General features: G+C 67.8%; 28 protein-coding genes and 1 pseudogene (1 of these 29 cut by a window edge). 25 read left to right on the top strand and 4 right to left on the bottom strand.

All coding sequences use genetic code 11. The annotated features are described in order from the left end of the window. Positions 1-1,781 precede the first annotated feature (1,781 nt). The 14 genes and pseudogenes from ASD42_RS35420 to ASD42_RS24790 all read left to right on the top strand — a co-directional run. Positions 1,782-2,450 (top strand): annotated as a pseudogene (locus ASD42_RS35420) (hypothetical protein); the annotation flags it as partial. Next, positions 2,450-3,274, top strand: coding sequence for an ESX secretion-associated protein EspG (locus tag ASD42_RS24850; RefSeq protein WP_056820938.1), 825 nt, complete (start codon positions 2,450-2,452; stop codon positions 3,272-3,274). The pseudogene ASD42_RS35420 and the gene ASD42_RS24850, both read left to right, overlap by 1 nt. Next, positions 3,258-4,037 carry a YbaB/EbfC family nucleoid-associated protein gene (locus ASD42_RS24845; RefSeq protein WP_056820935.1) on the top strand — a complete coding sequence of 260 codons (780 nt, stop codon included), beginning with the start codon at positions 3,258-3,260 and terminating at the stop codon, positions 4,035-4,037. The genes ASD42_RS24850 and ASD42_RS24845 overlap by 17 nt, the downstream gene beginning before the upstream one ends. 33 nt (positions 4,038-4,070) lie before the next feature. Then, positions 4,071-5,696 carry a hypothetical protein gene (locus ASD42_RS24840; RefSeq protein ID WP_056820933.1) on the top strand — a complete coding sequence of 542 codons (1,626 nt, stop codon included), beginning with the start codon at positions 4,071-4,073 and terminating at the stop codon, positions 5,694-5,696. Continuing rightward, complete coding sequence (locus ASD42_RS24835) at positions 5,693-6,478, top strand: ESX secretion-associated protein EspG (protein ID WP_056820932.1); 786 nt, start codon at positions 5,693-5,695, stop codon at positions 6,476-6,478. The genes ASD42_RS24840 and ASD42_RS24835 overlap by 4 nt, the downstream gene beginning before the upstream one ends. Then, positions 6,471-6,950: a hypothetical protein gene (locus ASD42_RS35415; protein ID WP_235569815.1), complete on the top strand. Its 480-nt coding sequence runs from the start codon at positions 6,471-6,473 to the stop codon at positions 6,948-6,950. Before ASD42_RS24835 ends, ASD42_RS35415 begins: the two co-directional genes overlap by 8 nt. A gap of 5 nt (positions 6,951-6,955) precedes the next feature. Then, complete coding sequence (locus tag ASD42_RS24825; RefSeq protein ID WP_056820930.1) at positions 6,956-7,255, top strand: hypothetical protein; 300 nt, start codon at positions 6,956-6,958, stop codon at positions 7,253-7,255. A 125-nt stretch (positions 7,256-7,380) separates the two neighbouring features. Continuing rightward, positions 7,381-7,698, top strand: coding sequence for a type VII secretion target (locus ASD42_RS24820; protein WP_063893734.1), 318 nt, complete (start codon positions 7,381-7,383; stop codon positions 7,696-7,698). Beyond that, entirely contained in the window at positions 7,695-8,972 is a 1,278-nt protein-coding gene (locus ASD42_RS24815) for a hypothetical protein (RefSeq protein ID WP_056820928.1), read from the top strand. Before ASD42_RS24820 ends, ASD42_RS24815 begins: the two co-directional genes overlap by 4 nt. An 11-nt stretch (positions 8,973-8,983) precedes the next feature. Beyond that, a complete protein-coding gene (locus ASD42_RS24810; RefSeq protein WP_056820926.1) occupies positions 8,984-9,289 on the top strand; it encodes a PE family protein in 306 nt (101 codons plus the stop codon). After that, complete coding sequence (locus ASD42_RS24805) at positions 9,290-10,318, top strand: PPE domain-containing protein (RefSeq protein WP_056820923.1); 1,029 nt, start codon at positions 9,290-9,292, stop codon at positions 10,316-10,318. Further along, positions 10,315-11,109, top strand: coding sequence for an ESX secretion-associated protein EspG (locus ASD42_RS24800; RefSeq protein ID WP_056820922.1), 795 nt, complete (start codon positions 10,315-10,317; stop codon positions 11,107-11,109). Before ASD42_RS24805 ends, ASD42_RS24800 begins: the two co-directional genes overlap by 4 nt. A 79-nt stretch (positions 11,110-11,188) precedes the next feature. Beyond that, positions 11,189-11,506 carry a WXG100 family type VII secretion target gene (locus ASD42_RS24795; RefSeq protein ID WP_056820920.1) on the top strand — a complete coding sequence of 106 codons (318 nt, stop codon included), beginning with the start codon at positions 11,189-11,191 and terminating at the stop codon, positions 11,504-11,506. A gap of 14 nt (positions 11,507-11,520) precedes the next feature. Next, positions 11,521-11,814, top strand: coding sequence for a hypothetical protein (locus ASD42_RS24790; protein WP_056820918.1), 294 nt, complete (start codon positions 11,521-11,523; stop codon positions 11,812-11,814). 59 nt (positions 11,815-11,873) lie between these two features. On the opposite strand, the gene eccE is transcribed toward ASD42_RS24790, so the two are convergent. Continuing rightward, entirely contained in the window at positions 11,874-13,559 is a 1,686-nt protein-coding gene (gene eccE / locus ASD42_RS24785) for a type VII secretion protein EccE (RefSeq protein ID WP_084787292.1), read from the bottom strand. 130 nt (positions 13,560-13,689) lie between these two features. Between eccE and eccB the strand changes: the two genes are divergently transcribed. The 4 genes from eccB (at position 13,690) to ASD42_RS24765 (ending at position 17,087) form a co-directional block, all read left to right on the top strand. Further along, on the top strand, positions 13,690-15,099 hold the full coding sequence (gene eccB, locus ASD42_RS24780) for a type VII secretion protein EccB (protein ID WP_056820914.1): 1,410 nt from the start codon (positions 13,690-13,692) through the stop codon (positions 15,097-15,099). A gap of 103 nt (positions 15,100-15,202) precedes the next feature. After that, positions 15,203-16,249: a hypothetical protein gene (locus tag ASD42_RS24775; protein ID WP_056820911.1), complete on the top strand. Its 1,047-nt coding sequence runs from the start codon at positions 15,203-15,205 to the stop codon at positions 16,247-16,249. Next, on the top strand, positions 16,246-16,704 hold the full coding sequence (locus tag ASD42_RS24770) for a YbaB/EbfC family nucleoid-associated protein (RefSeq protein ID WP_056820909.1): 459 nt from the start codon (positions 16,246-16,248) through the stop codon (positions 16,702-16,704). Before ASD42_RS24775 ends, ASD42_RS24770 begins: the two co-directional genes overlap by 4 nt. 29 nt (positions 16,705-16,733) lie before the next feature. Then, positions 16,734-17,087 (top strand): YbaB/EbfC family nucleoid-associated protein, encoded by a 354-nt coding sequence (locus tag ASD42_RS24765; protein WP_056820907.1) that lies wholly within the window; start codon positions 16,734-16,736, stop codon positions 17,085-17,087. Between the two features lie 19 nt (positions 17,088-17,106). Here the strand turns inward: ASD42_RS24765 and ASD42_RS24760 are convergent, their stop codons facing one another. The 3 genes from ASD42_RS24760 to ASD42_RS24750 are packed head-to-tail and all read right to left on the bottom strand — an operon-like array spanning position 17,107 to position 21,316. Beyond that, positions 17,107-18,330 (bottom strand): hypothetical protein, encoded by a 1,224-nt coding sequence (locus tag ASD42_RS24760; protein WP_056820906.1) that lies wholly within the window; start codon positions 18,328-18,330, stop codon positions 17,107-17,109. Then, entirely contained in the window at positions 18,248-20,992 is a 2,745-nt protein-coding gene (locus tag ASD42_RS24755; protein ID WP_056820905.1) for a WXG100-like domain-containing protein, read from the bottom strand. The genes ASD42_RS24760 and ASD42_RS24755 overlap by 83 nt, the downstream gene beginning before the upstream one ends. Before the next feature lie 9 nt (positions 20,993-21,001). Further along, the gene (locus tag ASD42_RS24750) at positions 21,002-21,316 is read right to left on the bottom strand and encodes a hypothetical protein (protein WP_156677575.1); all 315 of its coding nucleotides are present in this window, start codon (positions 21,314-21,316) and stop codon (positions 21,002-21,004) included. Between the two features lie 250 nt (positions 21,317-21,566). Here ASD42_RS24750 and ASD42_RS24745 point away from each other — a divergent pair, with 250 nt between their 5' ends. From ASD42_RS24745 to ASD42_RS24715, 7 genes are all read left to right on the top strand, one after another. Beyond that, entirely contained in the window at positions 21,567-23,072 is a 1,506-nt protein-coding gene (locus tag ASD42_RS24745; RefSeq protein WP_084787301.1) for an aspartate ammonia-lyase, read from the top strand. Beyond that, positions 23,029-24,627, top strand: a complete 1,599-nt coding sequence (locus tag ASD42_RS24740) for an MFS transporter (RefSeq protein ID WP_327153451.1) — start codon at positions 23,029-23,031, stop codon at positions 24,625-24,627. The genes ASD42_RS24745 and ASD42_RS24740 overlap by 44 nt, the downstream gene beginning before the upstream one ends. A 220-nt stretch (positions 24,628-24,847) precedes the next feature. Next, positions 24,848-25,282 carry a hypothetical protein gene (locus tag ASD42_RS24735; protein WP_156677573.1) on the top strand — a complete coding sequence of 145 codons (435 nt, stop codon included), beginning with the start codon at positions 24,848-24,850 and terminating at the stop codon, positions 25,280-25,282. Between the two features lie 146 nt (positions 25,283-25,428). Further along, entirely contained in the window at positions 25,429-26,088 is a 660-nt protein-coding gene (locus ASD42_RS24730) for a response regulator transcription factor (protein ID WP_056821019.1), read from the top strand. 6 nt (positions 26,089-26,094) lie between these two features. Further along, positions 26,095-27,474, top strand: coding sequence for a sensor histidine kinase (locus ASD42_RS24725; RefSeq protein WP_056820898.1), 1,380 nt, complete (start codon positions 26,095-26,097; stop codon positions 27,472-27,474). Positions 27,475-27,601: 127 nt separating this feature from the next. After that, positions 27,602-29,266, top strand: coding sequence for a hypothetical protein (locus tag ASD42_RS35635; protein WP_156677572.1), 1,665 nt, complete (start codon positions 27,602-27,604; stop codon positions 29,264-29,266). Then, positions 29,267-42,256, top strand: the start of a protein-coding gene (locus ASD42_RS24715; RefSeq protein WP_056820894.1) for a C2 family cysteine protease. It continues 16,257 nt past the right edge of the window; the window shows 12,990 of its 29,247 coding nt (coding positions 1-12,990); the start codon lies at positions 29,267-29,269; its stop codon lies beyond the right edge, outside the window.

Here is a 42,256-nt window from a genome sequence, read left to right as displayed (position 1 = left end):
ATCGCCTCGATCCCGTTGGCGAGGCCGAGGATATCGGCGACATGATCCTCGCACGCTGTCGTCAACGACTTCAGCGTCGCACCATCGACATTGAGCAGCTGAAGTTTGCCTCGGTCGGCGTTGGCGAGTAGGGCGGGCCACCCCGTCGTGCCGTGTCCCGTCGAGCCCGCCATCGTGCCCACCTCTCCTGCCGTTGTGCCACACCTCGTTGTTTTCCTAGCATCGACCAGCTGATTCGGTGCGGGTGTGGGGATTCGGCGGTGCTCGCGTACACCGGCTGTTCATCCGCATCCACGAGCTCGCCGACCGCGATCGGACAATCCGCGAGGTCGCGGGCTCGGCGTGGTTAACCGCAGATGACGAAACCGGGATCATGTGTTCGCTGACCTGAGCGGCCGGGTCGGTCGTGTTTAGGTTGGCCGCATCGAGCGGAAGTGTGGTGGGTGAAACGATGGTGGAGCCGAGCGGCGGCGGTAAGACCGGGTGGAATGGTCTGCTGGACAACGCCGATAAGGGCAAGCTGCAATTGCTCAATGTCGATGGTGCGACGCTGAAGTCGTTGACGACAGCGTGCGAGGATCATGTCGCCGATATCCTCGGCCTCGCCAACGGGATCGAGGCGATCAAGTGGGACTCGGTCACCAACTGGACCTATAACAATTCCGAGCATATCAACGCGCGAAACTTGACAACCACTCTCCGTAGTATGGAGATGATGTTCCTGCAGTTGAAGAACAAGGCGCTCGAACTGGCCATTGCCTTACGTAAGTATCAAACAGTTGTCGCTGACATGGGTAACACTTTCGCGGCCGCGTATAAAGCTTTCACGCATACCGAGTTGGATAATGAGAGTTTGTTCAACGCGCCGAGTGCGCGTAATCTCGCTCCCGATCTCATCATATGGAGTCCGATCTCGGGCGGTTCGTGGAAGAACGGCCCGCCCAAGGCCACCGGTGGTGGATCCGGCGCGTCCGGTAGCAGCGGAGCGTCCGGTAGTAGTGGCGCTTCGGGTAGCACCATCGACACGCGCGCGCAGCGGGCCGTTGAGGCCGAAATCGAGTCCGGTGACCACTTCTCGCTGATGGACTACCTGAACATCGCGGCGATCTTCGACCGCAACGATGGCAAGGTGTGGGAAATGGCCGGACAGTGGCGAACGGCGTCGACGATCTGGAACAAGTCGGTGGAGAACTTTCGAATGAAAGTCGCACCCGCGTTCACGAGCGGGAATTGGAAGGGCGCCGGCGCCGACCAAGCCGTCGTGTGCCTCAACGCCTATTTCGACCAAGCGAGCGCGTTACGCGCCGCGATCGCCGGAACCTCCGACCTACTCGGCGATACCGGCGACTTCGGCCTCTACTGTTGGTCACACCTACCCCGATACAGTCAAGCCACTTTCGTAGACAAAGAAGTCGACGAGATCAACGGCATCGACGCGGCTAAAGACTTGGCCAACGTCATCAGTTGGTGGGACTCGACCGAGGCAGGCTATATCGGCTACCCACCGGGCATGCGCCAACTCGCCGCCCGCATCCCCGCCTACGCCGACCCCACACCACCCGCGGGCGCCAGCGGCTCGAGCGGTGCCAGCGGATCAGGCGGCGGCAGCGGCAGCGGCTCCGGCAGCGGAAACGGCAGCGGCAGCGGTGGCTCGGGCGGCGGAAACGGCAGCGGCTCGGGCGGCGGAAGCGGCTCCAACGGATCAGGTTCCGGCGGCGGCCAAGGATCAGGCGGCAGCAGCCTGCCGAGCGGTGGACCGAGCAGTACGCAGCCGACGACCNAGCGGCAGCGGTGGCTCGGGCGGCGGAAACGGCAGCGGCTCGGGCGGCGGAAGCGGCTCCAACGGATCAGGTTCCGGCGGCGGCCAAGGATCAGGCGGCAGCAGCAAGGACAGCGGTAAGAAAGAGGACGACAAGAAGGACGAGAAGAAGAGCGGCGGTACCGGCACGTCGACCGGCAGCCCCGGGCAAGCAAGCGGACCGACCGGTCCGGCGACCGGGGCAAGCGGTTCCGCTGGGTCGAGTGGTGGAAGCGGCTCGACCGGAGCCGATCTACTCAGCTTGTTCTCCGAAGTCCTGCAACTGATCTCGTCTGGTCTGCCGAGTCTGGTCCAGCTGGGCAATCAGCTGATCGCCCAGCTCGGCCCTGGTCTGCAAGCCCTGGCCAAGGCCGTCGAGAACGGCTCGATGACGGTGAAGGACGCGATCGCGGCCGCCGCCGAACAGATCGGCGAGGATATCGGCGAGCTCGAGCTCGCCCTGCTTCCGCCGGGCGCGACCGGTCCGATTCCGGTGCTGGAACCGATGATTCGAGCGTTGCTTCCCGAGGGTGATCGAGGCGCGGGCGCACCGGTCGAGCCGGTGTTCACCACCGCCCAACTGCGCACCGAGGCCGAGCCGAGGTCGAGCGTTCCCCTCGGGCGCCAGGTCACTGTGGAGGAACAGCGTTGATGGAAAAGACATGGCATCTCACCGGCCTCGAGTACCGCGTCTTGCGACAGCGATTGCTCGATCGAAACACGAACTGGCCCTTCATCTTCCGATCGGAAGTTCGACGCGCCTACGAGTACGAGTTCGTCAAGGCGCGGGTGTGGGGCGAGCTGCGGGCCAACTGGGACCCCGCGCTCGCCGAGGTGCTGGCCAAGGCTCTCACCGCCGACGTGCGAATCGCTGTGCTCGGTCGCGACAAGCGCGATCCAGCGGACTTCAGCGGGAACATCACGGTGACGGCCAAGCGTTTCGGTGATCGGGCCCTGGTGATGCAAGGGTTTCACACAACTACCCGCGACAGTCACGACCAGCTCGTTTTGACCGAATGCGACGCGAGCGCCCTCACCGCACTGCTGGTGGCCGAGCTGCCCGATGTGGCGGCAGGCAGTCGGGGTCGCGTCGTGCTGCCGAGCCACGACAGCGCGGCCGAGTTCGACCATTGGCACGGGCGAAGCACCCTCTACGACGTGGGCGACGGCGACCACGAAGTGCGCGGTCGTGACTGGCAGCGCGCCCCCAAGGCGACGGTCGGCCGGATTCTGATCACGCACGGACACTCCGCGTTCGGGCCGCGTGGTCAGGTGAGGAAGGCGGTGTTCTGGGAGGACCACGTCGATGACGGTCGATATCTGATCGATATCGGTCCGCCGGTAGCCGCCATCGGCACCGATGCCGCCGGGCTGGCCAAGGCGATCGATCGGCAGATCGGTGAAGTGCTGTTGGTGCGTGGCGATGAGGCGCGCACCGGGTTTGTCCGGGGGAGCGTGTATGACGACGGAGAGTGAGCGCGGCGCGGCCGGTGACCGGCTGAGGGGCGAGGCCACGCAGGTGCTCGACGAGGTGGTCGAGCTGATCAGTGGCATCGCGGCCGCCCAAATCCACCAGCGGCAGTTGACCGCGACGGTGTCGGTTGAGGGTGAGCGGATCACCGTCGTCGCCGACGCGTCGGGCGCGGTCGATCGGATCGAATTCGCCGACGACATCGACGAATTGAGCTACGGCCAACTGGCAAGGTCTACGCTGCGCGCTGCTCAGCAGGCCGCCGAGCAGGTCCGCGCCCGAGCCGATGAGCTGCTCGCGCCACTGCGCTCGCTGCACGCGCGCCTGCCCAAGCTCAGTGATCTGGTCGACTGGCTGCCACCGCAGGACGAACTGCCATCGCCGCCGCGAGCCTCGCTCACCCCACCCGATGAGCGCGGTCCGCGCCCGGACCCCGTGCCCGGTCTCGACCCGGAGACGGTGGAACTCATCGAGCTGCAACAGCAACGCGCTCTGCTCTACGCGGTCGGCGCGGCGCAGGGTGGCCGGGTGACGGTCGCGGTCAACGCCGACGGGGTGATGATCGACCTGCGCCTCTCCGGCAATGTCGGCGATCTCGACTACGACGAGCTCGCCGAGGTGATCGTCGAGTGCTCACGCGTCGCGGTCGCCGCGGTCGCGCGCAAGGTCGCCGCGCTATACGGCACCGGCCGCGATGACCGGCCGCACTACGAAGGGCCGGCCGCGATGGTGGCCGAGCTGAATCTATTCCGGGACCAACTGCGCTGAGGCGCGAAGTTTCTCACCAACACGGGAGTGACAATGGCAGCTGACGAGAACGGTCCCGGCGGGTCACTGTGGACCGACCTGCCGAAAGCGGCGGGTAACGGATTGTTGCTGCTGGAACCGGGGGCCGCGCAGCGGGCCGCCACCCATGTCGAGACCATGCTCGAACTCGTCGTCGGCGCGCAGGACTGGATTCATCAGAACGTCGGCGTCGCGAGTCCGCCGGTGGCGGCGAGTGTTTCGGGTCAGTTGATGTGGACGATCTTCAACGTGAAGTTCGGCACCCAGCTTCTCGATCGAGTGAACAGCCACCGCGACATTCTCACCGTGATGGGAGAGACCTTCGTCGCCGCCGGCCAGAAGTATCAGCGCACCGAGCACGACTCGGAGGTCAGCTTCGACGAGATCTCCTTCGATGAGCCCAAAGGCACACTGCCAACAGGTGTCCCGCCCGTACTGACGGTGCCGAACGCGCCGACCGCGCCATTGCTGGGCACCGAATACGACGCTTTCAGCTTCGGTCCTGAGCTCGGCGCGCAACTGAGCTGGGAGACGCTGTGGGTGGTCTGCAACGGGATCGACGCGCCCGCCGTCGCGGCCGCCGCAAGCGTGTGGTCTTGGCTTGCCACGCATTTGGACACCGGCTTCACGACCCTGCGGACCAGCATCAATTCGGTGTCGGACCAGTGGAAAGGTGCGGGCGCGGAGCGGGCGATCGCCGCGACCGATCACTACGTCACCGTCTCCCAACAACTGACAAAGGATATGAGGCTGATGAGCGACGCGCTGCTTTTCACTTCGGGCTGGCTGCAGCAGACCAAGACCAACGCCATGCCGCCGACCCCGCAGCCGCCGCCGGGGACGAGCATCACCGCGCAGATGCTCAACAGCGTCAACCTGACGCGGTATCAGGAGAACTTCCAGACCTACTACTCCAACAACTACGTGACGACAACGACGCGCATCGTGAAGCTCCCGGTGCCAACCGCGATCAACCCGCCGCCCATCGAATCCTACGACCCGCCGGAGAACCTGCCGTCGAACGAGACGCACGAGGAGGACGGGAACGAGACCTCGTCCGGCGGCGGCGGTGGTGGTGGCACATCACCTGGTTCGGTGCGCGATGACACCCCGGTCGATCAACCGCAGCGCGAAGGCGGTGATGGTCCATCGGGCAATCAGTCGCCGCTGACCGGAGATACACCGGGAGAGGGCACGAGCCCGGAAATCACGACGCCGGAGTCGACACCGGGCCTGTCGGAGCTGCTGAACCAGGACCTGAATCCGCTGAACACCCTGGCGACCAATGAGCCCGAGATACCCATCGGCGCACCGCTTGTGACGAACGCGATCCTCCCACGCGGTGGATTGCCGGTGCTGAGCGGAGTCGGGGGACCGCGCGGCGGTGTGGTCGCCAAGCTGGGCAATATCGAGCCCAAGCTCTTTCCCCGGGTCGCTGCCATACCGGAGGAGCGGTTCGTCGGTAGAGCGGGCCCGGCCGGCGGATACGGACCGGGCATGCCCTTCGGTGGGATGCCCGGCCGCACCGGCAATGGTGACGAGCGTGAGAAGAAGCGTGAGGAGTACCTGAACTCGACCGAGCACCTCGATGAGGCGCTCGGCGTGCCCGAGCGCAGTGTGCGGCCGGTGCTCGACCGATGAGCCGTACCTGGCACCTCACCGATGTCGAGCTGATCGCCGCGTGGGACTCGCTGTTCAAGGACCGATTGCCGCCTCCGTTGTTCGCGCTCTATCGCGGCGAGGACGCCGATGGTTGGCAGCGCCTGGCTGTCGCCGCGCTCGACATGCTCGCCGAGACCGACGACGGCGCGCTGTACGCCGCGCTGAACCGGGTCGCCAACGCCGACGTGGTCGTCACGGCGGAGGCCTTCGATCCACGCGATGCGGGCGATCCGCTACGGCGGGTGCGCGTCATCGCAGCGAGACAGGGCGAGGGCGCGACCCTGATCCAGCAACTGCCAGGTGAAACCATTTGGCACAGTGGTGGTTTCACGGTGAGCTCGGGGTCGGGCGCGCGGCTCGCCGCCGCCGTCGTCGGGGCGCTGCCGTTCTGCGCCGCCGGGCGCGGACCCCGGTTGGTACTGAGTACCGCCGGGCGGGCGGACGGCACCGACTCGCGCTGTCGGGCGTCGCGGGTCTACGACAGCGAGCTGGATGGCGAGCGGGCGAGCGCGACCTGGCTGAGTCAACCGGTCGAGTGCCTCGGCATGATCGAAACCCGGCTCGGTGCGTCGATTTTCGGTCCGCGCGGGGTGCGTCCCTATCGGATCGACTGGCGGGATCTGGTCGGCGACGGACGCTACGCGATCCTGACCGACGACGAGCAGATTGCCACCCCGGTCGACCGCGCGCACCTGGCCGAGTTGATCGGCGCCGATATCGCGACGGTCGACCAGACATTGGAGGACGAACGCTATGTATGACCGCGACATCGAACCGGATGCCTGGGACGCGGGGCTGCCCTTCGACGGATTCGCCACCGGCGATCCGGAGCCGCCGGTTTCCGGTACGGACTCGGCCGGTCCTGCGGGCGAGACCGTCGAAGGTGAGTTCGCCGAAGGTCGGTTCGCCGCCTACACCGTCGATGAGGCGGCACTGCGTGGCGGCGCGATCACGGTGCGTACCACCGACTCCGGCCTACCACTCGCGGTACGGGTGAACGCCGACCAGCTCCGGCGCAGCCCCGCCGACCTCGCCGACGACCTGCTTGTGCTGTGTCGTCAGGCTGCCGACCGCGCAGGCCTGCGTCGGCGGGCCTACCTGGCCGACCTCGGCGTACCGCCGGACGCGCTCGACCTGCTCGGACTTCCGGTTCTGGCGCAGGTCGAGCAAGCCGAACTCGGCTATGAGGCCGACCACGACTATGAGCCGCGCAGCTGGCTGGATCGGGCATAGGACAGATGTCGACTGATTTCGAGACACTGCACGAGACCGCGCGCGCCCGCCTCGACACCCTGCGTCGGCTCGATGACTCGCTCACCGCGCTGCGCGTCGCGCACACCGACGCGAGCGGCGCGATCACCGTCACCGTCGACGCCGGCGCGAAACTGCTCGATATCGCACTCACGCAGGCGATTTCGGAGATGACTCCGGCCGAGTTCGAACGTGCTCTCGTCGAAACCGCCGCGCTCGCCGCGCGGCGAGCGCTCGCCGGACGCGCTGCGTTGGTCATCGAATTCAACGCCGAGATGAACGAATAACGCGCACGTGAACAGCTGGGTTCGCGCGATCCGAGCAGTTGCCGCCGACGTGTTTCTCACTAGATTTCCTGCTCGAACCCACTGTTTTCGAGTTCGCAGATCATCAGCCCGAGGAGGGTGCCGCGATGAACGTAGTCCATGTGGAGCCGCAGACATTCCGTCAGTTCGGCGACCTGTCCGAAGCCGGCGCGGTGGCGCTCGCCGCTGCGGGAGTGGCCGACCAGGTCGCGGTAATCGCCGCCGCGGTACCGGTTTTCGGTCTGATCGGCCAGGAGTTCCTCACCAGCTTCGCCTTCGCCCAGGCCAACCACTTCACCGCCGTCATCGACCTGGCGCAGACCCTTGCCGCCACCGGGCACACCGCGCACGCGGCCGCCGACGCCTACGAGACGAGCGAGCGGCGCAGCGCCGAGTCGTTCACCCCGCTCGGTCGAGCGAAGTGACCTCCCCGCAAGCGGTACTCGCGGGGATCGGGTTGCCGACCTTGCCGCAACTGCCTGCCCTGCCGCCGCTGCCGGGGTTGCCGCCGCTGCCCGTGCTCGACCCCGCCGCGCTGATCAAGCCGGTGACCGATCTGTTCGGCGGCTTCGGTGACGGGAATCTGAACGGGACGGGCGCGGTGAGCCCGCAGGCGGTATTGCAGACCGTTGTCGATTCGGTGAGTACCGCGACGCAGCTGCTGTCGACGGGGCTGCAGCTGTTGCAGTCGATGGAATCGGCTGGGGCGAAAGCCGCAGCCGGGGCCGCGACCGAGACCATGGCAACCTCGGCCACGATCTCGGATCAAGCCATGCGCGTCGACCTGACAACGGCAGCCGCCGCGGGCACCGTCGCGACGGGATATGCGCAAATGGCTATGGTGGCAACGCGATTCGCGATGACATCGGTCGCGCTCGGGCCGACGCTCGTCACCCCGCCCGGACAGGCGGCGCTGTTGGCGAGTGCGATCGAGGCGGGGTCCGAGGCGATGGCCATCACCGCCGAGACCAAAGCGCGACTGGTCGGGCATACGGCCGAGATGACCGAGGCGGGCAAGCCGGTGCCGGTCAAGAAGCCGAAGGTGCCCAAGGTGGCGAACAGTGCGCGCGCGGTGGCGACGGCCGCCTCGCCCACGACCGGAACGGTCAGTCGAGTTGCCTCGACCGCTGTGCCGGAACCACTGGGGGCGCAGACGACTTCGACAGCGGGCCAGGTCGACCTGCAGCAGGTGTTCAGCCAGCTCCAGCAGGTAGTTGCCCCGTTGCTTTCCCTCGTCGGGCAGGTCGGCACACAGGTGCTCCCACAGACCACGTCCGGCACCGAGAAGCCGGCGGCGACGACAACCCCGAAGAGCGATCTGACAACAGCTGCCGCACAGCCACTGTCGACCGCCACGTACGGTGCGGGGCCGGTGACGCCCGCCGCGACACCGCTCGGCGCGTGGCAGGTCGACGGGGTGCTCACGGGGCCGACCCTCGGCGGCGCCGGGGTTGCCCCGGGCGCCGCGGTGACTGTCGGTGAAGTGCTGCCGCCGCTGCTGCCCGGATCGGGAACCGGCGGGCTCGCGGGGCTCGATCGCGCCCGATCCGGCGGCTCGCATGAGGAGTTCGTCGACGCCCGCCACGTCGACGAACTGGTCGGCGGACCGCCCGCTGACGCTTCGACGCCGGTCATCGGCGTCACCCCGACCTGCGACGCCGCCGGGCCCACCAACGACGACATCAAGTTCAGCCTCTAGGAGGATTTTCCATGAGCCGCATTGAAATCGATCACGAACTGGCCAGGACGGCCGCCTGCCGACTCGACCAGCTGGCCGACGGCCTCGAGGGCAGTCTGCGCCTGCGGACCACGTCGCTGAGCCCGGTCGCCGCCGCGCTCGACCCGGTCTCGCGGACAACCGCGCAGACCGTCGGCACGGTCGGTGACTCGTTCCAGCAGTCTTACGCGGGCGGGATCGACCAACTGCGTCAGGTCGCGGCCAACCTGCGGGCGCACGCCGACTTGGTCGAGAGCACCGAGAACGATGGCGGCGATCTCTTCCGGTCGCTGATGTAAATGCTCGAGCCGCCGCAAGCCGGGTTCACCGGCACGATGTGGAATGCCGTTCCGCCGCAGCAACTCGCGACCGAGCTGGGCACCGGGCCCGGCCCCGGGCCGATGGCTGAGGCGGGTGTGGCATATTCCGCGCTCGCGCTCGGCCTCGCCGGGGCAGGCGCCGAGTACCGCGCGTTGCTGACCATGATCGGCACCGCGTGGGCCTCGGAGTCCAACGGTGACGGGCTCGCCCAATTGGCGCTGCTCGCTGACTGGTTCGACGACATCACCGCGGCGGCGACCGAGAACGCGGCCGTCGCGGCCGAACAGGCGGTGTCGTACGAGATTGCGCACCTCGCCATGCCGCACCTCGGCGAGCTGACCGCCGCGATCGACGCCGCGAAGGAACTGGTGAGCGGGACGTTGCTCGGCGCCCCGCTGGCCGGGATGCTCGATCAGGCCGAGCACCAGGTCGACGAGCTCGGCGACCTCGCGGCGAGGGTGATGGCCACCTATGAGTCCGCGAGCACCCAACTCGCCACCCCGTGGGAGCAGGATCCCGCGCCCATGGTCTCAGCGGCGGCCGCGATGCTCGCCGAGCAGGCGTTCGCCCGGCCATCCGATCCGCCGCAAACACCCGAACCGAAGACCGCGACGGTCGCACCGGAAACCCTGACCGGCGCGGTGCCAACCATCGACCTGTCGAACCTGCACCTGCCTGCCCCGACTCCGACGGTCGCGGTCGGGGCCGAAACGCTGGTCATGACCCCGGTCGTTTCCTCGACCGCGCCGATCGCGACAACCGTTGCGCCACAGCTGGGTTCGGCGATATCTGCGGCGTCCGGCGTCCCGCCGCTGGTCGCGCCGCCGACCACACCGGCGGCGACCTCGTCGACGACCCCGTTCGTGAGCGGGCAACGGGCGAGCGCGGCCGAACCCGAGGAATCGGCGAACTACAGCGTGGTCGAAGCCGGTTTCGCCACCGCGCCCGCCGTGCTCGGTGGCGTGCGCGCGGCGGTTGGTTCGGGCGATGGTGCGGGTGCCGTATGACGACGCTCACCGTCGACGGCGTGCTCACCGTCGCGAATATCCTCGGAGTTCAGGTACTTCCGCCCGTGCTCGCCGTCCGCAACACCCATCGGACACCTGGTCGGTTCGCGGCAGCGCGAGCGGCGACGCTGTCAGACCTGCGTGCCGACGGTGTGCTCGATGACGAGCACACCGTCGTCGACGACGACCTGGCCGCCGCGTTCGCCGTGCTCGCTCGCCCCGAACGCGCGCTCGTGCTGCGGCTGCGGCGCGCCAACGCGATGACCAGGGTGTGCCTGGCGCGGCGCGGGTTCGCCCACGCCATCGCGATCCGCGCGGGCGACGGTCTCGACGTGCGCTCGGTCTGGGGCGACGAGGACCCGGTCGAACTCGCCAAACCCCTGGTCGGTGTGCTCGGTCGGTGCCCGCCGGCGGATGTGCCGACACTGACCGCGCCAACCGACGACCTGCGCGCCCGCTTCGATGATCCGGCAATCGACCACGCCGAAGCGGCCTACCACCTCGGGCTCTCCGAACGCGATGCCACCACGCTCGGGCTCGCCCTGCGAGAGCGGACCGCACTCGGCGAACTGGTCTGCTACCACAACGGCGAGCGAACTACGGCGTGGGCAAGCCGGGCACCCGCGACCGCCGCCGTCTACGACACCCCGGCCGGCCGCGTGATCGCCGGTGGCCGGATCGCCGAGGACGGGCGCGCGTGGACAACCCTCGCTCCCGGCAGCGACCGCCGCCTCGTCCAGGTGATCGCGGCGATTATCGAGTCGTTGCCCACCGGTCGGTGGATGCCGTGAGTCGTCGCTGAATTATCCCCCGATAACGTCCGGAGAATCTGCTCCGGCAATGTCACATCCCTCGATGAAAGGACCCCTGATGGCCGGTCAAGATGCTGTGCATCTCGATTTCGCGACTTTCCAGAAGCACGCGAATGAATACGCCGCGGTGATAGCCCCGATCGACAAGTCGGTCGACGGTCTTTTCGACGCGGTGCAGGATGCGAAGCCGAAGTGGGAAGGTAGCGCCCAAATAGCGTTCGAGAAGGCCGCCAACCTTTTGCAAGATCGGATTCGCGACGTCAACAAGGATCTCGGACTTGTTTCCGAAGCGCTGATGGCGGGCGAGAAAAAGGTCGCAGCCGCCGATGACGAGAGCATGGACGGCTTCACGACGCTGAGCGTCAACTACAACTAGAACGGAACGAGTACATGCTTTATGATCCCGCGGGTGTCCAAGTCCTGATCGCCGACCTCGGAAAGTACGAAACCAGTATCACCGAGGAGCAGCAGAAAGCCATCGCCGCAGAAAAGTCCCTGACCGGCATCGCCTGGCAGGGTGGCGCCGACGGCGGCGCTGCCGCGTTCAAGCACGCACACGTCAAGTTGATGGGGGATATGGACGACCTGTTGATCAACCTCAAGAACCTCAAGGGCGCCGTCGAGAAGGCGCTCGCGCACGCGCAGGCCACTGACGGCTCGGTCGCCGACGACTTCTACTTCTAGCCGTCGATCGGCAACCGACATGGGCCCGTCGCCAAGTGGCGACGGGCCCATGTCGGTTGTCACACCGCGGCCAAGGTCGGCTCGCTTTCCGCCCGCTCGCTTTCGGCTTCGGCTCGGGTCTCGGCCGGAGTCAGATAGGCGGCTTCGGCTGCGATCGAGACGACCGCGACGGTGAGTTCCTCGCCCTGCGTGCGCACCCGAACCGTGGTCGGGTCGGTCGCGTCCTCGATCAGGACCACGTCGGCTCCGAGCAGCGCCGACGGTGCTTCGATGGCTGCTCGCACGTGTACGGCGGTCGCTTCGGAGACCTGGCCGGTCGAGGCGACACCGTCGTAGACGATCATCGTCGCCGCCGCGGTGTGCTGGGCGCTGCCCGGCGAGGAGACCGCGAGGGCGGTGGGGGTGCCGACCGCGTCGACCAGGCAGGCCCAGTCCACCGGTCGCGAGCTGTGCACGATCACCTGGGCGCCGACGGCGACCGCGCGCAACACCATGAGCATGGCGAGCCGGCGGCTGCCGACGATCTCCACCCGCCGGATATCGGGGCCGAACAGCGGCACCGCGACACCGAGTCCCTCGCGCGTCGCACCGATGACCTGACCCGACCCGGCCGCGGCGACCGTGAACTCGGCCAGTTGCTGCGGCGTCGTGCGCAGGAGATCCGCGGCTTCCAGCTGGCCGCCGTCGAGCAGCACCTGACGCTGGCAGCCGCGCAGCGCCCGCAGGCCGAGCGCGCGGGGCGTGCCGTCGTCGTCGTGGTGGCCGGTGCCGGCCAGGTCCCGCCGGACAAGTGCCGACACCGCGACCGAGCTCGCACGCGAGCCGGGTGCGGTCGCCGCCGCCGGCGTGAGTCGAACTCGGGTGAGCACCGATTTGGCAGGCAACCGCCACACCGCGCCGAGGGTCGTGGCGTTCAGGCGGTCGGGGGCGAGACCGAATCCAGCGAGCTCGAAGCCGTTTGTCCGTAGCGTGCGCCAGCTCTCGGCCCACTCCCGCGGCGCGACGTCGTGGAACATCACGGACTCTGCCGTAGTGAGTTCGGCGGCGGTCAGCGCGGTGACGCGCACCCGCTGACTCGCCAGGCGCGCGGCGACCCGGCGGGTCGCGACAAGCGCGGTCCGGACCGTGCCCTCCTGGCCGCTGCCGCGAATGTCGATCGCCTCGACATTGTCGAGCGGGTCGAAACGCAGGACAAGCCATACGGTTTGGGTCGCGGCAGCGGGCAGCGGACCGAGCAGGCGTTCGTAGAGCCGGACCACATCGTCCGGGCCCTTGGTACGCATCCCGAGGGTGACTACGTCGATAGCGGCGAGGCGGATATCGAACTGGGCGAGGCAATCGGCGGCATCGGCTAGTGAGAGCGTGACCCCGCTGCTCGGCCCGTCGGTCGCGAGCAGCGTCGGCGTGACCGTTGTCCGGTCGAGCGCGAGCATGGTGATCAGGTGCGTGCCGTCCCAACGCATGCCGCACTGCGCGCCGGACGAGTCGGGAACGGCGATATCGAACGGCTCGGCCGGGGGCGTCGGCACCGCTTCTCGGCGATTTCGCAACCAGAGGTCGATGCGCATGTGGAGAATTCGCCAAATATTCGTTTGGTGAATTCTTGTCGCACCGAGCGCGGCGATTGCTGTGCCGAGCGCAATAGCCGACCACAGCGGTGCGCGTAAACTGATTGCCCCGGTCGCGGCTACCGTGCCGGCGCCCATTGCCGGTAGTACAACGGCCAATGGCAGTCGTGGAATCATGGGCGGTATCTCGTTATTCACTCTCGGTCATCTCCAATCGCACGCGTCCTTGTGGTGCGGTAGCCTCCCACAGGTCGATCAAAAGTGCGGGTTCACGCACACACTGTTCACGCGCGTAGAGGAATTGCTCATGCCCGCACAATTGACAACCCGCGCTCAGGTAAACGGCTATCGCTTTTTGCTGCAGCGTTTCGAACACGCGCTCGTGCGCCGCGACGTGCGCATGTTGCACGACCCGATGCGCGTGCAATTCCGTTCGCTGATGACCGGGTTCGTGCTCGCGATCCTGGTCACCGCCGGATGCGCGGTGCTCGCCTTCCTGCGTCCGCAGGGGCAGGTCGGCGATGCGAAGATTCTGCTCGGGTCGGGCAGCGGCGCGGTCTACGTTGTTGTCGACAAGACGCTGCATCCGGTGCTGAATCTCGCCTCGGCGCGGCTGATCACCCAGAGCGATGAGGCGCCGACCTCGGTCAAGGACACCAAGCTGACCTCGATGCCGCGCGGTCCGCTGCTCGGAATTCCCGGCGCGCCATCGGCTCTGCCGGGTCCTCGCGATCGCGATAGTTCGGCATGGACGCTGTGCGAGGACTCGATCGACGGCTTGCGGACAACGGTGCTCGACGGCACGCCGCGCTTGGGATCTCAGGTCCGTGCCGCGGCGGCCGACGAGGCGCTGCTTGTGACACGGGACGGCGCGACCTACCTGATCTACGAGGGCAAACGCGCCCGCGTCGACATGAACAGCGATGCGATGGTCGCCACCCTCGGTCTGCGCGGTGTCCGCCAACGCCCGGTCGGGACGAGTCTGCTCAACGCGACGGTCGCCGTGCCGGACCTGGCCGTGCCGATCGTGCCGGGCGCGGGCGGCCCGAGCCGGGTACGCAACGGGAACTTCGTTGTCGGCACGGTGCTTCGGGTCGAGACGGTGACCGGGTCGCAATCCTACGTCGTGCTCGCCGATGGGGTGCAGAAGGTCAGTGAGTTCACCGCTGAGCTGCTGCGAAGTGCGGATTCGATGGGGCACACCATGATTCCGCTTGTCGCGCCGGACGCCATCGGCGGTTTGCCGGTGCTCGATGTGCTGCCGGTCGGGCAATTTCCCGCGAAGACCCCGACCGTGGTGTCCACCGACACCGACCCGATCGCCTGCGCGGCCTGGTCGCGCACCGGCGAGGCGCAGGCCGCGCGACTGAATGTGCTCGTCGGGCGGGCACTTCCGCTCGACGCGGCCGCCGCGCCGGTCGCCACCGTCTCCGGTGAGGGCGCCCGATCGGTTTATTTGCCCACAGGCACCGGCGAATTCGTGCAGGCCACCGGGATCGAGCCCGACAGCACGCGCCGGGACGCGCTGTTCTACGTCACCGATACCGGTGTCCGTTTCGGCATCCCCGACACCGCGACGGCCACCGTGCTCGGGCTCGGCAAACCCAAACTCGTGCCATGGCAGTTCATCGGTCAACTGCCTGCCGGGCCGATGCTGGAGCGATCGGCCGCGCTCATCGCCCGCGACATCGTCCGTGCTGATGGCAATGTCCCGTGAGCCCAGTGACGGGCAGATGAACGTCGGGTGCGCCGATTCCGGCTCGACTCGCCCGTCCCGGTCGGGCTCAGTACGGTCGCCTCACCCGAGATAAGGAGCGGATATGCCACGGCTACTCGGCAAACACGCCGACGGGACCATGGTGGTCGCTGTCGGCGGTACCTGTGTGACCATCGCCCCCGGCGCCGTCGATGCGACCGGCGGATGCGCGACCGACGCGAACGACCTACATGTCAGCCTCGGCAGCACGGCGGCGGCCGAACCACGGTTCCTCGCCACCGACGAAGTGCTGCCCGACGGGCTGCTCTCGACCGACCAGATCGCAGCCGCTCTGGCCTGGGAGGTCGGTTTCGTCGGGGAGCTCAGTGCCGCCGAAGCCGAACTCTACCTGCGGTATCGCCCGAACACCGGCGATCCCTATCCCGACTTGTCAGTCGTCGAGGCGCCTGATCGGCCGTTCTCGCTCGGTGGGTTGATCGCGCAGGAGGCCGCACCCGCGACGGCCGAGCCTGCCGACGCCGAAGCTGAGCCGACGCTGGTCGTGCAACTGTGCGCGTCGATGATCTACATCGATGACCTCGCCGACCCGCAGCTGATCGTCGACGCGGCCGACGACCTGATCGACCGGGTCAGCTATGCCGCGACGGTCGAGCAGTTCTATCCCGCGCTGGCGCACGCGGTGGCCGCCGACGCACTGCCTGCCACGACCGTCGAGCTCGCGGGCGGGTTCACCGAGGAGCGGATCCTCGACTTCCTCGGCCGACTCGTCGCCGAACTCGACCGCCGCCGACCCTGGCTCGACCCGGCGCTTGTCTCGATCGATCCACGACAGTGGCCATCGCTCGGCGCGAGCACACCCATCGGCTGGGTCGACATCACCATCACCGACCTGGAGTGGGCGGTGAAGGCGCCCTTCGCCGATGTCGCCGAGGACGACCAGCCGCTGCTCGTGCTGCGGATGCGCGATGGTCAGCTGGTCGCGCTCGTCGGTGAGCCCGAGCCGTACCCGACGCGGTTCCTCGTGTTGTTACCTGACCTGGCAGGGCAGCGCCCGGCCGGTGATGTCGTCGAGTACCTGGCTCGCTACGCCGGGTTGCGCATCGAGTCCGACGGACTCGCGCAGGCGTTGGCCGAGGTGCGCGCGTCGTGATCCGGCCGGAGAACAACCGCGCCGCCGCCGAGGCGGCCGACCTGATCGACTCGGTCACCGAGACCCTTGGCCGAATGGCGGGAATGCGTGGTGCCGCAGCGGCATTGACCGCTACCGCCTCGGCCGAACACGGCCGAATCACGGTGACGGTCAATGCGTCCGGGTCGATCATCGAGACGGTCTACGCTGACGAACTCCGCGGTGTGAGCTTCGGCCAGATCGCCAAAGCGACGGTGAAGGCCGCGCAGGCAGCGGCGGCCGAGGTCGAAACCAAGAAGGCCCAGTTGCTCGCTCCGCTGACCGCGCGCACGAACGGCATGCCGCAGATCACCGACCTGTTCCCCGATCTGGCCGCCCTCCGCGCGCACATGCCGCAGCCACTGCGCGCGCCGCTGACCGCACCGTCGACCAACGCCGAACAACCCGACGACCGACACCGGATTCTGGATCGCTGACCCCGATCTGTGCCGAAAGGAGCCTGCGCGTGGACGATTTCGCCAAAGCGGTCACCGACTTTCAAGCGAAGATGGCCGACCTCACCCGAATTCAGGAAGAACGCACCCAACTCGTCGGCGTCGGCACCGCGAGCCGTCGGCGGGTTCGGGTGACGGTGAACGCCGACGGGATCGCCGTCGACATCACGTTCGCCGGCGACATCGGCGCGCTCGGTTTCGCCGAGATCGCGGCCGCCGTCACCGAGGCATCGCGCGCAGCGGTGCTCGACGTGGCCGGGAAGTCGACCGCGCTGATGGGCGCGACCATCCTCGAACAGCAAGCGCCGCCGCCGATGGACGATCTGCTCGCGACCATCAGGGGTCTGCGAGACCAGTTGGGCTAGTCCGGAATTGGTGTCGGCCTCAGAGGGTGACACCGGCCAGCGCGAGTTGGCCCCACGCGGTGTCGGTCTCGGCATCGGGAGTGGTGTCGAAGGCGGCGTGACCGATCTCGCGGGTCACCGTGCCGAACTCGGCCGCCTCGACCAACGTCGCGACCGCTGATCGAATCGCTGTCGGGCCGAGGGCGGCGCACACGATATCGACGACCGTGCGCGGGGTCCACATACCGGGAATCGCTGGGCCGATGGTCGTGGGGTCCGGTGACTGGCCGCACGCCCACCCGGAGCCGTCCCACCAGTAGCAGAACGACATCTCGCCGGTGAGCGCGCGTGGATTGAGCACGCTCAGGTCGAGCCAGTCCGGGGCGCCGGCGAAGAATCGGGGCATGGCATGGACACTGTGGTAGGCGTCGTCGAGTTCTCGCGCGTTCCACAGCCCGCCCGAAAGCACCGCACGCCCGCGTGGCAGCAGCGACAGCGTCGCGCCCCCGCCATCGGTCGCCTCGAAAACCGCGGATGATCCGAGAATCCTCGGGCCCCATGCACTTCCGACGGTGACCGCGGCGGCCGCGAGGACGCTCCACCGTGCGAAAAGGGTCGTCGGTGCGAGGAACCGGACCTCCGTCGCGACCGCTGCCGGGTCGGCGCGGGCGGCGGTCAAGGTCGGTCCCACTCGCCATCCGTCGTCGACGGCCAGATGGGCGGCCAACCAGACCGGCAGCCGCTCACGCGGGTAGACCGCGAGATCGGCGCGGTAGGCCGTGGCAGGCAGCAGGCGTTCGGGTGGGAAGGGATGTTCGCCGTAGCCGAAGTCGTAGGTGACCGCGGTCGAGTCGTCGCGTTCGATGGCCGCGTACCACCAGGGGTAGTTCCGCAGAGCGATGGTCGCCAGCCGTAGGACTTGAATCAATTCGATTGCCTCGGTCGGTATTTCGATCTCGAACGCACGGTCATCGGCCGTGGTGAAGATCGCGTCGGCGGTGATCGTGGTGGTGGTGACCGAGGTGCTGATGTGCAGCGAACGCCACTGTGGGGGACCGGCGCCGATCACGATGTCGGTGATCGACGTGGTGAGTCGTGTCGCGGTACGGTGCGCGTCGGCGATGGGATCGGACGGGGCCGTCGCGACCGGTTCCGCGCGCAAGGTGAAGGCGAAGTCAGGGTCAGCAGTCGGGTTCGGGCGGTTGGTCGGGCTCGGGGTCTGGATGCTCGTCGTCGTCGGTTGGGAGTGGCGCGGGTGGTGCATCGGGTCCCCCTGTCAGCCAGAAGTCGAAGCCCGTCGGCGGGAGCGGGGCGCTGAATGGATCCGGCATGGTGTGGTCGAGCGGGAGCTTGCGCGGGCGTGGTTTGCCGCTCATGTAACCGCCGTCGATCATGCTTCGTTCGGTGCGCGAGCTCGCGTCGAGCGCGGCCAGCTCGGCCTCGATTCGGCGTTCGGCGACACCGGATTCGATGCGCCAATTGTCGTGGTTCGCCGTCAATTCGTCGAGCTCCGCGCGCAGTCGCCCGGCGTGGTTCGCGAACTGTTCACCTTCGCCGCGACCCGGACCCGACAGGTCGTCGACGGCCTTGCGCGCCGCGGCCATCGCCCGGTCCTGCTCGCCGGCCGCCCGGTCGAGCGGGGCGCGTACGGTGCTCAGCTGCTGCTCGGCGATCGCGACGCGGGCGACGGTATCGTCGATATGGCGGTCACGGGCGGTGATCTGGCGTTCCAGATCGGTGTTGGCCGCACGCATCGTCGGCCTGAGTTCGTCCGAGGCGAACTCTTCTTCACCGCGCCGCCGGACGAGCATCTCGTTGTCGGCGTCGTTGAGGCGCTTGGCGTGGGCCAAGTCCGCACGCGCCAGGTCCCGACGTGTAGTCGCCTGCTCGAGACCTCGGGCATTGGCTTGATCCAGCGCTCGGGCCGAATTCACCTGCGCGGATTTGAGATCGGCGATGCGGCCGTCAGCGTGGGCGAGTGCGGACGCGGCTTCGCGCGAGAGTGGCGCGTCGGTCGAATCGTCGTCAGTGCTCCGACGCGGTGCCGATTCGACAGTCGAGTCGTGTTCTGCGGAGCCCTCGTCGGTGGAACGGCGTCGAGCGTGCGACTCATGTTGCGACGAACTGTCTATATCGCGTTGTGGTGGTGTGGTTTTGGGTCCGGCGACGCCCGCGGCGTCGTCCGGCTGACCGGTGTGACGTGGCGGTGCAGGAGTGATCGCGTGGTCCTCGTCCGCCCCGGCCCGCCGGAGTGGCGGCAGCTCGGTCAATTCGATGGCATCCGATGCCTCGGCATCGGCTCGGTTGCGCGAGGCGGAGACCGGGCCTGGTGCGGCTGAATCAAACAGGGCGCGTTCGGCATCGGAGCGAACACGAGCGTCGGCGAGTTGTGCGGCCCCGAGTCGCTCGGCGGCGAAGGCCAATTCGGGGTCGTCGGGTGTTGTCGCTCGACTGCGCGCCCGCACATGATCGAGCTCGGCGTTGAGCACGGCCCGCTGACTGCGCGACAATTCGCTGATCGTGCTCCGCTGCTCGGCAAGATGGGCATCGCGGTGCGCGCGCGGTTGCGCGGGTGGGGTATCCGATCGCATGGCCGCGTGATCTCGGTCGCGGGCCTCTCGATATCCCGACACGTCGCGGGCACGAACCTCCTGGATCAAGTCCGAGGTCGACTTCGTCGGTGCCGCTTGTGGTTGGGCCGGTCGGCCATTGCCACCGGGGTGGTCGGCCGAGCCCGGGACGCCGTCCGTCCGGGTTCCGCCGAGGGCGGTGTCGGTCGCGATGACCACCCCGTCATCGCCGCGTGTCGCACCCGGCTCGAGCCCACGCATGCCGATATAGCCGCGTTGCAGACCCATGATCGAGTTGGCCGACAACGCGCCGATCAAGCCGACGGTCGGATCGAACGACCCGGTGAAACCCGCCGCGATCCCACCGCCGACCAGGGTGGATACCACGGTCGGCACGGTGCCGGCCGCCATCCCGAGGCCGGCGCCCCACAGCCCAGCTGTTGGATCCTTGCCGAGCCCGGTGAGGAACTTGGCCCCGAACCGGCCGACATGGGTCGCGACGAGCGCGCCCGCGTACCACCCGCCGACCGAGGCCGCGATCGACATCCCGAGTTCGGTGGTGTTGAACTCGTCGCGGTGACCCTCGGCCAGCTGAATGCCCTGGACCATCACGTCGAGCCCGCCGGAGACGATGACGTTGTTGATGCCCTTCTCCAGCAAGAACTTCACGGTGTCGGCGGGCAGTTCGGCCAACGCGCGCGCGGTGGTGCCGCGTAGTCCGGCACCGACGAAACCCTCGTAGAGACCAGGAGTCGCTCTGGCAGCCAGGGCGGTTGGTCGCTGGGCGAGAACGCGCGCCACGCGTCCCGGCTCATCGGTCAACCGTGGCAGATAGCGCAGTACCTTCACCAATTGCTCACCCAGATGGGGGATCTCGCCGATGACCGCGAGCGCGCGATTGCTCACCCGGTACACCGCCGCGCGCGTGGCACCGATCGCCGCTGCCTCGACCGCCGGCGCTGTCGGCGGCCACAACCAGGCCCCGGCGATCTGCGCGGCGAGCATCGCGACCGACAAGATGATCATGATCTTGGTCTCTTCGATGGTTGTCGCAGCATGCCGTGTCGAGGTGCCGATCTGGCGGAAGTTGGCGGCCAGCTGCTCGATCGACTGCTCCCCGACCAACAGTTTGTCGAGTTCGGCGGCGATGAACGCGCGCCCACTGCCACTGACATAGCCACGAAGCGCTTGATGCTCGGCAGCTCGCAGCGCGGGAGCGACGCTCGACTCCATGGCGGCGGCGGCATCGAGCCAGCCCTGGGCCATGGCGAACATCTTGTCCTCGTCACCGTCGGGCCAGACCTGCCCGACGACGTAGGTGAGTAGCCGTAACTCGGACGGCCAATGCAGCGACACGGATGCGCCTCAGAAGCGTGCGGTATTGCCGGCCTCGGTGCGGTCGGTTCGGTCGGCCGCACCGATCAATCCGGTCCCGAACTCGCCGATCGTGGTAGCGAAATCACGGCCGCCGTCGAGCAGATTCGTGCGGGAACTGCGATACCCGGTTTTCCCGTCGGCGAATTGCCGACCATAGGAATCATCACCCCAGGTTTCGGTGCCGTTGGCGGCGACCACCGTTCGAAGGATGGCCAGAACGGCATCCAAGCCGGCTTTCGCGGCGAGTAGTTCGTTGCCGCCGGCGCGCACTTCACTCGGCGAAATAATGATTGTTTCAGCCATGGTTTCGCCTCACTTGTCGTCGAGCAACGGAGCCTACCGGCGCGACAATCACCTAACCGTCGAGTTTCCGTTAATTCCTTGTTAGGCAAGTGTGTTTTCCTCGTTGGTGGTGTTCATCCAGATGAACACCTCGTCCACGAGGCTCTCGCGCGACGTCGGCACTGTCGCGCCGATGCTTCAATCGGTCTCGACGTCGTGGCGCCGAGCGCGCTGCCGCCGACGTTGATAACGACAATCGCAAGGAGTGCTGATGTCGACCGCGCAATCGTTGGCCGAGCCCCGACTGGAACATGATTCGATCGGCGATCTCGCCGTGCCCGCGAGCGCCTACTACGGCGTGCACACCGTACGAGCCTTGGCGAACTTCCACGTCACCGGCGCCGCGATCGGTGATTTTCCGCTGCTCGTCGGGGCATTGGCCGCGGTGAAGCAGGCCGCGTGCCGAGCCAACCGGGAATTGGGGCTGCTCGACCCGCGTCGCGCTGACGCGATCAGCACGGCGTGCACGGAGATCAGGGCTGGGGCGTTGCTCGACCAGTTCCCCATCGATCCCATACAGGGCGGCGCCGGCACGTCATCGAACATGAACGCCAACGAGGTGATCGCCAACCGGGCCCTCGAGCTGCTCGGTTTCGCGCGCGGCGACTACGACCAACTGCACCCGCTCACTCACGTCAACCTCGGCCAGTCGACCAACGACGTCTACCCGACCGCGATCAAGCTGTGCCTTGTCGGCTACCTGCGCGAACTCGTCGCCGCCCTCGCCGCCCTCGCCGATGCCTTCGACCGCAAGGCAATCGAATTCGCCGACGTCATCAAGATGGGCCGCACCCAGTTGCAGGACGCGGTGCCGATGACCCTCGGGCAGGAATTCGGCGCCTACGCCACCATGGTGCGCGAGGACTGCGACCGGCTCGCCGAGGGGACGCTGCTGCTGCTCGAGTGCAATATCGGCGGCACCGCCATCGGTACCGGCATCAACGGCCACCCCGACTACGCTGAGCTGGCCTGCCGCCATCTGCGCAAGATCACCGGTGAATTGGTGACCCTCGCCGACAATCCCATCGCGGCGACGCAGGACTGCGGTGCCTTCGTACAGGTTTCGGGAATCCTCAAGCGGGCGGCGGTCCAACTCTCCAAGATCTGCAACGATCTGCGGCTCATCTCCTCCGGCCCGCAGGCGGGGTTGCGGGAGATCAATCTGCCGACCGCTCAAGCAGGTTCGTCGATCATGCCGGGCAAGGTGAACCCGGTCATCCCCGAGCTGGTGAACCAGGTCGCCTTCGAGGTGATCGGCAACGACCTCACCGTCACCATGGCCGCAGAGGGCGGACAGCTGCAGCTGAATGCCTTCGAACCGGTCATCGTCTACAGCATGATGAAGTCGCTGACCCACCTCACTGCGGCCGTCGATACCCTCGCGAGGGCGTGCGTGTCGGGCATCACGGCCAACCGTGAGCATTTGGCCGATGGCGTGCGCCGATCGGTCGGCGTCGTCACCGCGCTCGCGCCCGAGCTCGGCTACGCCGAATGCGCGAAAGTCGCTGCACAGGCCCTTGCCACCGGGACGAGCGTGGCCGATCTGGTGGTAGCCGAAGGAGTGTTGACCCGCGCCGAGGTCGACGAGCTGCTCGCGCCACGTCGATTGGCGGGATTGCCGCCGATGGTCGAAACTGCTCCGCAGGGGAACCGCGCGGCCAGTAAGGGTACAAGTGACAGTTCGGAGCCTCCGCTCGACCAGGTCCGCACCGGCTGAACCCGCGCCGAAACAGGTCAGGCCACGTCGACGCTGGCCGGTCCTGTTGATTGTGTGCGCGACCGGATTCTTGGTGAGCAAGGACATCTCGATGCACGCCATCGCGGTGCCGACGTTGCTCCAGCAGCTCGGTGACCGCGATGTCCTTGCTTTCTCGCTGTGGATTCCGAAGTCGTATGTGATCTCCCACGTGGCGTTTCTGATGCTCGGCGGCGTGCTGTGCGACCGTTTCGGCCCGAAACCGCTGCTCACCTACGGCTACCTGGGATATCTGGTCGGCCAATTCGCCCATCTGGCCCTCGAATCGACCTCGCTGCCGCTGATGATCGCCCGGATCTTGATGGGCGCGAGCGCCGCCGCGATGGTGCCGGCGGCGTTGGCGACGCTGTTGCGGGTGAGTGCCCCCGGCCTGCAACGGGCGCAAGCGATTCTGCTGTGGGGTGCCGCGGTCGCGGCTGGGGTGACGGTGGTGCCGCTGATCAGCGCGTTGCTGCTCGGGCACGTGTGGTGGACGCGGGTGATCGCGGTGGAATCGGTGATCGCGATCGCGTTGTTCGTCGGCATTGTCGCGCTCGTTCCCACCTCGCGGCCGGACCCGGACGCGGTTGTCGACTGGCCGAGTGTCATCGCGACCGTCGCCGGTGCGGCGCTGCTCGCCTTCGGCTTCATCATCGCGCCGGACTGGGGTTGGACCGCGCCCGCTGTGCTGGCGTCGCTGCTCGCCGGCTTCGGCTTGCTCGTGGTCGCCACCATGACGCGGCGGGCGGGCGAGCTGCCGCACGACTGGCTGTTGCGGGCCGAACCGCGAGTACGCCCGGCCATGTTCGCGCTCGCCACGTCGGTCGTCGCCACTTTCGGCATGGTGTTCCTCGTCGTCCAGTACCTGCAGGCGGTGCGCACCGAGCACCCGGTTCTCGCTGGTCTCGCGATCTTCGGACCGACTTGCGCGGCGACGGGTTTCGGCGCGTGGGCCGGCTCGGCGCTCTACCGACGCACGAACACGATCGTGCCGCTGATCGTCGGTCTGACGACCGTCCTCGACGGGCTCGCTGTCGGTTTGCTGGCCGATGTCGATGGCGGACTCATGCCGATCGTGGTGATGGCGACGGTGGTCAACGCCGGGCTCGCCATCGTGATGACCGTCGCGCTCGGCGCCATCAGCGCGGCGCTGCCCGCCACGCGCCACGGTATCCCGTTCGCGGCGCAGTCGGTTGTCGTGCAGCTCGGCAGCATGCTCGGGGTCGCGGTGGTGAGTGGCCTCGTCGGTGAGGGGTACAAGGCGAAATTCGTGGTGCCGGCCCAGGTCGCCGCCCGTGACGGGCTCGCCGTCACCGGTGAACCACTCGGCCGCAGCGTCGCGACCGCGATCTCGGTCGACGATCAACTCGGCTGGCAACTGGCCGGCGCGGTGCGCACCGCGTTCCTCGTCGGCTTCCGGCACGGGGTCGTCGCGATCCTGCTTGTCGTTGCCGTGATGATGGCGGCGATCCTGATGCTGGCCGCGCGGCTGCCTGCGGCCGAACGCGCGCGGGAGCGGGCCGACCAGTCGAGCTGACCGCTACCCGGATGCGCGATTTCGCACATCAGTCGCCGCTGACATAAAATAACCGGTTGTTTTGTGTCGACCGAGTTACGGTCCTATTTGCCATGCGTAATCAGGCCAGGTCGCATTTGTTGACGGGGGCAATACTCAAGGGATTGCAGGGTTTCTCAAGGAAATCTAAAGATTCCAAGTTATCTGCAGTGGCATGCAAAGTGAATACTAAAAAAATGGCTTGACTATTGACGTTCATGGCAGGGGAGCGCTTAATTCGATACGGGTTCGAGAAAATATCGAAAGGTTGGGTGTTGTGATGCGCGACATCGAAAGGGTCACTTCGGTTCGTCGCCGGAGTGCCGAATTCAGCGCTCGGTCGATGCCGGGACGGACGCCGGTTGAAGAGACGCTCGCCCGCTCGCGAGCCGAGCGCGCGCAGTTCGAGCAAGGGCGACTTTTCCAGGCCGACCTGATCGAGGAAGCCGAACAGTTGCACGAGGAGATCCGCCTGCTGCACGAGGAACTGCGTGAGGTGTTCCGGCAACTGAGCAATCTTCGTCGCCGGTTCACCAGCTTGCCGCCGGCGCCGCGGTTGGTCGGCTTCCAACCGATCGCCCTCCCGCCACAGCTCGGCGCAGGCAGTGCGGGAACGGTCGGTCGCGCCACCGCCTGACCCGCCAGTTCGGGCTACGATGTGACGTTTAATGGCATTGTGTCACTACCCGATAGTTAACGATTCTGTCAAGGCTGGAAAATCTTGGTGTTGTATCCTCACCCCTTGTTCGGGTAGCTCCTGGACGTGTGGAAGGGACCAGGGTCGTGCGGGTAGTGGTTGTGGAAGACGACGCTGGTGTCGCGGCGGCTGTCGTCGAAGGGCTTCGCGCGCATGGTTTCCCCGTGGTCGACCACTTCGCCAACGGGCTCGAAGTGCTCACCTCGCACACCGGTTACGACGCGGTCGTCCTCGACCTCGGGCTGCCGGATGTGAACGGGTACCTGGTATTGCGCCAGCTGCGCAAGGTCAGTTCCATTCCGGTCATCATTCTCACCGCCGAAGGTGACGAGCTCGCGGTCGTGTCCTGCTTGCGGGCCGGCGCCGACGACTTCATGGTCAAGCCGCCGCGCGTCGGCGAGCTCGCCGCGCGCATCGAGACCATCGTGCGGCGCGCGAGCCCGGTCGACGAGGTCGCGACGGTCGTGCACACCGGGGATGTCCGCGTCGACCTGGCGGCCCGCCACGTCGAGGTCGCCGGTGCGCCGGTCTCGTTGACGCAGAAGGAATTCGCGCTCGCGCGCGTCCTCGCCGACCAGGTCGGGGTCGCGGTCAGTCGCGAATCGATCATGCTCGAGATCTGGGGTGAGAAGACCTCGTCGACCTCGCGGGCGCTCGACGTGCACATGGGCGCGCTGCGCGCCAAGCTCAATCGGCCCGGGTTGATCACCACGATCCACGGCTTCGGTTACCGCTGGTGTCGGTGAGCGGCGATGCGCGTTCGGCTGGTCACCTCTTTCACGTTGCTCGCGGCGATTTGCATGATCTGCTTCGCGACCGGAATCGGTTACGCGATCGCGGGTAGCCGCACCCAGGGTCTTGTCATCGCGCGGATCCAAGATGCCAACCGGTTCGCCGCGATGGCCTCGGCGAGCCCCGGTGTGCTCGAGGCACAAGCGCAGTCGTACTACGAGCAGACCGGCAATGGATTGCTCGTGATCGCCAACAGCGGTCGGGTCATGGTGGATCTCGGGGTCGACCGAGGCAACCATCGGGTGGTGGAAGTGACGACCAATGCCCACCAATTCGTGCCGCCTGAGCCGCTGTACCCGTGGACCGAGCGGCCGATGATCGTGGCGCAGCCGATCGGGACCTGGCCGCAGGCGGGCGGGGTGGTGGTGATCGCGATCTCGACCGAGGCGACGCGGCACGGGATCGCCGACAGCTGGATCCAACTCGGCTGCGTGACGTTGACCGCGATACTCGTCTTTCTCGGGCTCGCGCTCGGGGTCGCCGGGTGGATCTTGCGGCCGGTGTCGAAGCTGTTGCGCGAGGTCGGTGCGCTGACCTCGACCCTGCCGGTGCGCGCGGACGGGGCACCAGCCAGGCGGTCGGCGGGGCCGCCCGAGATCGCCGAACTCGCGGTGGGGGTGCAGACGGTGACAAGGGCGGTGGCCGAACTGGCCGCCGCCGAACGCCAACTCGTCGCCGATACCGCGCACTCGCTGCGAAATCCATTGGCCGCGTTGGCTGTTCGCCTACAGGCTTTGCGGCCGATGGTTGCCCACGATCAGGCGGCCGCTACCTTCGTCGGGGTGGTGAGCGAAGTCGACCGGTTGTCGCAACTACTCGATGGATTGCTCAGCAATGGCGGAGAAGCCGGGTCGACGGTGCCCGCCGCGCCGCGCTGTGACCCGGTAGTGGTCGTGCGCGAGCGAATCGATGCCTGGCTCGACGCGTACGTGCGCGCGGGCATGGCATTGACCTCGGACACCGTGGACGACGGGCTGATCGCGACGGTGCCGGCGAGTGTACTCAGTCAGGTACTCGATGTGGCGCTGAGTAATTCGGTGCGGTACGCCGGGCGTGACGCGCGCACGGTGATCAGTGTCGGCCGCGAGTGCGAATCGGTCGTTGTCTCGGTGTCGGACAACGGTATCGGTGTCTCGGCCGATGAGCTCGACCAGCTCACCACCCGGTTCTTTCGCGGGGCGCAGGCGACATCGGGCGGGTCGGGGCTCGGGATGTCGATCGCGGCGACGCTGGTCACGCAGTACGGCGGGCTCTTCTTCGTCGATATCGCCGAACCGCACGGGCTTGTCGTGACCGCGAGTTTCCCCGTGGTGACGGCTGCCGAGCTTACGGTTGGGTGAACTGCTGAATCACAGGTGAACTCCGCGTTCGCCACCGGACGCGCTCGCGCGGTCAGGGCAACGATGGCGGAGTGCGTGACGCGGCGGAGAACAAGAGGCGACGGTGACCTCGCCCTTTCCTGACCCCGTGCGCAGTCCGTTCCTGCCCCAGCCCAACGGGTCCGGAGGCTGGAACTTGCCTTTCGGTCCCGGTGGTCGTTTCAGTTGGCCCGATGCTGATGGGCGGGTGCGGTGGCCGTGGGAGCCGCACGACCCGAAGCATCCGCACGATCCCAACGACCCGAAGCATCCGCACGATCCCAACGACCCGAAGCATCCGCACGATCCCAACGACCCGAAGCATCCGCACGATCCCCATGATCCGAAGCACCCCGGCGGCGGTGAGTCCGGAGGCGATGATCCCGGTCACGGCTCCGGCGGACCCTCGGGCGGTTCGCCGACTCCGCCACCGTCACAGCCGAGCCAGGAGGACGACCGTGACGACGAGTCGGGTTCGAGCCCGGATACGCCGTCTTCGGGAGGATCTGGAAGTGGCCCGTCCGGTGGTGGCAATTCGGGCGGCGGCCCGTCCGGTGGTGGCAATTCGGGCGGCGGTCCGTCCGGTGGTGGCAATTCGGGCGGTTCGTACACGGCGCCGTCGAACACTTCTCGTGCGCCCATCGAGGTCGAGCCCGACAAGCTGATGGAGGGCGGCAAACGCCTTGCCGAGTTGCCGAGCCTCTCAGGTGGGCTCTTCGACATCCTCACTCGCCTCAGCGACAACCTGGACAGACTCGGTCAGCCCTGGGGCGACGACGAACTCGGCGAAAAGTTCGCCGCGGGCGATCAGGGTTACCTCTCGGCGGTCGACGCCCTTGTCGGCAATGCGAGTACCGGGTCGAATGCCGAGGGCGCGATCCCGGTCTTCGGTCAGCTGCTGGTGAACTACGGGCGGTCGGTCGAGGCGGCAGGCAAGGCGTTCTCGTTGGGTGAGGACCTGTACGCGCAGTGGATTCTGACCAACTACGTCAACGAGGACGCGCACGGCAATCCTGGCCCGTACAAGGGCCCGCTCAGCTCGGACCCGAACTTCGGCAAGAACCCCGATGCCGACAATCCGCCGAACTCCGATGGTGGCGGCGGGAAATCCGGCAGCGGCGACTCCGGTGGCAGCGGGGGCGGCACCTCGGGCGGGGCGTCCGGGGCCGGCGATGGATCAGGGTCCTCGACCCCGGGCGGTGCGGGAGCTGGTCTCGGCAGCGGTGGCGCACCGGTTGTCAACTACGCCCAGTCGCCCTCGCCCGATGGGTCGACCGTGCCCGGTCTCACCGATACCGGCAGCGACCTCGGCAGTTCGCTCGGGTCCGTGTCCGGCTCACCCATGACCGACGGCATCGCGACGGGAACCGACGGTCAGCCGGGTGTGGTTGCCCCGCTCGGCTATCGCGCTATCGATCCGACAACCGGTCTGCCGGTGGACAAGAGCGCACCGGGTGGCGGGTCGCCCGGCGGCGGACGTGGCGGTCCGAGCGTGCCGGGCACGCTGCAGGGTCGCGTCACCGAGGCCGCCTACGACGGCGAGAAGTTGGCCACCCGGGCGGCAGCGGCGACCGGGCAGCGCGCCGGCGTGTCCGGCACGATGATGCCGCCTGGCATGCCGGGGATGCCGGCGACCGGCGCGTCCCCGCAGGGCGGTGCGGCGGGGGAGAACAAAAACAAGCGAAAGGAACGGCGCAAGCCGGCGCAGGAGGTCGAACAGGAGACGACGACGCAGGACGCGTGGCAGCGGGCCGGTTGGCGGAGCGGACAATAGATGGCAATTCCCGACGCGGTCGCCAAATCCGACCTCCAGATTCCCGAGGACCTGCAGTTTCTCAGCTACCTCGCCGGCGGCGCCTGGCCGCAAGGCAGCGAGAACGGCATGTTCGCGCTGGCCGATGTGTGGTCGGGGTCGGCGGCCGAGCTCACCGATCTGGTCGAGAGCGTGAGTGATGTCATCGACGACATCATCGCCAGCTATACCTCGGCCAAGGGCGGCTCGATGGCGAAGACGTTGGAGAGCCTCATCGACGAATCCGACACCTCCTCGTTGCAGGCGATCGCGGCGTCGATGAACAATGTCGCGGCGACGTGCGACAAGGTCGGCTGCGCCATCCAAGAGAACAAGATCATGATCATCGCCGGTCTGGTGCAGTTGGTCGTCGAGATCGCGATCGCGTGGTTCTTCCCGCCGACCGCGCCCGCCGTGCAGACCGCGGCGATGACGTTCTGGCAGTTGGTCTTCGCCTGGCTCAAGCGCATGCTGCTCGAGGTGATCCAGGCGGCGTTGAACGCCATGCTCCAGCAGGTGATTCTCGACCTGCTGATCCAGCTGGGCCAGATGGCCGCCGACCACCGTGACGGGGTCGACTGGAACGCGGTCGGGCAGTTCGCGCTCGGTGGCGCGCTCGGTGGCGCGTTCGGTGCGCTGTTCGGCAAGGTGACCGGTGACCTGATCAAGCACGGCGGCGCCAAGATCACCGGGACCGAGTTCAACAAGAAGTGGCAGCAGATGCTGCAACTGGGCGGCCAGGGCGCCGGTGGTGCTTTCGGCGGTATGGTCGGCGGTGGTGTCGCCAAGCAGATCCTCGAGGGTGGACCGTTCGAACTCGACCCACGCATGCTCGGCGCGGGCGCGGGTGGCGCGCTGGGCGGTGGTATTCGCGGATTCCGGTCGGGCGGTGGGAATGTCCACGTCGATGTGAACGTGGGCGCGCACGACGGTGGTTCGACGCCGCCGCCGCGCACCGATGGGGTTGGGCCGAAGCCCGGATCGTTGCCGTCCGGTGACGCGGCGACGCCGTCGAAGTTGTCGGCCGAAGGTGATGTGCCGAATGCGAATACCGCGAGCAAGGACGCAACCGACTCCGGCGGATCGGTCACCGATGACTCGGGGGCGACCGGCGACCGGCCGGTCGGCCACGACGGCACCGATACCACAAACGCGACCAATTCCCTTGACACGACGCATGATTCTGCCGCGAGTCCGCGCACCGACGGTTCGCGTGACACGCCCGATGGTTCGAGTAATCGCGCGGGCGCGCATGATGGCGACACGGCGTCGGCCACAGCGCCCAAGAGTGATGGCCCGGTGAGCGATTCGGTCGTGAGCCAGCAAACGCGGCCGATCGGACACCAGGAACAGCTGAGTCGACCTACCGGTGACAACGCTTCGCAGAGCTCGGCGAAGCCGCAGTCGACGTCGGAGCGCTCGGTTACCCAGCCGTCGAGTCCGCGCGGCCAGGGCGCGGATTCCCGGATGACGCGTTCTGAACCGGAGTTGACGCGCGCCACCCCGCAGTCGCAAGCCCGCGATTCGGCGAGCACATCGCACGAGTCGACTATCTCGGCCGGCCACCGGTCCGATGAGGTCACACCCGTCTCGCGGCGCGGCGATGACAGCGCGTCCGTCACCTCACGGGTCGAAGCCGAACCGGTCAACAGCCACCGCGACGGCGCGGAATCGGTGGTGCACAACCGCCCCGAATCGGACATCGGCGCCGGGTCGAAGGCGCAGGCCGACAAGCCGAGCGAGTCGAGCGAAGCGGGCGAGCGAGCGGGGTCGAACGCGGGCACCCACGATCCGGTGACCGGCAATCGCTGGCGGCTTGTCGATTCGGCGTTGCTCGGGCCGACCTGGCCCGGGTTCAAGCAGTTCGCCCGTGGCGTCATCGGCTTCCAGCAGATCTGGGAAGCACTGCACGGCAACAAGTCTCCGCACGATGGACGCGAACCGTTCCGGCAGTACCGCGACGGTGATCAACCGTTGCGTCCGCTGTTCGGACAGGAGAAGCCGTCAACTCCGCCCGTGGAGGGTGCGGGAGAGGTGCGTGGCCGTGACAAAGCGTTGTCGCGCGGCATTTTCCGGTTCAACACCGACGAAATGTCGGACTACCGCTACAAATTCGACGCCGAGAACAACATCTGGACCAAAGACGGGACGCAACCTGCCCCCAAGGCCGAGGGCGCGAAGGAGGCGAGCAGGGCAAGCGACGCCGAGAGTCGGGGGCGGGCGCGGCCTCAAGGCGAGGACGGCGACGAGGTCATCGCCAAGAACGGCCGCAGCCAGATCGACACCCCGCGCAGCGGACCGCTGCTGCAGCGCTGGGCCGGCGGCACCGCCGACGCGATGCGCACGATCGTGGTCGACCACGACGGGCAGTGGTACGTCAGCAGCACGGTGCAACACGAGGCATTCCACAACGCCGGTGTGTATGCCGCGTTCCGTGGTCAATTCGTCAAGGGCGAGCTGATCGCGGTGCACGACTGGGCAGGCGCCTATCAGCCGGCCCCGGGCCGGGTGAAGGCGGCGCTCGACGAGCTCGGCATCTACGACCGGGTCCAGCATTTCGATCATCACGGCACCAAGCACACCGACGCCGACACCTGGCCCGAGGCAGCGCCGCGTCGGCCGAGCCTCGACGAGGAGACCCTCGACTCGCTGCGCACGCTGCGCGGCGACGAAGCGGTCGAGGACAAACCCGACGGGCCGCCCCGCGACCTGATGGCTGAGGCCGAGGACATTCTCGCGAAGTACGACCCGGTCGAGTGGGGCAAGCGGACCCCGGCCGAGCTGGCTGAGGCGTTGGCAGGCAGCGCCAAGTGGGCGGCGCGTGATGCCGAAGGGGTGGCCGAATACCACAAGGCGGTGACCGCGGCGACGGAAGTCATCCGCCGTGGCACGACCAAGTACGACGCCGACGGCGCGGTCATTCAGAACGGCAAGACGATGTACGCGACCCAGGTGATGGGCGCGATGGCCATGCGCAACGGCCCGATCAATATGGCCGCCGGTGAGGGCAAGACGATGGTGTTCCTCGCCGACGCCATGATGAAGGCCGCCGGTGGAAAGAACGTGCACGTCTTCACCACCCGCGACACGCTCGCCAATGACGCGATGCGACTCTACGAGCAGGTTTTCAAGGTGCTCGGCGATGATTCCTACAACCTGGTGCGGATGTCGCCCCATGGTGTCGACGGGGTCGGTTCGGGAAACCCGGACCGGGCAACGGTTTTCGTCGGCACGCTCAGTGACGCCGGCTTCGGCCATTTGCGCAACAAGAAGATGGACGGCGATATCGCCGTCATCGACGAGATCGACGAGGCGCTGCACTACTCCGACACCACCTGGATCATCGCCGACGGGCCGAGTGACGCGACGCCGCAGGTCAAGGAACGCGTCGAATACGCGCACGAGTTCCTCACCGCGCAGCTGAACTCCGGAGGCCTCACCCCCGAGCACTTCGGTCGGACCGCCGACCAGCCGTCGGGCCCGGCGACGATGACCAAGGAGGGCGCCGAGACCGTCAAGGAGCTGATCGAGCAGGACCTCCCGAACGCGACGCCCAAGGACGTCGATGACCTCCTCGGTCGGGTGCAGTCGGCGGCGACCGCGCGCTGGGAATTCGTCGAGGGCGACCACTACGTCATCGGCCCCGACGGCAAGGTCTACATCATCGACCAGATGACCCACGCGGTGATGTTCGACCCGAAGACCTCGACCGAGAGCCGCTGGAACGGCGGGCTGGCACAGGCGATCGAGGCCAAGCACGGCGTCCACATCCGCGGTGACTCGGCCTCGAGCCAGTCACTGACGGCCAAGGATATGCTCGGCGAGAACTACACGTCGCTGACGGGCGCCTCGGGTACCGTCGCCGGGCTCTCCGACATCCTCGTCACCAAATACGGTATGTCGGAGGTCATTTCGATTCCGCGTCGCGAGGAATCGAAGTTGGCCACCCTCGATGCGAATACAGCGGTCGACCAAGCCGGCAAGCATCGCGCGATCGCGGCCCGGGTGGCGGCGGCCTACGAGGCGGGCAAGATGCCCGATGGCGGCAATAACGCGCTGCCACACCTGATCATCGCCAACCGCAACAGCGAGGTCTCGGCGATCTCGAAACTGATGGAGTCCATGGGGATTGCGCGCGATCGGTTCGAGTCGATCGACGCGGAGTGGATGGTCGGACGCGGGGAGAACTGGGAACGCGATCTCGCCGATATCCTGGCGACCGCCGGTGAGCGGGGCAAGATCCTGGTGATCAACCGGCAGGGTGGCCGCGGTGTCGATATCGAGGTCAGCGCGCAGGTGGACAAGGACGGTGGTCTGCAGGTCAAGATGTCGGGTAAGTCCGAATTCCGCGATATCGATGTGCAGGCCGAGAACCGCGCGGCGCGCAATGGGCAGAAGGGCAGCGTCGAGTACTTCTTGGCCGCCGACGACGCCCTGTTCGCCAAGGCACCGCACCACGCCATCACCATCACTCGCTATACCGACGCGGTCACTGCGCACGAGGACGCGGCCACGGCGGCGGGCGTCACCAAGAAGGCGCTCGACGAGGCCACTGACCAGGACCGACCCGCTGCCGAGGTCGCCCATACCGCCGCGGTGAAGGACCTCGCGGACGCGCTCGCCACGCGTCGGGCCGCCGAGACCGAAATTGTCGCGCTCGCGACAACATTGCAGGCTGACAACGCGCGACGGACCCTCCTCGACAACGGGGTTGTCCCCGCGTTGGCCGGCCCGGTCGACGGCCGGATCGAGCTGACCGATACGGCGTCGCGTGACCGGCGGGTGCCGCCCCCGGACTCCGAGCACCAGTCGGACGACGCTGCCGACCGCGGCCCCGACCGGCGCTCAACCGTTGATGATTCCGTCCGGGCCGAGCGAGTCGTCTTGGCCTCGATCGATGGCGTCGAAGCGCCGGATGGCCGGGTGTGGGAGCGCGCATCGAAGCCAGGCACCGACGGGCTGCTCGAGATACTCGAGCGTGCTCAGTGGCTCACGGAGCCCGACGCTCGGCGGGTCGCCGCGTTCGAGGCGTTGCGCACCGATGGCGGGTCAGTGGGGACGATGTCGGAGCGGCGCGCTGCGGCCGCCTCGGCTCTGAGCCTGAACCTGGATGTCCACCATCCCGACGGCAGCATCACCCGACTGCGCCACGGGAATGACGCCGACCCGGCGACCGTGCTGTTCGCCGAGCGCGACACCGACGGGTACCTGTGGTCGGCGGTGCCACCGGGACATGTCGCGGCGCAGTCGACGAGCGAAGTCGCGCCCGGATTGGATTCGGCCGCAATCGATCTCGGCGCTGCCGCGTTCACCACCTTGGAGCTCGCGTCGCACCAGATCGTGATCGACGCGGCGACCGGGCGTTGGGTTACCCCCTTCGGGCTGCCCGCGCAGACCGGGTGGGGACAGCTCAACTCGCCACGCACCAGGCGGGCGAATGCCGCCGTCACCGGCGATGGCCGCACCTATCTGCTGCCCGGCGACGCAACCGGTGACCCGAGCCGATGGCAGCGCGCACTCGACGAGGTCGGGGCGAGCACACTGCTGCAACTCGAGATCCACGACGGCATCACCTACACGGCCGTCGACGAGTTCTTCGGCAAGGCACAGAACAGGGCGCGGATCGACCGGGCACTCGTCGGCTGGGCCGCGCAGGGCCTGCATGTCCACGCCGATTTCCATCAACTGATGATGGACCTGACATCACTGAGCACGGAACAGTTCGCCGCGCTCGAGGAGCCGGGCGGCTGGCACGCGGTCGGTCATATCGGGCGACCAGCGGTGGCTGGACTTCGGCGGCTCGACGCCGACGGACAGGTGCCGGTCGTGCATTCCTCGCCCGCGCGTACCGAGCAGGTGCCGGATAGCCGCGCGCGCGCGGCGGCCGAGCGAGCGCGGGCGATCGAGCGGCGGTTGGCGGTCGATGGGTCGATCCCGTTCGTCGGGATCGGTGCCTTCGCCGTCGACACCGATATCTTGTTGTCGCCCAACCGCGCTACCTCGCTCGCGCCGCAGCTGCGTTCGCGCGAGGACGTCGCCGTTGTCGCCGACACCGAGGGAATTCTGACTGTGGCGGCATCGACGGCCACCGAGTACCTGGTTGTCGGCGCGAACGGCGAGCACTGGGTGAGCGGGCAGGCATTGACCGCGAGCGGGTTCGCGTGGGATTCGGCGCGCGAGGGGTTCGCGCGTACCGTGACGGTCGGCGGCGTGACCTGGTGGGAGTACGAGAGCGTCGTCGTCGACCCACGGACGGACCGACCTGGCGAAGTACTCGTGCGGTTGCCGGGCGGTGCGCACTGGCTCGGCGAGGCGGACGCGTCAGCCGTCGGACTCCTGCGCCCGGATCGCTTGCCACGCCCCCTCTTCGGCGGGCACAAACCGGCCGCGACCGATCTGGACATGCTCCCCGGGTGGCCCGTCGTCGAGCAGTTGCGCGAACACGCGGCGCGCCCGGCGGCGATCGGGTCGATGCTGCGATTCGTGGTCCGCGCCGGAGCCCAGCATCTGCGCGTCGCGGGGTCGGTGGTGGACGCCGCGGGCAACCGGGTAGACGACAACGGTGACATCATCGGCATCGACGGCGCTGTGGTGCTCAAAGACGCCGACATCATCGCGATCGAGGTCTTACTCGACGTTGCCGGTGAGCCGCGTTGGGTGGGTGTCGACCGGTCGACGACCCTGGTGCACGGCTCGTCTGAGGCAGCAGCCAGTTGGCCCGCTGTGGTACTCGCCGCGAATGCGATCGTCGCCGAGCATATTTCGCGGCTCGCGCCCTTCGATGCGCCGTCGCCATCGGAGTCGATCGCCCCGACGACGACACCGACTCTGCTCACCGCGCCGATGACCGATGCCGAGATCGAGCTGTTGGTCGGCGGCTGGACTCCGCCGTCGCGGTCACTGCCGCGGGCGGTGCCCGCGGGTGCTGTCGCGCCGACTGTCGCGACGGGCCACCCTGGTCGCGCCGTCGCCGCCATGTTCGGGGCCGCACTCGCATTGCCGTTGGTTGCCACAGCGGCGACGATTACGACGGTGGTCCGTGCCCCGGCGGGGTCGCGGCCCACGCTCGTCGAGTCGTCGAATATGCCGGTCTCCGGGCACATCGGCGCGATCCTGCTGCCGGAGGACGGGTTCTTCCCGAGAGCCGATGGAGTCGACCAGATCATGGTGGCCGGGCCGAACGGTCGGTCGTGGGTCTCGCCGACCGAACTCGCGGCGGCCGGGTACCGCTGGCAGCCGGACAAACAGTGGTACGCGAGGCCGGTCACCCTGGCCGAAGGCGTCGAACTCTTCGAGCACGACCTGGTCGTTGTCGCGCTCGGTGCCGACGCGACAACTGTGCTGCTCACCGTCGGCGACACGACGCACACGGTGTCGGCCGAGGTCGCGGCAGGCGCCGGCCTGGTGCCGGACCGGGAATTGCGCGGCCCCATCTTCGGCACCGCGGGGCCTGAATCGGCTGACCTCGAACGCTTTCGGGGCGTCGCGAGCACGGTCGCCTGGCCAGTGCTGAATCAACTCGCGGCGTTGGCGACCGACCCCGCCGCGATTCTTTCGATGACCCGCTTCGTCCTCGCCGACGGAACAACTACCGGGCATGACGATCCGCCGGCCGACGGTGACGTCGTCGGACTCGATGTGCTGCTCATGGTGGGTGGCACACCGCAGTGGGTGCGGGTCGACCGCTCGACGAAGCTGCCGCTCGACTGGTTCGGCGAACAATCGAATAGCGCTGTAGCACAGCCTATTTGGCCAGCATTGCTGCTCGCGGCCCAGTCGAGCGCGCTCGCGATCGCGCAAGACGCGGCGATCGCCGAGCTCGCCGCTTACGCGGCGACCCGTGGTCGCCAGGGGCGACTCGTCGCAGGCCTGTTCGAAACGACTGCCGACGAGGCCGCCGACACCTCGGTCGCGGTCGGTCAACCAGTGCAGCGGTCGGCTGACAACGACGACTTCATGGGCAATTTCAGCTTCTCCTACGACGAGTTCGAGTCGGCCCCGGTCGGCGTCGCAGTCCGCGCGGTCGCCGACGACGTCGACCAAGTGACCGACTCGGCGCCCGCGGCCGAACTGGTCGTGCCCGCCGACGGGCTGGTCATCGGTACCGGCGCCGACGCGATCCAGCTCGCCTCGGGCGACAAGCTCGCCGCCCGCTGGGAACTCGCCGCGCCCGGCGAGCGAGCCGAGCACATCTGGGTGCGAAAACCGGACGGCGGTCAGTGGCGCCAGATCTCGGCGACCGAATTGGCGGGTCGAGGGCTCGTGATGCCTCGGCTCGCCGTCATCGACGCCGCGGTCTTCGGGGCGCAGATCTCGGCCGCCGACGTCGTGCAAGGCGCTCTCGGCACCTGCTACCTGCACGCCGGACTCAGCGCGATGGCCTTCACCCGCCCGGACCTGGTGCGGCAGATGTTCGATGTGAACCCCGAAACCGGTGAGATCGCCGTGCGTTTCGTCCGCGACGGTGTGGCGGTATGGGTGCCGGTCGACCGTCGCTTCTACGTCTACGAGACCGGCGACGGTAGCCGCATGGCCTACGCGCTCGCCGAACCGGGACAGCCGCTGTGGCCCGCGTTCGTGGAGAAGGCGTGGGCGATTCACCAGGGTGGTGCACTCGGGTACGCGGGTGTCGTCGGCGGAAATTCCGGCGCGGTCACCACCGCGTTGCGGCCGGTCGTCACGGTTACGAGCCAGGGGCGTGCGCAGCCGAGTCGCGGTGTCGACGACGGCAATTTCGCTCATCCGATGTCGCTCGGCTCGGACGCGCTCGCCGATCTCATCATCGCCGCGAACGACTCGACCGTCACCGCGGCTGCCGCGCTCGCGATAGCGCACACGGTGCTCGATCTCGAGCACGAGTGGCTCGCCTGGACCAAGAGCTGGCTGAGTTCGGTCACCTGGAGCACCGAGAACGCGATTCGCGAGGCGATGGGGTACTCCACCGTCGACCGCGAGACCTGGTTGCGTGACAACAACGTGCGCACCGGCGTCGGCTTCCGGACGTTCCTCGCCGAGAAATTCGGGCGGGATTGGGCCACGGCCGAACCAGTACTCACACCGGTCATCGCCCTGATGAACACCTGGGAATCGGGGGCCGAACTCGACGACACCCACGCGGCGACCCGCGTGCTCACCCGCTGGGCAGGCGACCGCGTCAAAGCGCTGTTCACCCGCGGCGACGCCGTGATGGTGGCAACCAACCCGACCCCCACCGGCACCAACCACCCCGACACCGACCTACGACCCGACCACGCGTACACCGTGATCGGACTGCGGTCCGACCCCGCCGACCCGAGCTATGTGACCCACTTGCTCCTGCGCGACCCGAACGGGACGACAACCGACCTGTCGGTCCGACACCTCAACCAGCTCATCTTCATCTCCTCCGCCGGACCGGCCACCCAATTCGTCCTCGGCGATGGCGAACTCGCGCTGACGGTGCTGCCGTCGAGCATTCAGACCAGGCAGCCATGGGCGATCGATCCGCCGACATTGCTCGCCGATCAACCCTCGGATGCGCAAGCCAACGCGACAGCGGTGGCGCACACGGTCGATATCGTCGGCGAGCTCGGCGGCCGGCAGCGCCCGCGACCCCGATATCAGCGGCCGCCGAAGCTTCCCGCCGACCTCGACGCCAACGGCTCGCTCACCGCCGCGACAACCCGCGCGCGCCAGGCCGCGCATTGGTGGGAACGGCACGGGCGCGCCTGGTGGGCCGCGTTGCGCTTCGACGAGCTCACTGACGCCGACCAGTATCGGCTGGTCACCGAATATCACCGGTTGCGCAAATCCGACGGCCTGCCGGTCCGCGTCCGCGACACGATGAACCGCGGCTTCCTGCGCCACGAATTGGCCCGTTCGCGCGCGAGCGCGGGGACCGGAAAGACCGCTACCGCCGACGCGCTGCGCTCGGCCGTGCTCACCCGATTCGACCGAGCGGTAGCGACCGCGGACGCCGAGGCCGCCGCGCTCGCCGGCCGCTCAGCCATCGCCGCGCCACGCGCGTTCCTCCTGCGCGTCGAACCGTCGGCGTTCGACGGCACCGGGTCACTGGTGCTCAGCATCGGCAACCCGATCACCGCGTCGGTCCTCACCTGGCATGTCCCAGGGGAGACCATCGCGCCGACGGCAGCGGCGAAGACCGGTGTCGAGCTCTACGCGGCGACCGCGCAGGAGCTGGCCGGCAGCAGGTCGACCGCGACCATCGTCTGGCTCGATCGCGCGGCCATTCCTAAAGCCTCGGTAGCGAACTGGATCAAATCGGCGGTCGCGGCGGCTCCTCGCGACGGCAAAGCCCGCCTCGATTCGGCCATGGCCGCACTGCGCACCGGACGCGTACAACGCGGTGGGAGGGCCCCGCACATCGAAGTGGTCGACGACATGTGGGGTACGCCGTCGGCGCGCACATCGCGTGCGCACCCCGTCGACCGGCCGATCAATCACCAACTCGCCCAGCCGCGTTCGTGGCCCAATCAGCTGACAACGCTCGGCCGCGACGAATACGTGCTCTTCGGTTCGGGTGGTCGACCAGACGTGAGCGACCTCGCTCCCGACGGTGTCGAACCGCATGCCGCCGCCCTGCGCGCGCTCATCTCGCGCCACCCTGGCTGGATCGCGCAGTTGGTGCGCGAACGCGCCGACGGCAATTTCGAGGTGGTCTTCCACCGTGCGGACGGGACTGTCGCACGCGTCGCGGTCGATCGGCAGTTCCCGGTCGTCAACGGCAACGCCGACTATCGCGCCGCGACCCCCGGCCAACCGCTATGGCCCGCGGTCCTCGCCAAGGCACTGTCGGTGTACCAGGACAACGAACCGGCGGCCGACCTGCTAGGCGAGTCGTCGGCAACCGAAACCGGCCCGCTCCCCGGCTACCGCGCCGGCGAACCGACCACGATCCCGGCCGCCCTCACCCCGCCACACGGGTGGAATCCGGCGGGTCAGCTGTCCGCGCTCACCGGTACCACCCACCGCAACCTCACGCACCCGATGTACCTGGGCCCCGAACTCCTGAGAGCCCTTTACGGCGCCGATATAGCGACGGTGCTGACCACCAGGTCGCGTCGTGTCGCGCCGGTCGTCCTGTGGGACGCCGTCGCCTTCGCACAATCCGAGCACGACGTGTGGGAACAGGCACGAGCCGCCTTCGCGAGCGCCCCTGACCCGGCGCGCGCGGTCAGCCAGATGCTCGCGTGGCTCGCCGAGTACCCGAGCACCGCCGAGCGCGCCTTCGACCGTCTGCTGCGCGACATCTACGGACCCGGCACGCACATCGAGATCGCGGCACTGCGTCGCCTGCGCGAACTCCTCACCCGCGTCCCGCAGGCGATCCCGCTGCTCACGCCACTGTTCGATGCCATCGCCGCCGCGAACACCGACGCGAGTCCGAGCGCCGCGCTGGCCGACGTACTGCGCCGCACGCACGTCACGACAGCGGACGGTTTCGAGAAGTTCGTCCAACGGCTCGCCGGTGCCGCCGCCCCAGACCTGCGCCCGCTACTCGCGACCATGCGCGCGTGGGAGAACGGTGTGCCGCAAGGTGAATCGGTGCTGACATGGTCGGCGGGGACGTTCATCGGGGAGATGTTCGAACGGACATCGATGCTCGTGGTGGCGATCAAGCCCGGATCGACGCACCTGCCGACGATTGTCGGGCTTGTCGCGGACTCGGCCTATCGGGTCGAGTCCATTGTGATTGACGGTCTTTCGCGCGCGGTCGTCGAGATCGTGGTTGTCGACGCGACGGGGGCGCTCATCACGGTTCCCGCGCACGCGCTCAACCAGCTCGCGAGCGTCACCACCTACGGATACACGTCCGAGCCGAGCCGCGCGGTGAAGGTCGCCGCGCCGTCGGCGTTGGCGAGCGACCGGGTCACCCTGCCCGCCCGCCGCGCGCGCCCCGACGAGTCGGCGGGTGAGCACCTCCCGCCGGCCGGCATCCCACGGCAGGTCATCACGACACATCCCCCGTTCGTCGTCACCGGTCACCTCGTCGAGCCGCGTCCCGGCGGCGTGTTGCCGGTGCTGCGTGAGTACACCGACGACAACGGCAACGACCTGTTCGAGATCGACGCTGCGAACGGGCGGGTGAACGTATCGCGGGAACAGCTCGGCGACTTTCACTTCTACTGGAACGAGACGCTCGGTCACTTCGGCCGTGGACTCCGATTGGCAAGCGGCGACGTATTCTTCGAGACAGACACCGTCTTCGTCGGGCCATGGCAGCCCGACCCGTCGCGGGTCGCGGTGCACACCGGTCGCGGCCGGGTGTGGACGACAGCCGGCGAGGCGCAGTGGTTGCGGTTGTCGCGGGTCAGCGGCACCAAGATGACGCTGAGTCGACCCGTGCTCGTCGCCGTATCCGACGAACCCGTCGAGCCGTTGCCCGACGCGACGCTCGCGGCCCCGCCCGGCCACCCGACCCGCAGCCCCGGCGGTGCGGTCGAAGTGGCGGTGATCGGGGCCAACGGTCAGCACTGGGTGACCTCGGCCGCGTTGACGGCGGCGGGCTACCGCTGGGACCAGGTGACCGGCGCGTACGGGCGGATTGTCGAGCTCGGTGCCGACCTCGCGCTCTGGGAGCGCGAGCGCGTCGTCGTCGACACCGCGGCCGACCACGGCGAAAAGGTGTTGCTGCACACCGAAATCGGATCGCACTGGATCGATTCGACGATCGCCGACCAGGTCGGGCTGCGCCGACCGAACCTGCTGGCGGGCCCGATTTTCGGTCCCGGCGGTCCCCGCTCCGCCGATGCCGCGGTCCTGCCGAACTGGCCGTTGGCGCGGCGACTGCGGGCGATGACGCCCCAGCGGATCATGAACATCATGCGATACGTCGTCGATGATGGTCGTCAGGTCACGACAGTCCGAGCTGATGTCGTTGCCGCTGTTGGCAATACGGTCGACGGACTGGGCAACGTTGTCGATGGTGCCGGCGCGATCATCGTCAGCGATCGGCAGGTCGTCGGCGTCGAT

Origin of the sequence: Nocardia sp. Root136 (assembly GCF_001427185.1) — a bacterium.
Taxonomy (GTDB): Bacteria; Actinomycetota; Actinomycetes; order Mycobacteriales; family Mycobacteriaceae; genus Nocardia; species Nocardia salmonicida.
This window is presented reverse-complemented; position numbering and strand designations above follow the sequence as displayed.

What these genes read in the sequence shown, in the direction of transcription:
- ASD42_RS24850 (WP_056820938.1), top strand. Translation starts at nt 2,450, where the DNA reads ATGGAAAAGACATGGCATCTCACCGGCCTCGAGTACCGCGTCTTGCGA.
- ASD42_RS24845 (WP_056820935.1), top strand. Translation starts at nt 3,258, where the DNA reads ATGACGACGGAGAGTGAGCGCGGCGCGGCCGGTGACCGGCTGAGGGGC.
- ASD42_RS24840 (WP_056820933.1), top strand. Translation starts at nt 4,071, where the DNA reads ATGGCAGCTGACGAGAACGGTCCCGGCGGGTCACTGTGGACCGACCTG.
- ASD42_RS24835 (WP_056820932.1), top strand. Translation starts at nt 5,693, where the DNA reads ATGAGCCGTACCTGGCACCTCACCGATGTCGAGCTGATCGCCGCGTGG.
- ASD42_RS35415 (WP_235569815.1), top strand. Translation starts at nt 6,471, where the DNA reads ATGTATGACCGCGACATCGAACCGGATGCCTGGGACGCGGGGCTGCCC.
- ASD42_RS24825 (WP_056820930.1), top strand. Translation starts at nt 6,956, where the DNA reads ATGTCGACTGATTTCGAGACACTGCACGAGACCGCGCGCGCCCGCCTC.
- ASD42_RS24820 (WP_063893734.1), top strand. Translation starts at nt 7,381, where the DNA reads ATGAACGTAGTCCATGTGGAGCCGCAGACATTCCGTCAGTTCGGCGAC.
- ASD42_RS24810 (WP_056820926.1), top strand. Translation starts at nt 8,984, where the DNA reads ATGAGCCGCATTGAAATCGATCACGAACTGGCCAGGACGGCCGCCTGC.
- ASD42_RS24805 (WP_056820923.1), top strand. Translation starts at nt 9,290, where the DNA reads ATGCTCGAGCCGCCGCAAGCCGGGTTCACCGGCACGATGTGGAATGCC.
- ASD42_RS24800 (WP_056820922.1), top strand. Translation starts at nt 10,315, where the DNA reads ATGACGACGCTCACCGTCGACGGCGTGCTCACCGTCGCGAATATCCTC.
- ASD42_RS24795 (WP_056820920.1), top strand. Translation starts at nt 11,189, where the DNA reads ATGGCCGGTCAAGATGCTGTGCATCTCGATTTCGCGACTTTCCAGAAG.
- ASD42_RS24790 (WP_056820918.1), top strand. Translation starts at nt 11,521, where the DNA reads ATGCTTTATGATCCCGCGGGTGTCCAAGTCCTGATCGCCGACCTCGGA.
- eccE (WP_084787292.1), bottom strand. Translation starts at nt 13,559, where the DNA reads ATGATTCCACGACTGCCATTGGCCGTTGTACTACCGGCAATGGGCGCC.
- eccB (WP_056820914.1), top strand. Translation starts at nt 13,690, where the DNA reads ATGCCCGCACAATTGACAACCCGCGCTCAGGTAAACGGCTATCGCTTT.
- ASD42_RS24775 (WP_056820911.1), top strand. Translation starts at nt 15,203, where the DNA reads ATGCCACGGCTACTCGGCAAACACGCCGACGGGACCATGGTGGTCGCT.
- ASD42_RS24760 (WP_056820906.1), bottom strand. Translation starts at nt 18,330, where the DNA reads ATGCACCACCCGCGCCACTCCCAACCGACGACGACGAGCATCCAGACC.
- ASD42_RS24750 (WP_156677575.1), bottom strand. Translation starts at nt 21,316, where the DNA reads ATGGCTGAAACAATCATTATTTCGCCGAGTGAAGTGCGCGCCGGCGGC.
- ASD42_RS24745 (WP_084787301.1), top strand. Translation starts at nt 21,567, where the DNA reads ATGTCGACCGCGCAATCGTTGGCCGAGCCCCGACTGGAACATGATTCG.
- ASD42_RS24725 (WP_056820898.1), top strand. Translation starts at nt 26,095, where the DNA reads ATGCGCGTTCGGCTGGTCACCTCTTTCACGTTGCTCGCGGCGATTTGC.